Source organism: Deltaproteobacteria bacterium (assembly GCA_019308995.1).
In the GTDB taxonomy this organism is placed as follows: Bacteria; Desulfobacterota; Desulfarculia; order Adiutricales; family JAFDHD01; genus JAFDHD01.
The window spans coordinates 1-52649 of record JAFDHD010000012.1 but is presented as its reverse complement, the minus strand read 5'-3'; the positions used below and the strand labels follow the sequence as shown (position 1 = coordinate 52649).

Below are 52649 nucleotides of genomic sequence, written 5' to 3'. Positions count from 1 at the left end.
CACAGTCGCTTCTCCCTCTCTCGCATCTATCACCTCTGTCTTCCTCTCTCGCCCCCTTCTTTCTACATTAATTTATCAAGGGGTGAGTGTCCAATCATTATAGGCAGAGAGGGCAGGCAGCGGTTATTTATCATTTAAATGATCATTTTACAAATTGAACCCTTCACTTCAAAATAGTTTTTATAGCCACCGATGTCCTTATTATTGAATGGTTGACAAGAGGTTGATCGAAACAGGCTGGCCGGATGTGATGAACCCATGGAAAAACGGCTTATCCATGATCTTGAAGGTCCTGCGTATTTTATCACATCTGGCAAAACAAAACGGGCGCTGTCTTGATTTTTTGGTCATGCCTGATCATGTCCATGCCTTGGTATGGTTCCCCGGGGAAGGAGAGCTGAAGCTTTTTTATGAAACAATGGAAACAGCGAAGCTCTGTGCTTATCAAGCGCAATCTCAGGCGAGATCAAGCCTATCGGGGTATTAGTTGGAAAGGAGATTGGATGAGCGCCATAAGCAGACCTCCTGTGCTGACGCACCCCGACAATAATAGTTGTCGGGGCCACCCGCCAAGGGGAAAATATCAACCTATCATGGAAGCATGGTAGGGAATATTTTTTATAGACTTAAATAAAAATCCCCGGACAGAGCCGGGGATAAGTAGGGGTGGGGTTTGATTAATCTATCAGAACAGCTAATTTCTTATATATTTCTTTTCTATCGCCTATTCTAACAACCAACACAAGAGACTCGTCATCATTGAGTTGATAAATAATTCGATAATTGCCAGAACGTATGCGATAAAGACGCTCAGCTTCAGCTAATTTCTCAACGCCTGCTGGCCGAGGCTCTTCGGCTAATGCATCTATTTTTCTGCTTATTTGAGCCTGGAACCTCGGTTCAAGTTTCAATAACTGCTTAACGGCTACGGGTTTTAATTTAATCTTGTATGACACAAACTATAAATTCAAATCCTTTTTCACTTGCTCCCAGGGTGTAGAACCTGGTTCTTTTAATGCTTCCAAAGCTTCCTTAATATCAATTTGTGTTTCGATGGCTTCCAACAGATTCAAATCATCCAACGATACAATAGCAGCCGCATCTTTACCATATTTAGTTATTGTTATTCTTTCGCCACCATAAGTAACCTTGTTAATTATTTCCGTAAAATTACTCCTAGCCGCCCCTAGAGGATAACTAGCCATTGTACCGCTCCTTTCATCGTTCGCTATTTGTACAAACTATCCTTTCTGTACAAAGCATACATCTTTAATGAAAAATGTCAAGTATTATTTTTTCTTATAAATGATTTCAGATACTTATCTAATCAATAAGAGCGACCTGTATAAATACTGGAGCAGTGGAAGCCCAGGCGTAGAGGTCAAGCACCCAAGATTGTAGTTGCTCTTTCATGCGTAAATTCTCAGGTGTTTAAAAATTATATTTTCGCCCACCACGAAGCGAATTTACCTTTAACAGCCAACCGTACTCGTAAATGTGTCTATTATACTCTAAAATGCCTCCTGGAAGCCAATAAAAACCCCGCGGGTGCGGGGTGCAGCCAGGGTGCGGCCTTTTTTATGATTCGCCATGATTTAAAACGATTCAACACCCTAACTCTTTAAAATCTCTTTAACTGGCGGAAAACGGCTATTTTTCTAATTTCAGAAAAATCCTTGAATTATGGTGGTTTTTTTATGGCCCAGAGGCTTACGGCCCTGAGTAAAAGAATCAAGGAAATTCATATTCTTGCCTGATTGACAGTTTTACACGTTTTTGGTTTAATGGATGAAATTAAAAATTAAATGGCGCAAGCCAAGTGCTCTGAGGAGGGGAAACGTAATGAAAAAGATAGATAAAATCATCAGAAGTTTTGGAGTGCTTTTGATCTCATTCGCAATCATATTCACCATTTCAGCGCAAACTCATGCAGCCAGTTTTTCTTTGGTAAAGATCATAGATTTAACCCCTTTAATTGGAAATCCTGCAACTATTGAGGTTGATGTAGTGGGCGATGAACTCTACCTCGCCAACTATGTTGATGAACAATACCATCGCATTGACCCAATAACCTCCACCCTCCTTGGTTCGTTTGCTTTAGGTAACGGTATTCGTATAGACAACCACGGTTCAGAATACAATCCCGCCACTGGTCGCATTCTCCACGTCAGCGATGATGATGCTGGAGGAACCCTCATCACCTATGACGCTTTTTTTGAAACTGACATCAACGGTCATGTAACGATGGGACCATTTGACCTATTCGGTCCGGGCGATAATTCTGAAGATCCTAATAGTCTGACAGTTGACCCAGTTACCGACCGAATCTGGGTGTCAGCAGTTACCAGCCCTGGAGGTATTACTGAAATCGATCCTGCTAATGGCACGATTCTCAGCCAAATTAATATGGGTGGAGCGGCCTGGGCCTTAGGATTTAATCCTAATTCCGGAAATTTATTCTTTGCTGACTCTGGTGGAGTTATAAAGGAAATTGCTCCAGATGGAACTGGACTGACAACGGTCTTTGACCCTGGTGTTGGGATAATCTATGGGATGGCCTTTACACCATATGGCGATTTGGTTCTATTAGATTTCCCAGTCGACGGCCCCAGCCGACTTCTGCTTTATGACGCCAGCTATGATGCCGATGGTATTTTTACTACATCCCCCGCCGTACCCGTACCCGCCACCATCCTCCTTCTCGGAAGCGGATTAATCGGCCTGGCTGGAATCAGGAGGAAGCTTGAAAATTAACAAGACCTTATATTGAAAGCTTTCAGGGCAGGGCTCCGTGGCTCTGCCTTCTTTTTACTACCTTCGGAAGCCCCTAGGCTACGGGGCTTATTGGGCATATTCAGTCTTCAGGAATGGAGCTAGTTATTATGCTCCTTGAACCATTTCTGGGCGAGCTCCTGGGCCTCCGCAATCTGGGCAGGAGTCATTTTTACCACTACTAAATCTCGTCCTTTTTTGGCATGATTGTGTCCTTGAGATGCCGCCAAGTTAAACCACAAATGAGCCTGAACATAGTTTTGGGGTACCCTCTGACCATGATAATACATATATCCAAGGCAATATTGAGCGTCCGTGTGCCCCTGCTCAGCGGCCTTTCGGTACCATTTGATGGCCTCGGTATCGCTTTTAAAGACACCTTTACCCGATGCATACATCGACCCAAGAAAAAACTGACCAGAGGCCGCTCCTTGTACTGCCGCTTTACGAAACCACTTAATGGCTTTAGCATCATCTTGAGGAACACCAAGACCAAGATAGTACATTATACCGACGTTATGCTGGGCATCAGCATGACCCTGCTCAGCGGCCTTACGATACCATTTGATCGCTTCTGTGTAGTTTTCAGGAACACCCTTCCCGAAATTATACATTACCCCGAGTATATACTGGGCATCAGCATGACCCTGCTCAGCGGCCTTGCGGTACTCACGAGCCGCTGTGGCATAGTCACCTTTATCATAAGCTGTAACGCCGTCCTCATAACTGCCTGCATAAACAGGAGGCCCTACAGCAAAGAAAAGGAATGCTACACAAATCCTAATCCAATTCATGGTCCACCTTTCTGCTATTCTGGTTAGCAAACTGATTCCACATAAATCAAGTTCTTCCCTGGTATTAAACCTTTTTAGCTTAGCCTCCACTGTTTCAATCATGAATTGCTGGATACCCAGAGTGAACACCCCGTTTCGGTAATCTGTATGATGATTTGATTTACCGCCAGGATAGCATATGACCCAAAATGGTTAAAGGGAAAAGGTTAAGGTAGTCGGATTTGTCTAGACAAATCCGACCACCTTAGGATGAGCGCCATAAGCAGACCTCTTGTGCTGACGCACCCCGACAACAAAAGTTGTCGGGGCCACCCGCTATCTATCGTGTAAACCATGCTCGGTGAAGGCTCTACGCCGTCCTCGACCATTGCTCCAGCCAAGCACGGAGCTCTTTCATACCACCCCGACCCAATATCCAAAGCTTGACCAGAGGGATACGATGTATGTTCCCTTTCCCAATATGATTTAAAAATATATTTTGACAAAATTTTGGAAAAAAGATAAGTTTTTCTATTAGTTCCATAAATTAAGTAATAAATAACTATCAACCTAACCCAGGTTTCTTTACTGGAAGCTTAAGCCTCTGTTATTTCAGCTTTTAAGCTGTAAGGGAGGTGATTCCATGACCTCACAAGGACTAGATAGAGCCGTTCCTAGAGGGGTCGGCGGATCGTTTGTATTCTCTCTGCACCTCGTACCGCGAAATGAATTCATTTGAGAGTAATAGGAAGTAATCGCAAAGGTGAGGTGTATAATTGACTTCACTGCTTAAAATATGAATAGCCGCCAACGATTCAAAGAAACAATGAGTTATGGCGCGCCTGATCGTGTACCCTGTTTTGAAGAGGGAATTCGTGAGGGAGTCCTTGACACATGGCGCAAACAGGGTTTGCGTGCTGATATGAGCCTCTCACAGCTATTCCACTTCGATCGGAGGGAAGAGATCGTCGTGGATCTGGATCCTCGCCCTAAACTTGAAAAATATCCTAGTTCAAGATCTGAATTGGACACCTTTCGACAAAGACTTGATCCGTTCGATCAAGGCCGGATACCCAAAGACTGGACTGAGAGGGTTCATGCTTGGCGAAATCGCGACCACGTACTCATGTTAAGGATTCATCGAGGTTTCTTTCTGACAATGGGAGTGCAGGATTGGCGAAGATTCCGTGAGGTGATCTATCTTCTGTCAGATGATCCGGTCTTTATTCGTGAGGCCATGACCATTCAGGGTGAGTTCGCGGCCAAACTGACGGAATTACTGTTGAAGCATGTTGAAATAGATGCGGCCGTGTTCGGTGAACCTATTGGAGGGAATGACCGTCCTTTGATCTCGCCGAAAATGTATGAAGAATTTGTGTTAACAAGCTATGAGCCGATACTCAGTGTGCTGCGCCAATACAAGGTAGAAACCATCATCCTTTTGACCTATGCAAATACTAGAGCGCTAATACCCAGCATCATGAAGTACGGTTTCAACTGCTTGTGGGCCGGTGAGGTCAATCAAGAGACAATGGATTATCGCAATATCCGCCGGGAGTTCGGTCGCGATCTCCGACTTATTGGGGGTATAGATTTGGATGTCCTCAGAAGTGATCGGGAATCAATCCGGCGAGAGATTGAGAAGAAGGTACCATCACTAATCGCTGATGGCGGCTACGTGCCTCTGGCTGATGGTCGGGTTCGTACTGATGTGCCATTTCAGAACTATGTCTACTATCGGCAATTATTGGAGAAAGCGGCACAAAGGTGAGTATTAATTAATCTGAGCGCTAATTAGTTTAGTATTGGTTTTATGAAATTCTGAACAAGCTTGTTCACGTGGATAGTATATGATTAAAAGGAGAAAAATTTGAAATATCGTGAATTTGGCGCGACAGGCATTAAGGTCTCAGAACTTGTCTTCGGCGGTGGCGCGGTTGGTGGTCTGTTGATCAATCAAGATGATGAGACAAAGCGGGCGGCCATCCGGCGGGCCATGGACGCTGGAATTAATTGGATTGACACCGCCCCTAGCTATGGTCAGGGGCGGTCGGAAAAGGCATTGGGGTGGCTTCTCAAGGAAATCGAAGATAATCCCCATGTTTCTACAAAGTTTAATATCGACACTAGAGACCTGAGCGATATTCCGGGGCAGATTGAACGCAGCATCGAGGCTAGCCTTAGCCGCCTCGAGCGCGATTCTGTGACGCTTCTTCAGCTGCATAATAGGATTGGAGCGGAGACTCAAGGCCGTGTGATCGCTGTAGCCGAAATTTTACGCAAAGGCGGGGTCCTTGACGTTCTCCAGCAGATGAAGGATCAGGGGATAATCCAGAATTACGGCATCACGGCGTTGGGCGAGACGCCAAGTATCATCGAAGTGATTGAGAGCGGACGGATTGCATCCGCTCAAGTCTATTATAATCTTCTCAATCCGAGTGCCGGTCTTAGGGTGCCCCAGGCCTGGCAGGTTTATGACTTCTCCGGAATTCTCGATGCTTGTGAAAAGCAGAGCGTGGCCGCGATGGATATACGGGTCTTTTCAGCGGGCGTCATCGCGACCGACATAAGGACGGGCCGCGAAATGCCAATCACAAGGGGAGACACGGTTGAAAGTGAAGAGGCAAAAGCGAAAGCTGTCTTTAGTTCAATCGGTACCGATTACGGGACAAGGGCTCAAACGGCGATACGCTTCGCACTTGCCCAAAAGAAGCTGGCTTGTGTCATTTTCGGGCTGGCCGAGCTTGACCATCTCGAAGAGGCGGTTGCGGCGCAAATCAAAGGTCCGCTTCCCGAAGACGGCCTTGAGCGCCTGAGATCGGTCTATGCGGAAGGCTCTTCCCGTTAAACTCGGTCAATTAGAACTGGTAGGACCTCGCTGGAAGATGAGCGGTTGTATGACGCCCAGGGTCCATGTCCCGATGTTAGGAGAACATAATCAATATGTGCTTGGGGAACTTCTCGGGCTTAGTGATGAAGAAATAACAAACCTTCGCCAGAAAGAGATCATCATGTAGATGAAACCTGAGATCAATTATCAAGATTAGCCAAAAACAAACCATCAAAAAGCCAAATGGCATGCAGAGATCACATTTGCCCGCCCTCTCCTTCTTTTGAATACGACCCCGTCTCCCATTTATTGCCAAGTTGTTCTTATCGTTTAATATTTGTTAGATCCTCGTCCTCCTGATCCTGATAAGAACATATGTTCAAAAAAAAACTCAAAAAACTCTTGACATATTTAACTTAAGCATATATATTTTGAACAGACGTTCATAAAGGCAGACGAAAATGCGGTATCAAAATTACAGAAAAAATCAAAGCCGGCCCGAGTGGACTTCAAGACTCAGGGCGGGAACAGCAGGAACTTCTGACCCTGACAAAGGAAACTTTATTAAACTTTAAAAGAAAAGGAGGGGTAGATATGCCACGCTTTGATGGTACTGGTCCTATGGGACAAGGTCCCTTAACCGGAGGTGGTTTTGGGTATTGTATTGGTACACAGCCTTATTACGGCCGATCCCCGATATGGGGTCTTGGCGGTCGAGCTAGACTGTGGGGCGGAAGCAGAGGATTCGGGTATGGGGGTCGAGGCTTTGCCTATGGCGGCTTTAGGCGGCGCTCGGCCTTTTATGGCTCCCGATTTGGTCGAGGGATGCGAGCTTGGTTTTAAATTTTTCCAATAATTAAACAAAGAAAAAAGGAGGGATAGATATGCCTGGCATGGATGGTACTGGTCCTATGGGACAGGGTCCTCTTACTGGAGGTGGTTTTGGGTATTGCACCGGGGCGCGCCCATATTACGGCCGCGGCCTCGTATATGGCGCTGGTCGCGGTGGCAGGCCCTGGGGCGGCGGCCGAGGTTTTGCTTACGGAGGTGCTTGGCGGCGCGCTGGTTATTACAATCCCCAGTTTGGTGGGGGATATTACTCACCAGCCCCACAGGAAACGTGGGGTTCGGAAAGCGAGTTTCTCAAAGCCCAAGCTGAAGACCTCCGCGCTGAACTTAACGCCATAGAAGAGCGTTTAGCCGGACTGGAAAAAAGCACTCCAGAGGAGTAGCTTGTAGTATAAAAAGGAAGCTTAAGGGAGAGGACTATCCTCACCCTTATCATTAGGAGCTGATTTACGATGCCAATATATGAGTATCGCTGCAAGGCCTGTGGGAATGTCACGGAATTCTTGGTGAGTCCTGATGAAGAGATTGCAGTCTTCTGCTCGCACTGTGACAGCCATGACATGGAGAAAATAATGTCGGTGGCGTCTTTCTTAGGTGATACCACAGAAAGAATACCCGGCCAGACCTGCTGTGGGCGCGAAGAAAGATGTGACAGCCCACCCTGCTCCACTGGAGGGTCCTGCAGGCGAGGTTAGTTATAGCGCCAAAGTGGCCATGCAGATGAAAGACTCTTTTTTAATTTGGGGTTTTTGACTCACGTCTTGACGGATGAAATAAAAAAAGGCATAGAAGTAATTAAAACGGCTTAGAAGGCCGATTCAGGAAAAAGCGCTAGAAATCCAAGCTAGAGGAAGTTAAAAATGAAGATAGTGGTGAGTGCCAGCGGAAAAGACTTAGATGCGCCGATTGACCCGCGCTTTGGGCGTTGCGCCAACTTTATTGTGGTGGATACTGAAAATATGAATTTCGAGGCCTTTGAGAATGAAAGCCTTGTTCTTGGCAGCGGCGCAGGGATTCAATCGGCTGAGTTTGTCGCCTCGAAAGGAGCTAAACTGGTCATAACCGGCAACTGTGGGCCTAAGGCAATGATGGCTTTCTCGGGCGCGGGCATCGAGGTGATCGTGGGCCAGACGGGGACAGTCAGAAGTGCCATTGAAAATTATCAAAAAGGTAAACTTAAAAGCACGAGTGAGCCTAATGTAGCCGACCATTACGGAATAAGCGCCGAGCCTCCCATAGGCCGGGATGAGAGCTTTGGACCCGCGGGCGGTCCTGGCATGGGTGGAGGCATGGGCCGGGGCATGGGCCGGGGCATGGGTCGAGGTATGGGCAGAGGCATGGGCCGGACAAGCGTGCCAGGATTGCCCCCTTCCAATCAACCTGGACCCACCCCTTTACCCAAGGGGCAGGAGTTAACAAGCCTGAAGGACCAGGCAGATCAACTACGAAAACAGCTTGAAGCTATCGAAGATAGAATTAAGAAATTAGATAAAAAATGAGCAAGGCTCTGCAAAGCGCTTTGAGAAATAAGAGCCAGCCTTATGAGTGACGAATTTGACAATTTTATTGAAGCATTGCAGGAAGAGATATTTAATGAAACAAAAGCCGCGTACGGTGATGTCTTCTTCGAGCGATGGCGTCATTTACGCTACATGGGCAAAATTGACAACCCTGACGCGTACGCCGCGGTGACCGGTTCCTGTGGCGATACCATACAAATATTTTTAAATTTTGAAAATGACCGGGTCAAAGAGGCCTCATTTTTGACGGATGGCTGCGGATCGAGCGCAGTGTGCGGCTCATTTGCTGCGGAAATGGCTCATGGCAAAAACCCCAATGAACTCCTGGAAGTCAGTGGGGAGGCCATTTTACAGAAATTAGGAGGCCTGCCCGAAGAGGACGAACACTGCGCCTTTCTTGCCAGCGAGACCCTTGCAGATGCTTTGAAAGACTACATGATAAAGCAGCGTCAAAAAGACCGTCGAAAAGAAGACGAGAGGCAACCTGAAGGTTTGAGGAGTCATTAAATGCCTTCAAAGGGATTTTCACATGTATTCGGGCCAGTACCTTCACGCCGATTGGGCCGATCGCTTGGTGTTGACCTCGTCCCTTACAAGACATGTTGTTACGACTGCATCTATTGCCAGCTCGGTCGGACAACCCATAAAACAGTCGAACGAAAGGAATATGTTCCCACGGACGAGGTATTACAGGAAGTGGCGCGAAAACTTGAGGCTAACGTTCATGCGGACTTTATCACGCTTTCAGGTTCAGGCGAACCGACGCTTCATTCAGGCTGCGGCAAAATCATCCAAGGCATAAAAAAAATAACCCAAATACCGGTGGCCGTCCTGACGAATGGGGCCTTGCTTTGGGATCCTTCGGTTCGCGAGGAATTGTTATCCGCGGACCTGGTTGTTCCCTCTTTTGATGCCGGCGACGCCTTGATGTTCAAAGAAGTCAATCAGCCTGCTCAAGGTATCACTTTTGATCAAATGATTAATGGCCTGATTGAATTCAGCAAGGCCTTCAGCGGCAAGCTATGGCTGGAGGTTTTTTTATTGGGAAAAAAAACAGCCAAAGAGGATGAGGTGATAAAGATCGCTGGGCACGTCCAAAAGATCCAGCCGGATCGGATTCAACTCAACACGGTAGCTCGACCGCCGGCGTATGATTATGCCTTGGCGGTTTCCGAGGCTCAGATGAGGCGTTTGGTGAAGCTGTTTGGAGAAAACGCCGAGGTGGTTGCGGATTTTGGAGGCGTTCATGAAGAAAAGGATTTCTCGGTACAAAGGGAGGATGTCTTAGACCTTCTCGAACGGCGGCCATGCACTTTGGATGATGTTTCAATATCGCTTGGTATACACCGCAACGAAGCGGTAAAGCACTTAAACAACCTCATTGAGCAAACGATCATCACAACCGCAAAGACGGGTGATAAACTTTTCTATGTTTGCGCCAAACGCTAGACTTCATATTGAAACCTGCGCTTTATAAGGAGTTATAGGGTGATTAACAACTTTAAAAAGAGCCGGGGCATGGGCCAGGGTACAGGCCGCGGGCGCGGTATGGGAAGAGGCATGAGGCAGGGGGGTGGCATGGGACGATCACGCGGCCCTGGCCGCAGGTCGGGGACAGCAGGTCTGATGAACCCAAGTCTTGCTCCTCCTGATCCATCCGCATCAAATCCCGGTATGCCTTTGCAACAGCAAAAACCTATGAGTCAAGAGCAGGAAACCCAACTGCTCCAAGCTCAAGCGCAGGCTATAAGGGCCCGGCTCGCTCAGATAGAGCAGGGCGAAAGTACGGCCCTCGCTGCTGTGGTGAATTCAAGCATCTGCCAGGGATGCGGCATATGTGCTGAGGTCTGCCCTACAGCTTCTATATTCATAGACCGGTTTGCCACGGTGAATCAAATCACCTGCCTAGCTTGTGGCAGCTGCGTCGAAGCTTGTCCCGAGGGCGCTATTTCTTTGCAGCAGGTCTGACCTTACAGCCATCAATTTAAAGGTGGCCATGATTTTGAAAATGCCAGCAGCAATGAGGCTCGCGGCCTTTATATTTGCGATTACGCTCGTGTTTTCATACAAGCCAACCATGCACAGCTCATTAGCACAAGCTGAGGTTAAGAAGATGGTTCCCTCTGTGATCGAAATTACGGTTCTTTACAATAATGTAGCCCAAGACCAGCGACTCACTCCGGCCTGGGGAATGTCCTGCCTGATAGAAGGCATGGAAAAAACCATTCTCTTCGATACCGGAGGTGACGGCCGAATCCTGCTCTCAAACATGAGAAAGCTGGGCAAGGATCCGGCGAAGGTTGAGGCCGTGGCTCTTTCCCACATCCATGGCGATCATACAGGTGGTCTATCCGAATTTTTGCAAACAGCCGGTAACGTCGAACTATATATCCCAAAGTCATTTCCTGATGGATTTCGAAAGCAGGCTGAGGAGCTCGGCCATACAACCACGATGATTGGCAAGCCTGTTCAGATAGCCAAGGATGTTTATTCAACCGGTGAGATGGGTGACGGGATAAAAGAGCAGGCTTTGATCCTAAACACTTCTAAAGGCCTGGTTGTCATTACCGGCTGCGCCCATCCTGGTGTGGTGAACCTGGTCAGAAAAGCTAAAGAAGTCTGCACCGGGGATGTTTATCTCGTTATGGGCGGATTTCATTTAATGGGGTACTCCGATCGAGAAGTCCAAAAAATCATAAAGGAACTGAAAGACCTTGGGGTGAAAAAGGTCGGGCCTTCTCATTGCACCGGAGACAGACCCATCGAATTGTTCAGGCGAGCCTGGAAAGAGGACTTTGTCGAGATTGGCTGTGGAGGTACCTTTCAGATCAAATTATAACTAAGAAACATCATTCGTTGCCGCGGCGTTACGGCCTTATTATCCGGGACATCCTGGCGATTTGTCATTTTCGATCCTCCTGAGCCTAAAGCTCCAAGCAGGTTCGGAAAATTTCCAAAACAGAATTAGATCATACCTCCTTGTAAATAATGATTCATTAGAAGGTATCGTATTATTCCCCTAATGACTCCTGTTAAGCATATTTTTCCAGCTTCGCTTCAAGCCTAAATACACCTTCCTGGATACTCTTTCTCTGTTTCGGTTTCTTCGATTCCGACCATGTCTGTAAAACTTGTATCTTCTCTCTTGGCCGGCGAATCATTAACACAGAGCCAAATTCGGAATTGAAATTATCTTGACAATGGCAATCAAGCAGATTATTTTTTAGCCACTCAAATAATAATTCACCAGTTCGATCAATATCAACTATCAGGAGATGGTTTTGGAGGGAATGGATCTAAAGGCTGGTCTATAAAGCCTCCAGGAGGAAGACTTTATCCCTTTGGAGGCGTCAAATCAACACGTCCTCCTCTACTGTTTCATGATGGTGGAGCCTGTTGAAGTTTCGGTAGATTTTCTTTCCAGAAGGAGCTGCCTTTAGTAGAAATACCTTCACTTTCAATCATTCTTAAATTAAATAAAAGGAGGAGATGATGGAAGCTCGGACTTATCCCGAATTCACTGTTCACTATCCCTTACTGCTGACAACCTTCATGAAAAGGCCAGTGGAATTGTATCCAGACGAAATAGGCGTCGTTTATCGAAACCAGGTTACCGGTCAATATTTTCGATTTACCTGGCGTGAGTGGTATGAACGAACATGCTGTCTGGCTGATGCCTTGAGCGGTCCTCTGGAAGTAAAACCTGGAAAGGCTGGCCAGCCCGGGGACAGCGTGGCGACTCTGGCACTCAATCATCACCGGCACCTGGAGCTTTACTACGCAGTACCTTGTACGGGAGCGGTCTTACATCCGATCAATATGAGGCTTTCTTTGGATCATATCGTTCATACCATAATTCACTCTGAAGATAGGATTCTATTCGTGGACGACCTGGTTCTGCCTCTGCTGGAAAGAATCTACGATCAAATTAAAAACACAGTTGAGAAATTCATATACATGTCAGACAAGCCGGGATTGCCTGAAACTAAAATCGAACCCCTTTATGAATACGAGAAGTTGCTTGAGGAGCAATCCTCAGAATTCGAATGGCCCTTTCTGGATGAAGATAATTATGCGACCCTTTGTTACACCACCGGTACGACCGGTCTTCCAAAGGGCGTTATGTTCACGCATCGCCAGCTCTACCTGCAGGCCTTGCATGTCATAGCTGCCTATTCTTTTAGTACTGACCCTGCAAACATAATGCTTGGGGAGGCTAGTGTCCCCATGCTCATCACCCCATTCTTTCATGCTCATGGTTGGGGCGCGCCTTTTATGTTCGTCTTTGGGGCAAATAAACTGGTGCTGCCAGGCACCTTCACAGTCGAGGGCTTCTGCGAGCTGGTTCAGAAGGAAAAGGTTACAAGTGCAGCTGTGGTGCCAACCATCCTGGCGATGATCATTGAATACGAAGATCTGCACAAATATGATCTAAGCAGTTTGAAGAATCTCAATGTCGGCGGCGGCGCCTTACCCTTAGGCCTGAAAAAAAAGGCCGAAGAGACGATTCCCGGGTTTACCGCCACGTCTGGCTATGGCATGACAGAAACGGCTCCCTCTGCCATTGGCGCTTTTGTGAAGAAGTACATGAAGGACTGGCCCGAGGAGAAACTGGACGAGGTTAGAGTAAAAACAGGTCTGCCTGTTCCAGGGCTGGAAGTGCGCGTCATGGATGAACATGGGAAGCCGGTTCCCAGAGATAACGAGACCATCGGGCAGATCGTTATTCGCGGGCCGTGGATAATGGAGCAGTATCATAAAGAGCCGGAAAAGACTGCGGAAGTCTGGTATGACGGCTGGTTCCATACCGGAGATGTGGCTAAAGTTGATGAGGAGGGGTACGTGACCATCGTGGACAGGATGACCGATATGATCAGAAGCGGTGCTGAGATGGTCCCGACCGTATTGCTTGAAAACCTGACGGCCACAGCTGAATTTATCCTGGAGGCCGCCTATATAGGCGTGCCGGACGCTATATGGGGAGAAAGGCCCATGGGCATTATCACGCTTGCGCCTGGCATGACTGAAACCGAGGAAGACATACTCGAGTACCTCAAAACCGAAGGTGTGGAAAAAGGGAAAATAACCAAATGGATGCTCCCGGACTTCATTACCATTATCAATGAAATCCCAAAAACCAGCGTTGGAAAATTCAATAAAATCGCGATCAAACAGAATTTAGAAGATTTCCTAGCCAAGGCCAAGAAAATGAATTAAAGCGGCCTTTAAAAATATGCTCCGGCTCTTGTAAAAAAAGCTTAGGCTTTTATGTGTCCTGAATCAGACTTGATTTGACAGTTTGCCTACTGCTGAGGTTAAGTTATCCCAGGGCATGAAAAATGGTATGAATGTCCCCTTGACATAAGCCAGCCGGTCATTTCGGTTAATTAAAGAGGCCGGTCAAACTCAACTACAATAATCCTGGTGCTTCGGTTCGGAAAATGGATGATTTGATCGCAAGAAAAACGCTTTGCCCTCAATCAAGGCAATGTATTATATTATTTTCCCAGGATTCAAAATATTATTAGGATCGAATACCTTCTTAATTCCCCGCATCAAATTAAGTTCTGCTTCCGGTTTAGTCTTTGCAAAAGTTTCTTTTTTTAAGAGGCCGACACCATGCTCGCCGCTGCCGACGCCGCCTAAACTCACAGCAGTTTCTATCATCTCATCGAAAATTCCCTCAGCAATATCCGGCCATTCTTCGACAGACACGTCTTCGGGCTTAAACAATGCCGAATGAAGGTTGCCATCAGCAATATGTCCGACCGTGGGAATCCTGGTTTTATATTTTTCTTCAAGCCTTTTTATTTCTTTTATCATCTCAGGTATCTTGGAAAATGGAACCACGGCGTCACTGGTGAAGAAGGTATAGGGATCAAGTTCACGTAAAGCTTCACCAAACTCCTCTCTTACCTTCCAGATATTTTCAGAATCCCTCCGGCTCTCGGCCACAAACACATCCAGGGCGCCGTTTTCAAGGCACACTTCCCCGGCTTTCTCATAGAGGGTCTCAAGCTCTTCCTGTGATTGGCCGGATAGCTGGATAATGAGATAAGCCTCAACATCTTCCCTGTCCTGAAAAGGCATCTTAACTTCATGGTGTTTGGCGGATTGATCGAGACAAATTCTATCCATAAACTCAACCGCCTCCGGGAGCACACCGCCAGATACAATCACCTTTGACACGGCTTCCACGGCTGTTTCCGTGTCAGCAAAGGGAACAATAAGGTCTATCGTCTTGCCTGTAGCTGATATTAAATTGACAATTACCTTGGTAATGATGCCCAGCGTTCCCTCTGAGCCAATCATGAGATGAAGCAGATTATAACCCCAGGTGCTCTTTCTGTATCGGCCGCCAAGCTCAATCACTTCCCCATTAGACAGAACCACCTCCAGCCCCAGAATATGGCTCATGGTATTCCCATATTTTATTACTTTGCCTCCGCCGGCGTTAGTGGCCACATTACCGCCGATATAACTGCTCTCCGTACTCATGGGATAACCGGCGTACATTAAACCCTCTTCATCAACCTTCTTACAAAGTTCGTTGGTGATAACACCCGGTTCCACAACGGCCACCCTATTTACCTCATCTATTTCGAGAATCTTATTCATCCTCTCCACCGAAAGGATTATCCCTCCATGGATAGGGACGGCTGCGCCAGCCAGCCCGGTGCCGGCGCCTCTGGGTGTAACCGGAATCTTATTTTCATTAGCCAGCTTCATGATTTTGGACACCTGTTCCGTGGATTCAGGTTTCACGACCACGTCTGCTGGATAATCGGCCCGTAAAATAATAGCCAGAACGTCCCGGCCATACTCTTTTAATTTCTCTTCGTCTTCATGGATAATGTTTTTCTCTCCGACTATCTCTTGGAGTCCCCCAATGATCTCCTTAGTCACTGCGCCATATTCTTGTTCCATCTTACTGGCCCTCCTTAACCCTTTCTTTTAATTTTTGTATTAAAAGAGGAAGAACTTCAAAAAGATCTCCAACGATCCCATAATCTGCGACGCTAAATATTTCCGCATCAGGATCAGAATTTACAGCAATAATAATTTCAGCAGAGGACATGCCTGCGAGATGCTGGACGGCGCCGGATATACCGCAGGCGAGATATAACTTCGGGCTGACTGTTTTCCCGCTGAGACCTACCTGGTGGGAATAAGAGATCCAGCCGAAATCTATGGCCCGTCTTGAAGCGCCGATGGATCCACCCAACAATTCGGCCAGCTCATTTATAAGCCCTATATTCTTTGGGTCCTGTAAACCCTTGCCAAAGGCAATAATAATTTCAGCATCCTGAATAGGAACCCCTATGGTTTCCTCCTTGATGAAGTCAATTCTTTTAACCCGTGAACTTAAAGATGCGCCGTCAAATTCCTTGACGATAACCTCGCCACTTCTTGAATCATCAATGGGAAGGGGCCTTTTCGATTTCGGACGTACCGTGGCCATCTGCGGCCGCAAGGAAGGGGTTTTGATGGTGGCCATAATATTCCCACCCACTGCCGGTCGGGTCTGGACAAGGAGCCTTTCGTCCGGGTCAATTTCGAGCCCGGTACAATCTGCAGTAAGTCCAGCCCCAATTTTAACCGCGCAGATAGGCATTACGGTTCTTCCCATGGTCGTGGCAGAGGCGATTAAAATTTCAGGTTTATATTCATTGATCAAAGAGGTAATTATTTCAGAATACGGATCGGCCCTGAAATTCTCTAAGGCCGGATAGTCAACCACATAGACTTTATCCGCCCCCCTGAAAATCAGGTCCTTCACCTTAGCCTTAACCTCATGGCCGATGACAACGCTTGCGAGTTCAACCCCCAAATCATCGGCCAGGCCTCTACCCCAGGCCAGAAGTTCATAGGAAACAGGATGTATTTCACCCTCTCTCACCTCACCGAGAGCCCAGACGCCTTTGTAATCTGCTAATGTCTTTTCCATGGTTCTATCTCTTAACTAATTGATTTTCGCGTAAAATATTAACTAATCCATCCACAGCACCTTCTAAATCCTCAATCCCGGAGACAACCGTTCCGCTTCTTGCTACTTGAGGTCGAAAGATCTTCACCACCCTGGTAGCCGAACCCTTGAGCCCGATTCTCTCGTCATCAGCACCGATATCATTTGCCGTAAGCACGGGAATTTCAGCTTTTTTTGCCTTCATCTTGCCTGCAAAGTTGGGCATTCTCGGATCATTGATTTCCTTGACCACACTGATAAGCACCGGGGTGCTAGCTTCAACTTTCTCGTGTCCGCCTTCGACAGCCCGGTAGGCAATGATCCTTGTGTTGCCAATTTCTTCGATCTCACTAACGTAAGTAAGGACTGGAAGGCCCAGGTAGGTTCCAACTTCCGGACCCACCTGCCCTGTTTCTCCATCAGTGGCCCTCTCTCCACAGAGGATGATATCAAAGTCTCCTGCCAATTTTTTAATCGCCGCGGATAAAGCATAGGCCGTGGCCCAGGTATCTGACCCGGCGAATTTCTTGTCTGAAAGCAGATACCCCTGGTCGCAACCGAGAGCTAGAGCGCTCTTAATCGCTTCAACCGCCTTTTTGGGGCCCATCGAAATAACGCTGATTTCAACGCTGTTATCCAACCTTTCTTTAATCCTGACCGCCTCTTCCACGGCGTAAAGATCAAGGGGATTCAGTTCAGACTCAATGCCGTCTCTAATCATGGTTCCGGTTTCTTCATCCATTTTAATTTTATCAGTAGCCGGGACCTGTTTTACCAAAACAATTATTTTCAACTTGTTACCCCCCTTAATCAGTACTGCAAATTTCTTTAAATGCTTATATCTAAGTAAGCAGGAACCAGGTGGTTATATTAATTAACCCATCCCTGGAAGTCAAAGATAAAGTTTGAATTATTTCGCGATTGAGTTTGTATTGTAAAAATCCATAGTTTGATATCGGACTTGAATTCTGATAAATCAATTAAAGTAAACTATCACCGGCCTTGTCGGCGGCTTTTGGATGCGGCAAGACTTCGGACAATGTCCTCCATCTTGCCTGAAAGAGAGGAGAAAATTATCGCCATACTCACCTCAATTGGTTCAAAGATGGGCATCCTTAAATAGCAAATTGAATGACCCCCACAAAGAGTTCAGCTCAAAGAAAGCAGGGCCTAGAATGACCATGCCTTGGGGGATAAAAATGTATTTTTTTATGTGTTGGTGACGGGCTCAGGGTGCGGCTTAATTTTTCCTAGGCATGATCGTCACCAACAACCTTAAGCCTGTGAACTGAAGAATTGTACTCCATATCTACGCAGTAAATCATTGTCTATTTCAAAGCCAAGCCCTGATTTATTAAAAGGTTGCAGCATACCATTTTCATCCGGTATTATGGGTTCGATGATACCATCCCGAATCTCAGGGATCCACGATGGTTCTTCCAGTGGATACTCTAAAGGCAGATTGCTTTTTACATCGGCCAGAGCCATGTTCCAGTTGATATAAAATCCGATACCGTTCGTCCAGGTGTGAGGCGAGAACAACCGCTGCCTCTCATGGCACGTATCAATGACCTGCTTCACCTGGGCGATGCCACCGGCAAAAGTAGCATCCGGCTGATAAATATCAAAACAGTCCTTTTCAAGCATGATCTTGATTTCATCCCAGCCGTAATTGAGCTCCGCGCCTGAAATTTTTACTTTTGATACTTTCTTTAACTCCGCATTTCCGTCGTAGTCGCGAGAATCCAAAGGTTCTTCGAGCCACTCGAAGTTATTATCATAACAGGCGCTCGCAAACTCTTTGGCCCGTTCCAGACTCCATGCGGGAATCTGTTGAAAAATGGTGATCAGCCAGCCCTGGTTCGCATCAACGCCTAAAACCATATCATCGCCAACACCCTTGCGCACCATCTCAACATGGCGTATATCGTCTTTCAGGTCCACGTTCTTTACCCGGAGTTTCACTGTCTTAAAGCCTCGCTCTTTCATGGCCAGCAATTCATCCACCCGTTTTTCCGGCTCGTGCATTTCGCCGGTTGAAAGGTACACCGGAATCGGCCGTGCCCGGCCGCCGAGCAGTTCATACACGGGCTTGCCTTCTTTCTTACCAATGATGTCCCAGCATGCCGGTTCAACCCAGAAGTTTCTCCATCCAGTAATTGCTGCTTGCCCGAGGAGGCTCTGAATTCTTTCGATATCAAAGGGATCTGTGCCCCTTAAATACGCTGCTAGTATGGCTCCCAGAGCTTCGCTTTCCCCAAAGATCACACCGGCTGAATATCCTTCAATCCCCTCGTCTGTTGAGATTTTTATTAAAGTGAAGTCGTTGTGCTCCTGGGGACGTCCAGGAACCCAGGTCGGCCAGAAGGTTTCTTTCAGTGGTATCGAGACGTGATAGAGTGTGACGTCAGTGATTTTCATTGGACCCCTCCTTGCAAATCGTTCTGCTAAAGTTGCACCGAAATTTGTTCTTTGACCAAAAGCTGATTAAGGTAACTACTAAGGATTTTAATATCAAATAATCATCAAAAAAGTAAGTGCAATCTTGATGACGCCATATTAAAATTAACTTGCCTGAAAAGGATGAATGAATAATGGCGGGAGCATGGCGGCATTCATTGAGTGAAGCCGTCGAATTTTTCTCAAGAGACCTGGTTTCAAGATAAGGTTGAGAGTTTGGCCCTATTATGCTAACAAGTTTTAAAGGTAGATAATCCTGACGATTTATACGTCTCCCCGGAGGGTTCAACCCTCAAGTCCATAAAAAACTCGACAGAGAGTGAGAGATTCCAGATGAATTACGAGCGTATTAAGCTCAATATCGAAGATAACATTGCAGTTCTGACTTTAAACCACCCGGAAGTCCTGAATGCTATCTCACCTCAAATGCTTGACGAATTAAAGCACGCCCTGGCGCAGGTCAATACTCCGGCTACAGGTGTGCGCTGTCTGGTGATAACGGGCTCGGGACGCGGCTTCTGCGCCGGCGCTAATATCTCTCGTTCAAAAAAAAACACAGAGGTGAATCAAGAATCACCTGCCAGGAGACCGCTGGATGAGACCTATAATCCGTTTTTCTTGCAACTGCGAGATCTCAGGATGCCTCTCATCACGGCGGTTAATGGACCGGCGGCCGGTATCGGTATGAGCCTGGCGCTCATGGGGGACATCGTCCTGGCGGCTCGCTCCGCTTATTTCCTGCAAGCGTTTCGCAGGATCGGCCTCATCCCGGATGGTGGGTCCACCTTTCTCCTCCCTCGCCTTATCGGCATGGCTCGCGCAATGGAATTATCACTGCTGGCTGAAAGACTTCCGGCGGAAAAGGCCTTAGCGTGGGGGCTGATTAACCAGGTACATGATGACGACTGCCTCATGACCGAGGCGCTGAACCTTGCCAGGGATTTGGCTACCGGACCGACCATCGTTTTTGGCCTCATTCGTAAAGCATTTTGGGAAAGCCCGGATAATACCTATGAGCAACAACTTCACCTTGAAAGTATGCTGCAAGGTGAAGCCAGCCAGAGCGAAGATTATCGTGAAGGGGTCGAAGCCTTCTGGCAAAAACGCTCCCCGCGTTTCAAAGGAAAATAAATGAAGCATGGGTACAGCCATTACAAACATCAGTATTCTTTAAAGGTCTTTCCGACCTCAGAAAAAACAGGAGTAGATATCTTCTGACCTTGTTCTTTCAATCAGCAATTGATTCGTTTTTTTTAGTGAGGCAAAATCCTGAATGATATTATAGTTGCAAAGATGCGCTTTATATGCTAGTGATTCAAGACAGACGAGGCATTTCCCTGCTGCCTGACTCAAATTGGCGCCATGAAACTGATGCGGGATTACACCACATTCGTTAAAAGAGCAAAACCAATAGTAAAATTTAAAAAACTCAAACTTTTCATGAAAGTAATTTGAAGAAAGGAGGCGGTTATGAACCTGGAGGACATTAAACAAATTGGAATTTTGGGCGCCGGTGTGATGGGAGGTGGTATTGCCCAGTCGGCCATTCTCGCTGGCTACAATGTCATTGTCCGCGATCTAACAGACGAAATTTGCGAAAAGGCTAAAGACACAATCATTAACGGTCGGTTTGGAATAAAAAGTGGTGTCGAACGAGGTAAACACACCCAGGAGGAGATGGACCAGGCCCTGGCAAGACTTACCTTCACGACAAAAGTTGAGGACTTGAAGGACTGCGATCTGATCATTGAGGCCATCGGAGGCGGCGCGGACGGCGCCATTGAGAACAAGGACATGAAGCTTAAGGTTTTTGCCGAGTTGGACAAGATTGTAAAGAAGGAAGCTATTTTTGCCAGCAATACCTCCATGTTTACCATTGCCGACCTGGCAGTGGCCACTGAACGCAAGGATCGGTTCATCGGGATGCATCTCTTCAGCCCGGCCAACATCATGAAACTGGTCGAAGTGACCTATACTCCGGATGTTTCTGAAGATGTAATAAAGCTGCTCGAAGACCTGACCAAGAGTTGGAACAAGACCCCGGTTCGGGTGAAGGATGTGCCTGGAGATACGGGGTTCATTGGCAATCGTGTCATGTTTGCCGCCAGGCGAGAGGCCCTGAAGATTGTTGAGCAAGGAATCGCCACGGCTGAGGACGTCAATACGGCCATGAGGCTGGGATTCAACTGGCCGGCCGGCCCCCTTCCACTCGGAGGGCCAGGCGCCAGAAGCGGCTGGCAATAAAAAAACAGGCTCACTTATAAGGAAATATCTTCAAGCTATTACTTTCAAAGCCTCCAGAGGGTTGCCTAGCAGGTCGTCCCTCGGGAGGCTTTTTATTCCATTTACGCCTTTTCCTGTCGTTATTTTTAATTTCTTCTGATTCGGGTTATTTCAGCTGGTCGCGAGAGAAGCCTAAAATGTTGCGGGCAATAATTAAGGAATTAATTTGACCTGTACCTTCGAAGATGTCAGTAACCTTGCAATCCCGCATCCACTTCTCGACCAGCCAATTACGTGAATATCCCAGCGGCCCAAGGAGTTCCACGCATTTTTCCGTGACCAGGGTGGCGGTCCGTCCGGCCTTGCTCTTGGCCATAGAGGCTTCGAGACTGTTTCGCTGCCCGGTTTCAAGCATGGATGCTGATCGCCAGGTCAGGAGACGCGCCGCCTCGATATTTGCTTCCATGTCCAGGATTGAGGCCTGAATGGCCTGAAGCGCATGCTGGCCCCGGTCATAAGGGAAGGTGAATCCTTCTTGTTCCAGCTTCTCTTTGGTGAAGTCCAGCGCAGCCTGGCCGATACCCACCGCCAAAGCGGCCACGGCAGGCCGGCTGGCGTCAAAGGTCGCCATAACGCTTTTAAACCCTGTCTTGGAAGTCGTTTTCGGTTTAATCTCCGGGCTGCCTAAGATATCGTCGTAAGGAATACGGCAGTCTTCAAAGACCAGTGTTACTGTATCCGAGGCCCGGAATCCGAGCTTGTTTTCGAGCTTGGTTACGGTCATGCCCGGATTATTATTTTCTATTAAAAAACTTTTTATAGCGGCCCGGCCCAGGCTTCGGTCGAGCGTGGCCCAGACCACAGCGAACTCACAAAGACGCCCCCCGGTGATGAAGATTTTCTCGCCGTTTATGACCCATTCATTAGTTTCAGGGTCGAGCTGAGCCGTGGTTTGAATGGCCGAGGTGTCTGAACCGCAACCCGGCTCGGTGATGGCAAAGGCCACAAATTTACCGGCCGTACGAGCCTTTTGTTCAGGAGAGCCGATAGCGCCTACAACCATGTTTCCGACAAAGGCGTTGGAGATGCTTATGTTCAGGGCGGCATCGCCCCAGCATCTCTCCTCGCCTATGATGACACTGGCCATGCTAAACCCTTCACCCTGTTTTTCTCCTGCCAGTGAAGCTAACTTTCTGGAAATAGCCTCTGATTTTTCCGTGATCTCCTCTACTTCCTTTATCTCCTCATGCTCATGCTCATCATAATAACGGGAAACCCTTCTAACCGTATTTAGATTAAACTCACGCGTTAGCCTTTGGCTTTCTTTGGTCAATGGCGCTATTTCGAAATCAATCATAACTCTCCTTCCTTGACGAGAAGTGAGCGGCGCTCGAATTCAGGTTGCTTTTAAATAGACATCAACCCGTGGCAGCATCTTCAGGTTTTTTTGTATGGGTAGTAGCCGCGCACGACATCAAAGCGTCCTAATTGCGCGCCGCCCAGCCAGAGCTGAAGCTCTTTCACGTCGCGCCAGTACTTTTCGACATGGTAATCACGGATATAGCCGTATGAGCCCATCAGCTCCATGGCCTTATTCGTGACCATGATAGCCATTTCCGTGGCATAGTTCTTGGTAATGCTTGCCTGGCAAAGCATGGCGTCTGAATGGGGAGGCCCGAACTCTTCAGGGTGGCTGAGCATGTAAGCCGCCTGGAGACAATGCGCCTGGGCGATCTCAATGCCCATAGCCATCTCTGCCAGTATGCCCGCAGCGATCGAATGCTCTCGAATCGGTTTGCCTGCCACGACTCGTTCGCCCGTGTATTTCAGGACTTCCTCGAAAGTTGCTTTAGCGACTCCGATAGCCGCGGCCGCGGTCCCGACCCGGCCGTTGGTGAGGTTGCTCTTAAGCAGCTCCGCATCCCGGCCCGGTCCGCTGGCCCGGTAGGATAAAGGCACTCGGACGTCATCAAAAAAAATATCGGCGTTACGGTCCGCCTGCAATCCGGCCTTCATCTCGAACTTGCCAAAGCTGAGCCCTTTTACATCAGCAGGCACGTAAATAAGGGCGATGCCTTCTTCACCTTTTTCCGGATCAGCCTGGCAGGCGACGCAGTAAAGGGAGGATACGCCAGCGCTGCTGGGAAATCTCTTGGCGCCATTAATGACCCAGTAGTCTCCGTCCTGGACAGCGCGGGTTGCGATGGTGCGCCCGTGAAGCTCAGGCAGATTCTCGACATCGCATCCGCTTGCAGGCTCGGTCATGGCAAAACAGGCCAGGCAGGGCGACTTTTTTTGCGCCATGGATTGAAACAGCTCCATGACTTCCCTGTTTCTGACGGTGATAGCCGGGGCCATGGCCCATCCGCTGATGACCGCTACCATTCCAATCCCGGCGTCACCCCGCGACATTTCCTCGATCACGATGCAATTCGTAACAAACGTGGGCCTCGGCGCATCCCCTCCCTCGTCACTTCGTGATCCGGCCTGGAATAAACCCAGGGCGTCAAGTTTGGAGAGAATTTCATTGATCAGAACATGGTCGGTGTCGTCATCAATCTTGTCCCGAACAGGCATGATCTCCTGATCAACGAATTTGCGAATAACCTGTGCGATCATTTTATCCTGTTCCGTCACGATCAATGGAAAATAATCCATTTCATTTCCTCCTTTTTTTAGGCTATGATGAAAATAGTAGCTGGTGTCTTGAAAATGCCTGCGAGCGCATTCCCCGCAGCTTGCTGCGGAGTTAGCGAGCGAAATTAAAATGGCCCAACTTCCTTACATTTGGAAGATTCCCTGCTGCTTGCAGCAGGGAGCTTCAAAATGACCGTTTCAGGCCTGTTGTGATTTCAGCTCATCATACCATAACACGAGCTGAATTTCCTATTTAACTTTTCCATATTTTATTTATTTTAGCTTGACATGATCATTCCAAATAGCCTATTAAAAAGCTCCGGGCCGGATTATTTTTTCAAGTAATTGTATTTCAAGCAAGAAATAATTTCTACATCGTGGTGATGGCCAGGGTTATCTTGTTCTATTTTTTTTAAAAATTTAAAACCAAAAGCAGCCAAAGCCCTTTGCCTTCCTTTGAAAGTGATTGAGATCATGATTTATGAGGCCTAGGGGTGAACGGCCGCAACAGTTTATTAAAGCTAAATAAGGGGTTTCACAATGGGCGCTTTTGAAGAGCTGGCAGAAGTTTCTGAGGTTCATCAGAATAAATACGTCAGTGACTGGAAAGATCAAGGGAAAAAGGTCGTCGGGTTTGTCTGCTCTTACCTCCCAGAAGAAATCCTCTACGCTGTGGATATCCTGCCTTACAGGATTACAGGCAAAGGAGTAAAAGATACATCGCAGGCGGATTCTTATCTTACCAGGGTGAATTGCACCTTTGCTCGCTGCTGTCTTGAGCTGGGTTTTAGCGGTGGGTTCGATTTCCTGGACGGCGTGGTGTTTATAAACGGCTGCGATCACATCCGCCGAACCTTTGATAACTGGAAGGCTCATCCCAGCGCCCTCCCTTTTATGTATCTGCTCCCTGTTCCGCACCTTATAAATCCTGAAGCAAGACAGTGGTATAAAGAAGAAGTCATAAAGCTCAAGGAAGAGGTTGAGAAGTATTTCCATGTAGAGGTTACACCAGAAAAGCTGGCCGCGGCGGTGGCTACTTACAATGAGACCAGAAGTCTGTTAAAAAAGTTATATGACTTAAGGGCAAGTGATGAGACTCCATTTTCTGGCGCCGACGTGCTCACTATTTTATCGGCAAGCGCTGCCATGCCCAAGAGTGAATTCAATAAGTTATTGAACCGGCTGCTTCAGGAGGCCGAAACAAGCCAGAATGAGTCTAGTAAAAAAATTCGGCTGCTCATTGCAGGCAGCCTGATGGATGATCCTGAATTTATTGAAAACGTGGAAGACCTAGGCGCAATCGTGGTCTCTGACGCGCTCTGCTTTGGGGCAAAGAATTTCTGGGACCTGACGGACGAAAGCGGCGATGTCTTTGAATCCCTTATTGATCGGTATTTTTATCATGCGCCTTGTCCGCGCATGGCCGGGCAGTATTCAGAAAGATTGGGTTTTGTGAAAGAACAGGCCGAGCGCGCTCGGGTTGACGGGGTCATTCTGGAACATATAAAATTCTGCGACACGCATGGCGCGGATAACGCCCTTTTAAAAATGGACCTCGAGAAGGCGGGCATTCCGACCATTGAGCTGGAGAGGCAGTATGGACCTTTAGCCGACGCCGGCCGCCTCCGCACGCGCGCTCAGGCATTTCTTGAAAGAATCAGGAGATAAAAATGGGTACTCAAAATAATAGCGCACTTGAAAGGATAGTAACCAACTTTGAGCTGGCTTCCGCCCTGCCCGATGATCTGGACCTGGAATCCCCTGCGATGAAGGCTGTCATTGACGCGATGCCTGAATCCAGAAGAGCCACCTTCCTGGCCATGTTTAAGGATCCGGACGTTAGAGAGATATCTACGATATTCAACCGCAGCTCAGGAAAGTACTGGAGGAGTCTGCTGACCGCGAGGGATGAAGGAAAGAAAATCGTGTTCGTGCCTTTCAATTTCGCTCCTGAAATCTTTCATGCCTTGAATATGGTGCCGGTATGTGTGGAAGTCCTGACCACGATGGCGCAGAACCTGGAGGAAGGGGTTGAAGAATACCTTGACCTGGCTGTTGAACGCGGGCTGCCCGACACGATGTGTTCCACTCAGAGGGGGGTCATCGGCCTGTTTGAGGCGGGAATCTTAGAGAAGCCCGATCTCATCATCAACGGCGCCCTTGGTTCCTGCGATCCTAATTCCAAGGCCTTTGAATACATGGCTGAAAAATTCGACATCCCGGCCCTTTACCTTGATATTCCATATTACCATGATAAACGGGCGCTTGATTATTATGCGCGGGGGTTTAAAAACGCGGTTAAGGCGATCGAGGAAATGACGGGCCATAAGCTCGACCCGGATCGCCTCCATGAGGTCGTGGACTATACGAACCAAGCTACTGAACTCTTCTTTGAAATAAACGAGCTGAAAAAAAACGTGCCCAATCCGGTGCCCAACTACTATAACATGCAGCACGTCGGTACGAAATTTATGATGGTCGGCACCCCTGAAGCCGTGGACTACTATAAAAAAGCCCTCGAGGTATCCAAAGACCGCCTGAAAAAGGGGAAACACGTCCTGCCTGAAGAAAGGATTCGCGTCTTTTTCATTTATACCTTTTTTTATTTCGACAGCTCCATCTATTCGTGGTTTCAAGACGAAATAGGCGTTTCATATCTCATGGATGTGCTTTCAGCCTTTGATTTCAATCCGTATATAGATACATCGAGTGTGGACAGTATGCTCTACGGGCTGGCGGAAGAGATGTTTAACCTGCCCATGACCCGCCAGCTGGCCGGAAGCTGGGACATGCACGCCAACTGGCTCTGGGATATGCTTTATTATGGAAAAACCTATAAGGCTGACTGCGCTGTTTTTTCAGGTCATCTCGCGTGCAAACAGGCCTGGGGCGTTTACAGGCTGGTCAGCGACGCCATAAAAAAAGAGCTGGGCATACCGACCCTGCGATTGGAAGGAGACGGCTGGGACGCGCGAATAACTCCCATGTCAGTCATCAAAGAACAGCTTGAAGAATTTTTTGAAACACTAGTTTAAGGCCGTAAAAATGATTGTTGCAGGATGTGATGTTGGTTCCCTGACCGCTGAAGCTGTGATTCTGGACAATGGAACGATCTTGGGATCCGAGATTATTCGCGTCAGACCGAGGCCCGAGCAGTCAGCCAGGGATGTCATGGATAAGTTGCTCCAAAGGTTGGAGCTTTCCTATGAAGCTATTGTTTACTGTATTAGTACCGGTTACGGACGGGAAACCATCTCCTTTGCTGACGACAATATTAGTGAGATATCATGCCATGGTCAAGGGGCTCACTGGCTTGTCTCAACCATCAGGACCGTGATTGACGTCGGTGGGCAGGACTGCAAGGCAATTAAAGTGGATAAAGACGGCCTTTTGGAAGACTTTGTCATGAACGATAAATGCGCCGCAGGAACGGGAAGATCGTTAGAACTCATGTCCGAAGCCCTTGGCACTGATGTGTCTCAACTCGGCCCCCTCTCACTCAAAGCCTCCGAAGCGCTTGTTATCACCAATCAGTGCAGCATCTTCGCGGAAATGGAGATCATGCATTATCTCTGCGAAGAGAAGAACGTCGCTGATATCGCGGCTGGCATTAATGAGGCCATGGCTCGCCGCGTTAAACTGCTAGCTGGCAAAATAGGCGTAAAAGAAGATATTGGCGTGACAGGCGGTGTTTCTAAAAATATTGGCGTGGTGCAAAACCTCGAACGAATGCTCGGAAAAAAATTCATCAGATTCCCCGAAGATCCACAAATTATCGGCGCCTTGGGCGCGGCTATTTTTGCCGCTGAAAGAGCGAAGCAATAAGGCGACATCAGGCAGTAAGAATAAGGAGCGACTGAAATTGGTATATGCGGGCTGCGATCTGGGTACGGTTACGGCAAAGATGGTCCTTCTTGAAAATGACACCATCTTGGACTTTGAAACTCTGGCCTATAAAAACCTTCCAAAGCAGGCTGCCGTTGAAGTCATGGAAAAGGCTCTCTCCAGGGCCAGCCTCTCTCAGGACCAGATAGAACATACGATAGCCACCGGTTTTGGGAGAAAGACGATTCCCTTTAGTGATGGAGACGCCCCAGAGGTTATTTGCCTCAACCGCGCCATTCAATGGCTTCATCCAGAGGTGCGTACGGTCATTGACGCAGGCGGACAGAGTATTCGGGCCTTTAATATCGGCGATAACGGCAAGATAACGGATTCCACGACCAATGAGAAATGCGCCGCCGGAACGGGTAAATTTGTCGAGGTCATGGCCAAGGCCCTGGAGCTGCCGCTCGATCAGATAAGTCAGCTTTCTTTCGACGCCAAAGACCCTGTTTCCATCACCAGTCAATGCGGCGTCTTTGCCGAGAGTGAAGTCATCACTTACGTCAATGAAGGCAAAGATAGAGCCGACATTATCGCCGGGATCAACCGCTCCGTGGCTGGCAAGGTGTCTTCGCTGGTGAGGCGGATCAGTTTAATCGAGCAGGTGGCCCTGGTGGGCGGCGTGGCCAAAAACAGCGGCGTAGTTAAATATGTTGAAGAAGAATTAGGGCTGAAACTGACAAAAATCGAACCCGATCCCCAGATTCTGGGCGCCCTTGGCGCGGCGCTCCTGGCCAAAGAAAGACACAACCCCTCAAACTGAAAATACAGCCCTCCTCTCTCCGTGTACCTATATAGAGAACAGGCGGCAGTGAATTCTAAGCTGATTAACGGCCTAATAATTCCAGCCGCGCAAGGATTTGCTTTACAGCGATAAAGGCGGGTGAATCATCCGGTACCTGAAGCAGGGGCCTGGCCTGCATGTCGAAGCGCATGATATTTTCATCCTCCGGGATGCAGCCGAACAGTTCGAGGCCTGTTTGGGCGATGTATTCCTGCAGTGCTGAATCATCACCGCGCACCCGGTTGAGAACCAGGCCCATCTTTTTATATTTGATGATCTTATGAGATTCAATGACTTTTTTGATAAGCGCTGCCGTTTGAAAACCGCGCCCGGAAACGTCAGAGACGATGATCGTGGTGTCCACGCTTCGGATCACCTGCCGGCTTATTTGCTCTACCCCTGCCTCACCGTCAATGAGGATTGCATCGAAATGCTTGGTCAGGGTCTCGATGCCTTCCCTGAGCAGGTCGTTCACCGGGCAGTAGCAGCCAAGCGAATCCGGACGGCCCATCACGAGCAGGCTGAATTCTTTAGTTTCTATGAGCGCTTCGAGCAGCATGTAGTCAAGTGAGCGGGCCAGGTGATATTGTTCCGCGGCTCTGGCTCTCCGCGCCTCCTTAATAATCTTCTCGCGAATATCGTTAACTGTTTTTTCGGCCTCCACCCCCAGGACCGGGGCAAGGTTCATGGTCGGGTCCGCATCAATGACCAGCAGCCTCCTCTGGCTGATTTGCAAGAGATACTTGGTTATAAGAACGACCAGAGCGGTCTTGCCGCTGCCGCCCTTGCCGCAGACGGCGACTAGCCTTTTTTGTGACGCTAACGCGGTCATAAAATCCCTAAAAAAAATCTGATCAAGTTCGCCTGCACGCCTTGGCGTCGGGCATTGACAGAATCAATTCGTTTCGCTTACAGCGTCTTGGCCGAACGTGATGATGCGGTCACCTTTGCGAATCTTTATCACTTCGCGTATGCTGTCACATACCGGCTGCTCCGGACATTCGTTACAGTCGAGCGCTAACGTACACTCATATGTGCCATCATCAGCAACATTAAATGCTAGTAATTTTCGCAACCTGCCGCGTGCAGCCTCAACGATGTCATTCAGAGCGGAAACGTCCTCCCGGCTGCTGGTGACGAAAAAAACCTCAGCCTTTGTGATATCCTGAAATTCAAAGCTCAGTGAATCTAAAATCCTTGAGCCAAGCTCTTTTATGGAAAAGCCTGACCGGACCGCATCCTTGCTCACCCGGGCCCAGATCAGATTGGGCATACTTCGGATCATGTATCCATCGGATTGAACGAATAGATGCAACTCTCTGTCCATCTTTGAAGAGGTATCTCCTATATCGCCTTGGCAGCAGACGATCACAAGCTGTGCAAATGGGACTTTTGGCGTTTTCATTGCAGAAATCTCAGGACCGACCAGCGTAATGCGGCCGTTTTCAACAAGCGAGGGATTGTGGGTTGCGAGGGTCATGTTGCAGGAACCCACTGAGGGATGGCCAAGTTCGAGGCAGGTGTCCTCTTTTAAAATCAGAGGCGGATTCGTTCCGGCCTGATTGATATTCTGAGAATGAGTCCTGATTTTTTGAGCCGATGTGGGCGTAAAATATTGCCAAACGTTCCCTTCGTTTCCTTTTTGATTAAACCATTGTTTAATCTGTTTTATGGTGTCGTCGAAAATATCCATGGGTAATGCTCAGAGCAATCTGATTCAATTAGAAATGTAAGCCTGAAAGCCTTTTAATTTTTACCATAAATATCAACATTACTGCAAATATTTTATACACTGAAAACCCAACCCTTTAAAGGCGATTTTTAATTGTAATCAACTAAGAGAAGATATGCTATAAGGCTTAGTTTGGGCATGGAGAAAGATGAAAGGAGCTATTCGATGGAACCAGACACACTGAGGGTTAATGGGGCGCGCCTTCGAAAATCTTTGGAAGCCATGGCTAAAATTGGGGCAACTTCCGGGGGTGGTGTTCACCGCCTGGCCCTGTCGGATGAAGACAAAAAAGCCAGGGACCTGTTGATCGAGTGGCTTAAAGAAATGAAGCTAGAGGTTGTTATTGATGAGATGGGAAATATTTTCGGGACGAGGCCTGGCAGGGAAGACCTTTCCCCTGTCATGACCGGCTCACACCTCGATTCTCAACCCAAAGGAGGCCGATTTGACGGGGTTCTCGGGGTTATGGCAGGCCTTGAGGTTCTAAAAACCTTGAATGACAACAACATTGAGACCAGGAGGCCTGTTGTCGTGGTTGACTGGACGAACGAGGAGGGCTCCCGTTTTTCTCCTGCCATGGTCGGTTCTGGTGTCTGGTCCGGCGAACTGGATATTGGTTGGGTTTATGGCAGGACAGACATTCATGGAAAAAGGTTTGAGGATGAACTGCAAAGAATAGGATATAAAACAAATACCCCTGCTAAAAGCTGGCCAATACATGCCTACTACGAATATCACATCGAGCAGGGTCCAATTTTAGAAAAAGAAGGCAAAACCATTGGCGTCCCCAAAGGCATCTTCTGCCTCCACTGGTCTGACGTGTATGTGAGTGGCACGGCGAATCAGGTCGGCCCCACCCCCATGGAAGGCCGCAGCGATGCCTTATGTGCCGCGGCAGAGATGATTCTCAAGGTCAACGATCTCCCTGCCAGAATGGGAGGCAGCATGGTCGCTACGGTGGGTGAAATACACAATCACCCCAATTCTCGAAACATTATTCCGGATCAGGTGCATATTACAATAGACATCAGATCGTGGGATGACGATCTGGTCGCCAGAGCCTGGGAGGATGTTAAACAGGATTTTAAGAATATTGCCTCAGAGCGAGGCTGCTCTCTTCGGCTGGAGGAGACCTGGAAGGTGAAACACACACCTTTTAATGAGCGTCTGGTGGAAAAGATCATAAAGACGGCCAAACACCTAGGGTATTCAACCCACCCCATGGTCAGTGGGGCCGGACATGACGCCAGCTATATGGCGATGGTCGCCCCGACAGCCATGATTTTTGTTCCAAGCATCGGCGGCCGAAGCCATGTGGAATTGGAAAATACAACCTGGGAAGACTGCGAGGCCGGGGCGAATGTTCTCTTGCACGCTCTTCTCAAATCGGCCATAGAAGGCTGATCGCTCATACTTTTAACCTATGATTGGATTTTATTGATTCAAGGGATGCATGGCCTTGTTCTATTTATTTTTTCTTGACCCCGCTCATTTAAATGTTATCCTGCCACTGTGTAAAAGAAAAAAAGCAGTTGCTTTCTGATGTCTTACAAGAGGCTGGGAATATTTCCATATTCCCTTAATATTATAATAAATAGTGATACAAACAATATCCAGAGGCATTTTGTAATAAAATCATTAGTTAGCTGGCAGATCGCATAAGGAGGCTAAAGATGACGACTACTGATCAGGATCTCGAGGACCGGATTCAAACTCTGGCCCAGTGGATAGCCGAGGCCGAGAGACTCGTTATCTTCACTGGCGCTGGAATCAGCACAGACTCAGGACTTCCTGATTTTCGAGGGCCTGACGGCGTCTGGACCCGCAGGGACAAAGGGCTGGCGCCGAGACCACGTGATCGGGATTGGACTGCTACTGAACCCAATGAAGGCCATATGGCTATTGTTGATCTGATGAACATGGGGAAGCTCGCCTTTTTGATCTCTCAAAACATAGACAACTTACACCTCAAATCCGGCATCCCTTTTGATATGCTGGCCGAACTTCACGGAAACCTCGCGCGGCTCAGGTGTGTGCGCTGCGAAAAGACCTACCCGAAATCAGAAGGTGTTGAAAAATGTGAGTGTGGGGGTGATTTAAAGTCGAGTGTGGTGGACTTTGGTGATTCTCTACCCTCGAAAGACCTCATGGAATCGTTTGAGCATTCTCAGAAGTGCGATCTGTTCATCGTCGTGGGGTCCAGCCTCGTGGTCACTCCAGCGGCTACCATGCCTAGAGTGGCGATGGAGGCTGGCGCCAAGTTGATTATTATCAATCAGGGCGAAACACCTTTTGACCGCGTATGCCACCTTCGGTTTGAGGAAGGGATAACAGATGTGCTTCCGAAGGCGATTCAGCTACTCAAGGAGAAGATAGCGAACTGAGGCTATATTTCAACCTGTTTCCATTCAGGCTTGTCTTTAAAAGGAACGAGGGAGAGATTAAAAATGAACGTCCAAGAGGTGATAGTCAGATGCACAGATGGAACAACGATGAAAGGTAAAATCAATATTGGTCCGAAATCGAGTCGACTTTCCGATTGGTTTTATTTAAATAAAGATCAGTTTATCACTGTATTTAACGCTGTCGTGGAAGGTGAGGCAGACAAAGTCATTATCGTAAACAAAGATAATATTATCTGGGTCATGCCGATAGAAGAGTGATCCCGCTCCATGATAATTGAGCGTCTCGAGTTCTTTTCCTCCGTCTAGCTAATGAAATCAAGCAATTGAGGAGTTTCGGAAAAATCTATGTCCAAAGACCCGCAAAGAAGCCTGTTTATTTTTCATTTGATGTTAATTGCGTCTCCTCTCTCTTCTCCATCTCTTTCACTTCATCATAATAACTTAAAGCCCAGCGATGGAAGGTTTGGTCGTCTGGAATCATTTGAATTATCTGTTTAAGATACCTCCGCGCTTCCGCGAACCTTCCAAATCCTTCCGATAAAATCTGAGCTTTCAGATAAAGAGCCTCGGGGTAGTCCGGGTCTTGATCGAGATATTCATTTATCATGCAAAGGGCCTGGCCGAAGTCCTCCTTCCTTTTGCACTCCTTTGTTCTTTCCAGATCGCCGGAAAGCTGTTCACGAAAGCTCCTTTTTCTGCGGCTCGCGCCTAATATCCCATCTATAAAGGATCCGCTGATCTTACCTGAAAGAGAAAGAGCAGCAATTAAGATCCCAGACGCACACAGCACATAAAGAATTGCAAATATTGGGTAAGAAACAAGGCTTAAAAATATAAACCCGGCGAAAACTATCGCGATAATAATTGCCAGTGCCAGAAAAACGCCTTGGAACATCGCTACTCCCTCGTGCGGCAGGGCTGAAAACAAAAAAAGCGTAACCCTTTTCTGGCAGGCTTTGTGGCCAATTTCACTCCAGTTTCAAAAAAAACAGGCCATGTCTTTTTGAAGCCAGGCTCTTTTTTACGTTTTCAAGATAGTCACGGACATGGCGCCTTCAGAGCCTCGCACGGTCCCACCGGCATTTTGAGCCAACCCGACTCTGGCGCCTTGGACCTGCCTTTTCCCGGCACGGTTGGTCAGGTGCCAGTAGAGTTCAACCACCTGCCGGATTCCGGTGGCGCCGATGGGATGTCCCTGGGATTCCAGGCCGCCTGAGACGTTAACTGGCAGTTTCCCTCCCAGGGTGGTGTGTCCGGCCTCGGCAAAGGGACCGCCCTCACCCTCTGGACAGAACAGCAAGGACTCGGTGGATGTAAGTTCACCAATGGCAGTGGCGTCGTGAACTTCAGCCACATCTAAGTCTTCGGGGCCGATACCTGCCTTTTCATAAGCCTTTTTAGCCAGTTTCGTCAGGCTCCTTTCCTCTCCCTCCTTTGGATCAGCACCGCTGGCTATAACACAGGCCGCGACATCCACTGTGTGCTGCGCCCCGATTTTTTTGGCAAACTCTTCAGAACAAACAATCGCAGCAGCAGCGCCGTCCCCGATGGGAGAACACATCGGACGGGTCAAAGGCCAAGCCACTTCAGGCGCCGCGAGAACCTCCTCCACGGTGAACTTGGTTTGATACTGGGCCAAAGGGTTCATGGAGGAGTGAAAGTGGTTTTTAGAGGATATCACTGCCAGCTGTCTTTGGGTGGTGCCATATCGTTCCATATGATAACGGGCAGCCATGGCATATACGTCCATGAACACGGTACGCTGTCCGGACTTCTTTTTTTCGGCTTCTCCTTTAACCTTCCTTTCCTGCTCGATTCGTTCTTCCGCTTTTTTGAACGAAGCCATGGTCTGAGCCAGCAGTTCAACGTCCATGCACCCTGTAAAGGCTGGAAAAACGCGGCTGCGGTCTTCAAAATACATCTTCTCCATGCCCACCACCAGCGCGAGTTCCATTTCGCCTAAAGCTACCATGGCCCAGGCGCCGTTCAGGGCGGTAGCCGAGGAAGCACAGGCATTCTCCACGTTGACAACCGGGATACCGCCGATCCCTATTTCCCTGAGCACGACCTGTCCGCGAATGCTTTCCTGCCCCTGCAGCACGCCTTGGGACGCATTGCCAACCCAGGCGCCTTCGAGTTGTTCCCTTGTTACATCGGCATCCTGGAGCGCGCCTTCAACGCTCTCACCCACAAGAGACTTCAGATTACGATCCAGGTGTTTTCCAAATTTTGTCATTGCGGCGCCAATAATTTTAACTGTACGCATGGTTATAAATTCTCCTTCTTTACCATTTATCCTGATATTTCATGTTTCAATCTTTTCTGACGAAAAAGAACTCATGGTTTAAAATCATTTTTTGATGATTCTATTTTCCACTTTTTCCTTTTAAAAGTCAAGGCAGCGATTATAGAAGAAACATTGACAATGGCTGGCAATTTTTCAATTTTACTTTATAGGGACAACCGGCGGAAGGGTTCGACCCAACAGGCTGAAGGAACGCCTATTCAAGACTATTCACATCTATACTTTGATGTTTAGAGAGTATGTTAAAAATACATTCCGATTGAAAATTCAAGGATTGCTTCTTAATGGGTACTTCGTGGTTAATTTTCCTCGCAATCACAGCTTATAGCCATACCAGGAAATGTCATTGCAAGCCCCCCCGGCCCTCTGGCCGAAGCCGCAGGGTTATTTGACAAAGAAACTGTTTTCAAGTTTTTTAAAGAGGGCGGGGATAAACCCCGCCCCTACTCTAAAACTCTAAATCGGTATTGTAGGGGCGGGGTTTATCCCCGCCCGTATATTTCCGGTCTTTCATATGTTAATAAAAAAACGTGCAAATACAATGGATTTCATACTAGTAAATCCTGAAATAAAAAAACAGTTTCTTAAAAGCGTAGTGAAACAATCTCTCCTTTTATTTATTCTAAAAAAGCATAAACGGAAAATTCTTTTACCAATCGCTATCTTTCCTTTTCTTCTTGGCCTTTCTTGCTTAAAAATTCCCTTAAGGCCGGACGGATATAGACCTGATTGAGGTCAAAACGTTTGACCGCTCTGGCAAAAATTTGAATCTTGTCCTTTATCGTGGCCTCGGGGTTGATAATTAAAATATTTTCCCCTTTTAACCGGCAAAGATCCCCGGCATAAAATGAACCTTCGATTTCAATGGATTCGTACCGAACCTGTATACTCAGGGTCTGAGCCAGCTCTTCGAGCTGGTCAAGGATGGCTTTCTCATCCAAATTGTGCTGTCTCCTCAAGGAAAGGGCGGTTTTAAATCAATTTAGCCTTTATTAATTGAGGCCTAAACCGACTACCAGGCCTATGGCGACGCCTAAACCGATGAATATCGAACCAATAACGATACCAACCGCCACATTCCCCCCAGCCAGTTCAGTGGAGGTGTCGAAAGGGGTGATCCGGTCAAACAACCTGTAGCCGATGATCATAAAAATCAACGCCAGTACGGCTCCACCAAGAGCATAGAAGAAATTAAGCAAGGTAATTGTGAATTCCATTACCTCAAGACCTCCTTGACATGGATAATTTTTTCGACATAAGCGATGGTCTCTCTGCTTCGTTTGCCTGTGACGTTTGGCAGGGTTGATGCCATAGATTGCCAGAGGTTGGGATTGAGCCCCTTCCGGGTGGCCATTCTTTGAGCCTTTAAAATGTTGCCTTTCCCGGCGTTGAAAGACCCAAACATGAAGGCCAGACGATCTTCAAAAGGACGCTTGGCCTTCCAGGTCTTCCATAACTGCCGGTCATAATAGATACCCGCCGCAACGTTCCAGCGTGGATGTTCCCGGCTGCCTTTTATATATGGATATTTCCTGGCAATCTCTTTGTAAGTCGCTGGCATAATCTGCATGAGCCCGACCGCGCCAACCCTGGATCGGGCACCGGGTCTGAGGCCGGATTCTGCAATAGCCTGGGATTTGAAATAGCGCCAATTAAAACCTGGTCCGAAAAACCTTTTTGAGTATTTCTTGAAGTACGGATCAAAATCCCTGATGTGATTAAAACGCTTGAATCCTTCGAGCTGGGAAGGCAGCAATAGAAAAACAATTAATAATATCAGCTTATTCCAGCCAAGCAATGTCATTTTTACCGACTGTAAACCTGTATATCTTTTGGGAATCTTGTTCTTACGTTAAGGAAAGGCCTAAAAAAAATCAAGAAAATAAACAAGCCTTCCCCTGGCACTCAAGCTTCTGCTCAGGCGCCAGCACCTAGATGCGTTCGGAAAAATTTTGAAAATAGTTTAAGCCCGACCTTATGCAGCAGCCCCACCGCATAAAATCCGCTGTATCTGCGCCCTCTCAGACTTGTTTATATAAAAAGTTTATTTCTTTATCGGTCGGCCTTTCGCCCAGTTCCAGATGGAACCCAAGCTTTTCCATGGTGTTGACCATATGCACCGGAGGGACGTTCGGCTTGACATTTTCGGAACCCACAAGCTGACCCCAGTCAAGCGGAAACGTAAAAAGGTCCTGAGCTCCCTGGCTCTCTATAGCTTTTATTGTTTCATCCATATTATTAACTATAAAGGTAATGTTGTGCACTCCAGGCCCCTTGTCTCTTAATTGCTCATACCAGGAACCCTGCTCCACAAGCGGCTGACAGTATTGCAGGACCACATCGCCCAGATTGACATGCAGTATTTTCATGAACGGGCTGTCTAAAAACCGGGCAAAATCCTGTTCCACCATTTCCGAGCCAAAGACCTTATGAAGGAATTGGTATGTTTCTTCCACGTCATGAACGACAAGTTCGATGTGCAGCATGGGCGAGACGTTACCTATGAGTTCGTCGGCCCCGGTGGCATATTTTGCTGCTTCCGGCGCCTGCACTGCTGGCGATTCACTCAGTTCCAAATGGAAACCGATCTTCTCCATGGTGTTCATCATATATACCGGCGGCACGTTCGGTTTGAGGTTTGCGGGATCAATAAGCTTGCTCCAGTCCAGGGGAAATGAAAAGAGAGGAGAAGCGTCCTCTTCTTCCAAGGCCTTTAGTGTTTCTTCCATGCTGTCCACCACGAAGGTGAGATTATGCACCCCCGGGCCCTTGGTCTTCAACTGCTCGTACCAGGAACCCTGTGTGGCAATGGGCTGGATGAATTGGAGCACCACATCGCCAAGTCCGACGTGGATAACCCTAGCGTTGGGTCCATCCAGAAAGCTGGCGAACTCCTCCTGCACCTTTTCCGCGCCAAAGACGTTGTGCAGGAATTGACATGCCTCTTCCGCTTCATGTACCGCGATTTCTATGTGAACCAGAGGTGATACGTTAACAGCCATGCGAAACCTCCTTGTGTTTTTATGGGGTGCTTCTGTGAGACCTGATAAACAGCTAACCGTTTTCGCCTGTTAAAAACTCCGGGCAGTTGCCCATGAGAATGGCCAGACCATCCCCAGGCTTTGCGCCCTGAGCCACCAGGAAATTTGCCGCGCCACAGGTCGCCCGGTCGAATTCTGCATAACTGACTTCTTTCTCGTCATATAAAATGTATGGGTTTTCTCCTAAAACCTTCCCATTATCTTCAATGAGATCGGACATGAATCTCAGTTGCGGCGTGTCATTCATTTTAGAATCTCTAAAACCTTGTTATCTTGTTTTTTAAAAGGGGCTTAAAATAAAACTTGGACGGTTATCATAATAATATCTATTCTGTCCTTATTTTTTTTTAGTATATGGTTTCTGCCTTCGCAGGAATGACCTCAACAAAAAGCTCCACCCCTCCTAAGCAACCGGAACTGTGACTTAGATCAGAAATTTTTCGAGGCCGTTATCAAAAAAGAATATTTATTTTAATTCGTCTGCTGGAAGAAGCTCGATCAGGATTCCATGGGCGCTTTGGGGATGTATAAAACGGCGGCCAAGGACAGTCATGCCTTTTTTTTCACAGACCTTCAGCACTTCCTCCAGATCCTCGACAAGCATTGAAACGTGATGAATCCCCTCTCCATTGGACTTGAGGAACCTTTCGATCAGGCCATTCGCGCCTCTGGGTTCTAACAGCTCGAAAAACCCCTCTCCCACTTGAACCATGCGGGAAAAAAATTCATTTGTTTCCATCGAATAATCGGTAAGCTCAGCCCCAAAAAGCTCATTCAGGAAGCGGGCTACTTCGTCCACGCTCCGGACAGCGAGCCCCACATGATGAATGCCTTTTTTCATATGTCCTCCTCCAAGTTTCTTCATGACCCGAAGTGCTGAAGGTTAATCTTTTCAAAACATTGACCCCTGATGAGGAGCTTGTACAGGGCTCGCAGGAGGCCACTGCGACTTTTTTATTTCTTTAAAATAAAAACATTGCAGCCGCCCAGGCCGACGTTGTGGGTCAATCCCACTTTGGGGTTGCCAGGCACCTGCCTTGGGCCGGCTTCGCCCCTGAGCTGAGAGACGATCTCAGCCATCTGGGCAATACCCGTCGCTCCCATGGGATGCCCCCGGCTCTCTAATCCGCCGTCGGTATTGACCGGGACCTCGCCGTCAATATTCGCCTTTCCCTCCCAGACGAATTTACCGCCTTCGCCTGAAGGGCAAAACCCACACTCCTCAATGGCGAAAACCTCACCAGGCGCAAAGGCGTCATGCACTTGCGCCACATCAATATCTTCAGGCCCAACACTGGCCAGCTCATACGCCTCACGAGCCAGCCGGGCAATAAAACCTTCGGACACGTCGCCGCCCACACTCCGGGGATTATACTCGGGCGTCCCGCTGCTCCACCCGGCAATGGTGATGGGCTTGCCTTTGAAACGATGCGCCACCTCCTTGGCGCAAATCACCGCGGCCGAAGCCCCATCCGTAGTGGGAGAACACATATATAGAGTGATGGGGTCTGCGATCATACGGCTGTTCATGACCTCCTCAAGGCTCAATGCCTGCTGATACTGAGCCATGGGATTCATGGTCGCATTCTTATGATTCTTGACCGAGACCTGACCGAACATCTCCGGCGCGGTGCCATAGTCCGCTATGTGCCGCCTGGCGCGCATGGCATACTCAGCCGGCATCAAAAACATGCCCATCAGATATGAATAAGGCGCCCCTGGCCCGCCACCGCCGGCTGTTACCAGACCCCGACGCATCTTCTCCACACCGGTGCAAAGAACGACATCATAAAGACCGGCTCCAACGGCCCAGGTGGCGATCCTGACCGCGGTCGAAGAACTGGCGCAGGCCTTCTCAACATTGTCAATCAGGATACCAGGCTGGCCCATTTCGCCAAAGACTTGCTGGCCGGTCCCTGTAACGCTCTGCACCCGGCCGCTGAACCCGGCCTCAATATCCTTAAACTCGGCGCCGGCGTCTTCGAGCGCGGCCTGGATGGCCTCGCGGCCCAAATCTCCCACTCCCTTGTCCGGCCAGCGTCCGAACTTGTGCAGGCCAATACCGACGATGCAAACCTCCCTCATCTTTTTCCAAGCTTTTACATTAGGCACGCTTCTCCTCCTTCACGGAAAATAACTTCCCGACTAGGCCTTCACAGCTCTGAACTTGTATGCGAGCTGGTCGTTGCCTTCCTGATCTTCACTCATCTTCTCGAAGTAAACCTCCACGTCCATATCAACTTCGAGATTCTCCCAGTCCTCGGTCACCACGGTGTGAATCTGGCAGCCCTCCTCCATCAATACAATGGCAATGGCATAAGGCACCTGCACCAGCGCGCCCGGAAGCTGCTGCTGGGCCACCGTGTAAGTATAAACCTTACCTCGCCCTTTTAAAGGCGCTTCCTCCAGGGACGTCTGACCGCAATTTAGGCAGATCGTCCGCTGGGGAAAGAAATACTTCCCGCATTCCTTGCACCGGGATGCAATCAGATAGGGCTTCTCGCCAGGTTTGTCAGGGATCCTGAATATACCCGGCTTCAAGGGTACTTGTTTTTTCCCAGTCTTTTCTTCACTCATGCTTGAACTCCATTTGATAATGATTTTTAAGTAGCCTGTTGAACCTTAATCTTGTTGTTGATCCTCGAGCATGGCGGCCAGCTTTTCACGGTCCTGCCCGGTCGAGACATACAAACGCATCAATTCGACCGCTTCCTTACTCCGGATGGCCTCAAAAAACAGCTTCCTCTCAAGAATAAGGCCTTCCTGTAAGGTCATGTCCACACCCTCATAAATAGCTTTCTTGATAATTGAAACCCCTACCGGCGGCCTGGCCGCGAGGGCTTGAGCAAAGGCCATGACCGTGGGCATGAGTTCTTCCGGATCGCAAGCCTTGGTGACCAGGCCAAGGCGCTCGGCTTCATCCGCGTAAATCCGGCGGCCGGTCAGGCAGAGTTCCAGCGCCTTACCCACCCCTAGCAGACGAGCCAGACGCTGGGTCCCTCCACCACCCGGAGGGAAACCGGCATTGACTTCTGGCTGGCCCATGAAGGCGTCCCGGGCAATGAAGCGGATATCGCAGCCCAGGGCCATTTCACAGCCGCCGCCCTCCACCGGACCGTTAATGGCGCAGATGAGCGGCTTAGAGGTATGCGATCCAATACCTTGTGGTGGAGGAAGCATGGACATCTGCTGCGCTACCTCTTCTTCTGAGGCCTTGCTTAAGTTCTCAGCCCAATCCAGGATCGAAGAAACATCAAAATGCTGAATGAACATCCCGGGCGTGGCACTGGTGATAATGCCCACGCGCAGCTCAGGATCCTTATCAAACTCCTGTACAAGCTCCACTAACTCCTGACCCGACTCGATTGTCGCCAGGTTCTGGGGAGGATTCGAAAACTTCCAAACAATGACCGGTCCGTCTCTTTCGATCTTGTAAAACCGTGGTTCAATCGCCATGCCTAGCTCCTTTTTTTAGAAAAAAAATCAAATTGTGCAGGGAGGTTAGCATGTAATAATTTTTCGTGCAACTGATTTTGGGTTAGTGATTTTGGGGTTAGCTGATATTTTAAGGTTACTCCCATACTCTAGCTCGATTGTGTAAGCGATATAATCCAAAGAAAACCTCTCGCTGATCGGATGCAAGACGGCCCCGGAGCAAGGAACGGCATAGTAAAGTTCCAGGTGCCGATTTTAATTGAGGGCCATGAGGGTAACCCTGTATCAGAAGAAGGCCTTTATTGCTTTGAAAAAACGATCGATTAGTGAAAACGCAAAGAAGTAACTTTAGGCGCAAAAAAAAATACGATATTCTTATAAAAATTGACGATACCTGTATGTGGCATAGAAAACCCTTGATTATTCCAAACAGGCTGTCTAATATTTATCGCCGTAAGAAAATTTATCTTGCAAGATATGAAATACTAACAGTTATGATGCAGCCTTTTTATAGCAAGGAAAGCGATACTTCAAAAGAATCAAGGTTGTTCGATGCGGCGACCGTGATCCTGACGCGGGATAAAGACGGTGCACCTTTTGAACTTTTTCTAATGCAGCGCCACCAGAAGCAGTCTTTTATGGGAAGCGCTTTTGTGTTCCCGGGCGGCCGGCTGGATGAGGCGGACTGCGATTCTAGCCTGGCCGCATACGGTCAGGGTCTTTCAGCCGAAGAGGCGAAGCTGAAGCTGAACGAGCCGGGTCTTTCGAAAGAGAAGACCTTTGGCCTGTTTTTCGCTGCGGTGCGTGAGACATTTGAGGAGGCCGGTGTTTTGTTGGCCGCTCACACCTCTGGAGGGAAGATAGATTTTAGCGAACACGAAATCAACAGCCGCTATAATGCGTATCGGTCAAAACTGCACAATCAGGAGATATCGTTAAAAGAGTTAGCTCAAAAGGAAGACATCCGCTACAGCCTTGATCTCCTTGAACCTTACGCCCACTGGATCACTCCGGAAAATGAATTCAAACGATTTAATACCCGTTTCCTGCTGGCGCGAATGCCGCGAAATCAGGCGCCCATTCATGATTCTGTTGAGATGACCGAATCACTCTGGATAACTCCAGCGGATGCACTTAAACAGCAGGAGGCTGGCAAAATACTGCTTATGCCGCCTACATTGAAAACCATGGAGGAGCTCTCGGAGTTTTCGACTACTGGTCAGCTTTTAACCGCGGCCGCCTCCCGCAAGATCCAACCGATTTTACCTCAGGCTTTTTCTACGCCGGATGGATTTGGGGTCAAGCTGCCACACGACCCGGAATACTCCATTTCAGGCTCCAAACAGCCGCCCCGGCCCGATGAGCCGTCACGCATCGTCATGAAAGACGGACGGTGGAAAACAGTAATGGCTGAGAGTGATTAGTTGTTTGGGTCGTAATGCCGCTTTGATTGTTCCAGCTTTTTCCCTGCATTTTCGATCAGGGCCTTGACCGGTGCGAGATCGTATGGTGTGCCGTCCTCGATGGCCTTAAGAACCGTCCCACCCCCTGTAAAGAAGTAATACTGAGCGCTGTCCATGGCGGCGAGATACAGCCCAGGGGAAAGATTTTTAAACTCCTGAAGGGTGTCGCCCCCGCCGTAGAATTTTTGAGCGTGCATGTTCTGATCAATGGCCTGGTCCAGTTTTGCAGACCCCTCGTAAAAGTGGGGGGTGAACCCCATAACCGCATTTACGAATATAGTTTTGGCGGATCTAATGACTTCGGATACACCGGGGGAATCGAAAGATTCGGGCGCGACGTCCAGAAAGTAACCGGGCGCCTCTCCCTTCTTGAGATCCTTGATGCTGCGGGTTCTATACTTACCTTCAATCCGCCCTTCAATTATATCCGATTCGATCACCAGAGGCAGCTCGATCAGCTTTTTGGCCTCCCGGTCCTGTTCAACCAGGTCCCTGGCAGCCTTTATGTCGTCTTCGTTCACTCCGGCGATCTTGAGATCATATTTGGCGCAAAGAAAGGTGTTGTAAATAACCCCGCCCAGGATGAGATTATCAACCTTCTGGTATATTTTTTTGAGGGGGCCGATCTTGGTATCGTATTTAGCTCCGGCAACCACGGCAAGGAAGGGCCGTTCAGGTTCCAGGATATGCTTGAGGTTACTGAGTTCCTTTTGGAGGAGAAAGCCTGCAAAGCTGGGCAGATATTCAGCGACATCAGAAGTAGAAGCGTGGGATTGCCATGAGCCGAAGGCGTCATTAACATAGACATCAGCTAGAGCGGCCAGCTGCGAGGCAAATCGCTGCCTCTTTTCGCCTGTGGCTTCCTCGCCCTCAAACCAGCGGGTATTTGGCAGATAGATGCCTCCGATTCGGTGGGCGCGCAGATCCCGGATATGCCAGTTAATGGAAGCATCAATCTCTCTGACGCCTCTTTCAGGATCAACCGGAAACTCAGGAATCGTGAACCTGGTGTGCAGCTTCCGCTCCAGATACTCAACAACCGGCTGAACCGCAGTTTCATCTCCAACCTTAATCCGGCCGGTTTTTTTGTCGCGCGTTCGGCCGATGTGAGTCATGAGGATGAGTCGGCCGCCGCGTTCTACGATGTTGTAAAGTGTACCAAATGTGGCGTCAATACGATAGGGGTCGCGAATTTCCCCTTTCTTAACCACGTTGTGGTCCACGCGAACCAGGACGATCTTGTCCCTGAGATCAGCGTTCTGGAGGACAGGCAATCGCGGATCGAGGTCCAAATTATTCATGACAAAACTCCTGATAATAGCTGACAGAATTTTGGCAATATGAAACCCTTAAACCAGACTTATTATACTTCTGATCTTGAGGAGTGTAAACTAGTTATTATCAGGAATGATCAAGAAATTAAGCCGCCTTTATATATGATCAAGGCGGCTCTGCAAACATATAAGATTGCGCTTCACTCAATAGCGGACGTTTATTTTCCAAACTTCCTTCTGAATCCGGCAAAGGCAATCAGGCCGGAGCCTAAAAGGATCAAGGTCGCTGGCGCCGGAACCGTGGGATCTGAGTTTGAGCGTAACCAGGCGCCAGGCCGACTGGTATAGCTGCCGATGTCACTGACATAGCTCAATGATGTTATTTTATTAAATAGTGGTGATACGTTTTCTTCGCTGCCCACGCCGACTCCAGCATTTGGTGAGGCTGGGGAGTAAAACCCGAGCCATTCCATGGTTTCCTTCCCGTTTATCGGCGACGTCCAAGTATAGCTAGAGGGGCCTATAACCTGCTCTAACGCCACGCCTGAGGTTTCCTTAAAAAGCAAACTAAAAACTTCCATAGGCGTGGCCCATTCCCAGATCGAACTACTGGTGACAAAGACATCAATGGCTATTAAGCTCCATCCAGCGAACTCGTTTGGATCGTACCAGAAAAAGCCGGCATCTGTGTCTTTAAAATATTCTGAGTTAATTCCCCAGTCTATTAGTGTCGCATGCACATATACGACCGAACCCATCAAGATACAGAAACCAACAAGAAATGAGATCACGGCTTTTTTCATAACGATCAAACCCCCGGGTGCATTATTCATTAAAGTTATATTTTACAGCTTTCCTTTTAGTAATCCTGCTTATATGTTGCATTAAACTGCCTTAAAATCGCACGAAGATAATCAGCGGTCAATACGAAGATATTATGAATTTTTAGCTTTTTTTAGTACGAAGAAAGTACTAAAAAGGGATGTATTATCTAATACTTTTTTCGTATTACTTTTTGAATAATGTGTCTTTATTGCGCTAATTTTTACCAGTAATAAGATAAAGGTGTTCTGTATTATTGCCTCTATCAAATTGACATCTAACCCACATCTCGGTTATATTCCATCGAGATAAAAAGGACTTATCAGGATTGATATATAATTACATGCGCTTGTGGTGCTTTTTGGCGCCTATAACCGCGGTCATCCCGCCTGATCACAAACAGGTTTGATTGTTTATTATGGTTGAAAAAAAGAGCATAAAGGCAAAAGGACACTCCAACACCGGCGACCGGACTTCAGGAAAGGCCAGGCCGCCTGGGCTGGTGATGCCCGACGAACCGCTGCCGCTCGTTTTCCGCATAGGGCTGATACTGATTTTCGGGCTGCTGTTTATTTTTACTTTAAAAGAGGTGTCCAGCCTTGATGTCGGATTTCACCTGCGAACCGGAAACTACATTCTGGAAGGTAACGGGTGGCCGAGAACCGATCCGTTTTCTTATACCTTTCCGCACCATGTTTATATTGACTCGCAATGGGGCTACCAGGTCATTCTTGCCTTGATGGAGAAGATTGGCGGCTCTGCCGCTCTCATTTTTTTTCACTCGTCCCTGGTGCTTGTTTGCTTCTATCTTTTATATCGCACGGCCAGGCTTATGCCGATTGATCCAGTGACTCTCCTGCTGCTGTTTTTCCTTTCTGCAGCCGCTGCCGAATTTCGTTTCATGGCTCGGCCGGAACTGATGTCATGGGTATTTCTGGCGAGCGTCTTGTACATCCTTCACCGTTACACCGAAGGGCGGAACCCGCCGCTTTGGCTGCTCCCGATAATCCTGCTGATCTGGGTCAATTGTCACAACGGGTTTGTGCTCGGCTGGATGGCAGTTGGCTGCTTTTTCGTCGGACTGTCAATAAAGCAGCGCCGTTTCGACAAGCGGATTTTCAAATGGGGCTCAGCTTCCGTGCTGGTGACCGTTATCAATCCCTATCATATCCATGGCGTCCTTTTTCCTTTCACGTTAATAAGTTCCTTTCGGTCCGGAAGTTTGTTTGGCCAGGCCATCAGTGAGTTGGTATCGCCGTTTGCCTCTGGCGGTCAAACCACGGTGCAGTTACCTTTCTACCCTTATACGATCCTCGTGCCATACTTCATCTTGTTTGCGGCGTCACTCGTGGCTGCGGTTTGCCTCTTTCGTAAGCAAAAGTACTGGGCCGTGCTATTATTCCTGCCATTTCTTTATCTGTCAGCCAAGATGATGCGAAGCATCCCGCTATTAGTGGTGGCGTGTCTGCCTGTTATGATTTACGGGCTTCCCCTGGACCATGTCGGGCGGCTATTCAGGTGGGGAGACAGGCGGTACCGGCGGTTTACCCTGGTTGCGGCTTTGGTGTTGATGCTGCTTACAATCGGGATGGCTTCATACGTGGTTACCGATGCCTATTATTTATCAACCCGCCGCGTTGATCGGTTTGGATGGGACTGGAACCGCACCGCTCTGCCGGTGGAAGCCATGAACTGAATCATCTCAATTTTGGCGGCTACCTGATGTGGGCCACCGGCCAAAAGACATTCATTGACGGTCGCCTTGAAGTCGTTAGGGAAAAATTTTATGCGGAATATGAACGTTATTTTAGCCCGCGACAGGACAAGAGACAGTGGCGGCAGGCGTTAGAGCAAGGCGTGACTCGCTGGAATATTCAATGGATAATCTTTCCTTACGACGTCAATCCGGGGCTGTTGAACTTGTTGAGCCGCAATTCAGCCTGGCGCTTAGCTTATGTAGATCATAAGGCCGTCATCTTTGTGCGCAACGGCCCCGAAATCGAGAGGTATATAGACCCGAACCTTAAGCGATTACTAAAACCGTCCATCCCATCTCCATTGAGAACTTTACCCGGGCTCTTTGGCAACCAGCGTCCGAATTCATTCAAACGTTTTCTATCCGGTTTTTTCGAAAAACAGGCCTTCCCAACGCACCACCATATGTTCGGGCTGTTTCACTACTTCCGCCGCGAGTGGCCAAAGGCCCATGCGCACTTTACAGAAGCCGTCAAGGAGAGCCGGGGTTATTACTATGAGACATACAACAACCTGGGGTCCGCATCGTTTCGCCTGGGACAACTCGATGTAGCACGGCAGTGCTACGAGATCGTCTTGAAGGAGGACCCAAAAAATCCGATTGCCTTGCGTCGTTTAAGGCAGATTAGTAAAATGAACTAGCCCCTTTATCAAAATGCCTGATTGAAATTAAAGGAAGGCTTTAAGATGAGCATTGTGATGGAACCCATTGGCTACGTGCGCACTGACGCCAAAATGATCCCCCGGCATTGGTCTCTCTCGGATACAGAGGGAACCTTAGTTATTGATGAAATATACCGGGAAGGGCTTAGGAATATTGAGCCAGGCCAGCGGATTGTTGTCATTTTTCATTTTCATCGGAGCCCTGAATTTAATACCCAGTTTCTAACCCAAAAGCCTCCACACCAAACAGAAAAATTGGGTGTTTTCAGTATCTGTTCTCCCTTTAGGCCTAATCCCATTGGCATGTCGGTTTTAGAAGTCCTTGAGGTCAAAGGCTGCGTCATATCTGTAAAGGGGTTGGATATGATTGACGGTTCGCCTGTTCTGGATATTAAGCCCTATATCGAGGATAAATATAGCTGTCCAAGCTTTGAGGGTAAACGGCGGCCAACCACGCCCTGACTTAGCTGCTGAAATTTTCAGAAAGATATATAAGGGTTGCGATCAGTTCTGCCTATCCGTTATACTCAAGGTCTATCTTATTGACTGCCTGTAAATCTAATGCAAATTTTTCTAGATTTTGCAAGAGTCTCAAAGGTTAAAATAAAATGAAAACATACGAAGAGGCTTTGGCCAGGTTGCTTGAAAACCCAAAAGAGTTCTTTGTTTTTCAAGAGTATCGAGATGACAGAGGCCGTCATCCTGAAAACTTTTTAGATTTTGAATGTCAATTTGCAACCGATCAGATAAGCAAGTTTGATCCTGAAAATATCCTTGATATCGGATCATACAGGCATTTTCTGATGGGACTCATGGCTCACTACCAGGTAACGACCATTGACGTGAGGGACAGGGAATCAAGTTTAAACAATGAAACCGTGGTCACCTGTGACGCCACCAGGCTGGATTTTCCAGATGATTCATTTGAGGCGGTTCTTTCGATGTGTACCTTGGAACATGTTGGCCTGGGACGGTACGGCGATCCCATAGATTTGGACGGGGATAAAAAGGCGATGCATGAAATGGTCAGGGTTTTAAAGCCTGAGGGAGTTTTGATTTTTACGACCACGATCCACAATGCCCCTCCAGCGATTGCCTTTAACGCCCACCGAATATACAACTACAAGATGATAAAAAGTTTTTGCGTTGACCTGGAACGGGTAACTGAAAAATTCTTCAGCCACCAGACAGGTAATTTTTGTTCCATCGAAAGAATTACTACTGACCCAAGGTGGTGGGATGTTTACTGCGGCTGCTGGCGGAAAACATAAATATTATGGATGATCCTTATTACAAGCCTCACAGAAGCGAGGTTTAAATTCAGGTAAAAAGGGAATCCGTAAAGGAAGATGTATCTAAGAACCACTCTCAGGTGGCTGTAACCCATTCCTAGCGCTGTTTCTCTTCCAGTTTCTGAATCACATCAATCAGAGCGATGCCAACCGGTTCCAGAAAGGCAGGTTCCGTCGTGGCAGGCGTATCATAACGGGTATGGAAAAACGGGTGCCCACCGAAGAAACCAAAAGCTCGATAACCGGCAGCCATAAAGTGCCTCAACTCACCGGCGACACGTCCCCTGCTGCGCGGGACAAATCCCGGAACGTTTTCAAAGGCGGGTTTCAGTATGGGCATCAAGTCTTCAGTGCCCACTAGGTTGAGGTGTCCATAAACCTTTGGTAGAGGTTTAAGGCCGCTTGGCGTTTTTTCCCAAGCGCGCGTTGAAATCGAGGCGCCCAGATGTATCCAGCAGGCGACCTCCTCCACGCTGGGAGCATACTTATCGAGGGTGTGATGTGCGCCGATATTGTCGAGTTCATGCCCTGAGTTGCCCAGAAAGAGGTAGCTGAATTGTGATTGGCTTTGTCCTGCCCAGCGTGCCAGTGCCAAAAATAAAGCCACGCCCGGACCTCGCTCACCTGCACATTCGAACCAGCCACTCGTCGGTGTAGTAACAACGATCCATCTGTCACCCCGCCTGAGAGTTCCAACCAGATTGTGCGCTTGAGCGTCAGGTTTTTCCTCCCCGTCAATGAGAAGTGACGCCGCCAGGCCTGCTTTGGCCGCCTTTGCAGCCCTTGCTTCATCTTTTATGGCGATGATCACGCTTGGCAGAGGAAGCGGTGTCTGGTGAAATGGCTGACGGGCGTTAATGGCAGGTAGATCGCCTGACAGGCTCCCCACTGCGACCACCAACCCCACCGCGCCAGCCTTGGCGGCCTGAACGGCGATGCTGTTAATACCCCGTGAATACACAGCCGCCCTGGCCGAATTCCGGCTCGAAACAAAAGCGATGCGACCTTTAAGTTCACCAGCACCGGTATCCCTGGTCATAACGGCCAGAGGCGCTCTGACCGGCGCCGGTCCCGTAGTCTTGGGGTACCAGAAAGGGAAGGTTTCCACCTCATGACCGCCCACGGTGAGCGCACATGAATGGATGAAAAACTGGCGCAGCTTCCAGGTCTGTAGCCTGCTCTCCAAGCCTGCTATTTTTAACTCACCGGCGATCCATTTAGACGTAGCGATATCGCCTTTGACGCCAGTCATATGAGGGCCGAGTTTTGCATATACCACCACGTCTTTGTAAAGCGCGTTCCCTTTCAACATAGCTTCCGCCGCATTTGCCTTCGAGGCCGCCACAAGGCAGTGGATTGCCGCGGTAAGTATCAATGCTGTCCAAAGAGCCGGTGTAAGACGTTTCATACTTTTCCTCCTTTTATCAACCAGAAAAACGAGCAGCCGGTCGTCTTAAAGAAATAAATAGAATCTCTTGCAGACCGACACCTCTCCCTGCCTCACTCCAACAGGCCTTGGAAAAAAACGCTTAAACGCATAGCTGTCTAAAAGGCCTTCTTTTTTTCGAGTTCCACACGAGTAGATTCGACAAAGCGGCTGAGCATGTTGAAATAGCTCAAGCAGAGGATGAGCTCCGCAGCGCCGCGAACACCGTAAGAATCGAGAATCTGGGCCAAGGCCTCATCACTAAGTCGAATATCGCGGCTGATTTCATCAGCAACGCGGCAAAGCAGATTACCTTCCGCATCCAGGGATACAACAGGGTCCTCCTTGGCAATCATTGTAATCTCATCTTCAGTAACGCCGGCCGTTTTAGCGACGCGGACATGCTGGGTCCACACATAATTGGATCGTGTAACATGCGCCACCCGGAGCACGGCGATTTCGCGCTTACGCACATCAAATTCGCTCCTAAGCAGGATGGAAGTCGCCAGTTCGAGAAAGCCTTTAAAGCTGGCAGGCGCGTTGGCAGTCATACGAAAGACGTTCAAGGGCGGGAGAGTTGAAAGCGTTTCTCTAATATCAGAGGGAAGGTCATCATCTTTTGGAAGCGGCAGGTATGGAGGCATAGTTTTTCTCTTTATCGAAAGTTAAAGTTAAAATCCAGTGAGTGATATAAGGTTTCACTGGTTTATTCGATCGCATGAATCTTGCCATCTTCAGTACGCTGAAAGAGGAGTCCGGCGGCGTATACAGGGCTTGTGTTGATGGGTGCGCCGAGGGAGAGCTTCCAGAGGAGCTTACCTTTATGCCGGTCTAAAGCATACAGTTTGCCATCCACTGAGCCAAAATAAACTGTATCGCCCAGAACCAGCGGCGCGGCCGGGATACGACTGCGGGCTCTGAATTCCCAAAGAGGTTCTCCTTTCAAGGCGTCACGCGCGTAAAACCACCCGCGCCTGTCCCCAAGATACAGGGCCTCGGGTGTCACAGCCGGTGACGAAGTGAAACCGAACCAGGCATGTTTCGGCAGTGTACGCCACATGGCCCCAGCCTGGGGCGGCGGAGGCGGCACTGGCAGCCGCCACAACCAGAGCTGCATCCATATCCATTTGAAAGGATACTGCCCTGGCACTTCACGGGCTTCATGTTTTATGGTATAGAGCCGACCTTCTCTGGTTACAAAATAAACAAGTTTATTTGCCACAACCGGGGCGTCAACGAGGTCACGATAAGTTCGGAATCGAAGCCGCTGTGCCCCGGTCTTTGCCCCAAGGCTGTAAAGACTTCGGTCGCTGGAGGAAACGTAAAGCACACCATCTCGAAGGGCTGGAGCAAATTGAACGCGGCCTTCAGTCATGGTCTTCCATATCAGCTCACCGGTTTGGGCGCTCAGCGCATAAATCGCCTGGTCACCCGACCCGATATAAAGGATGTTATTAACGACCGCCGGCGAACTGAAAATAAAATTACCTGTCTGGTATTCCCATTTGAGCTGACCGGTGGAGCGCTCCAGGGCCATGATGCGGCCGTCTAGCAGGCCCATAAAGAGCAAAGTGTCGGCTATGACGGGCGAAGAATGAACCGGGCCGGTAGTTTCAGTTTGCCAAATTTGTTTACCCGTAGCAGCCTCCAAGGCCAAAACTTTAAAATATCCGCCCACATAGAGGACGCCGTCTGCTACCGCTGGAAGTGATTCCGTGGGTTCTTCACCCAGGGTGAGTGACCAACGAATTCGACCATGCAGGGGAGATACGAGAAAAGGAACATAACGCGTATGGGCTGTGTCTCTGGCATAACCTGTCCACTCATCAGGACTGGATAGAGAGGCCCAATCTGAGGCGGGCTGTCGGAACAGGACAAAGGGGTTGGGAACAAAGGGTGAAGTCCAGGCCAGATATATAATTAACAATAAGACTAGGACCGCGAGAATGAGTTGAAGCTTCCAGCGCGATCGTTTTTTTGCTAAACCCTCAGGCGCCCACCAGCTTGAAGTATAGTAATGGCACTGTGAACAGAAGTGATGAGGCGTTTTATAACTGGCCCCGCAATTGGGGCAGACCAGCCAGCCCCCTGTGATTTGGCTTGACGAAGCAACCAGGGCCTCCGATTCGGACCTCAGGTTCATGTTTACGGTATCTCCGTTAAGTTTCAAGGTGCGCCATCTAATTGGTTTCGATCTAACCTAAGTAATAGTAGTTTATCAAAATGATATAAAATGACAAGTTCTTAAGTGCAAAAGCGAGCCGAAAAACCTGATGAACCCGTGTCCTGACAATTTATGCTTTGGAGAAAAAGAAATACTTCGATAGCAAACCGGTT

The 52649-nt window shown here is 48.4% G+C and carries 55 protein-coding genes; 28 read left to right on the top strand and 27 right to left on the bottom strand.

Going from position 1 to position 52649, the window contains the following annotated elements; all coding sequences use genetic code 11:
• The first annotated feature begins 223 nt into the window (after nt 1-223).
• Entirely contained in the window at nt 224-487 is a 264-nt protein-coding gene (locus JRI95_04255; protein ID MBW2060757.1) for a hypothetical protein, read from the top strand.
• Nucleotides 488-677: 190 nt separating this feature from the next.
• Here JRI95_04255 and JRI95_04250 read toward each other — a convergent pair whose 3' ends face one another.
• Both JRI95_04250 and JRI95_04245 read right to left on the bottom strand, forming a co-directional pair.
• Nucleotides 678-956 carry a type II toxin-antitoxin system RelE/ParE family toxin gene (locus tag JRI95_04250; GenBank protein MBW2060756.1) on the bottom strand — a complete coding sequence of 93 codons (279 nt, stop codon included), beginning with the start codon at nt 954-956 and terminating at the stop codon, nt 678-680.
• Nucleotides 957-959: 3 nt separating this feature from the next.
• Nucleotides 960-1205, bottom strand: coding sequence for a type II toxin-antitoxin system Phd/YefM family antitoxin (locus tag JRI95_04245; protein MBW2060755.1), 246 nt, complete (start codon nt 1203-1205; stop codon nt 960-962).
• 637 nt (nt 1206-1842) lie between these two features.
• Between JRI95_04245 and JRI95_04240 the strand changes: the two genes are divergently transcribed.
• Complete coding sequence (locus JRI95_04240; protein MBW2060754.1) at nt 1843-2754, top strand: VPLPA-CTERM sorting domain-containing protein; 912 nt, start codon at nt 1843-1845, stop codon at nt 2752-2754.
• Between the two features lie 119 nt (nt 2755-2873).
• On the opposite strand, the gene JRI95_04235 is transcribed toward JRI95_04240, so the two are convergent.
• A complete protein-coding gene (locus JRI95_04235; GenBank protein ID MBW2060753.1) occupies nt 2874-3566 on the bottom strand; it encodes a sel1 repeat family protein in 693 nt (230 codons plus the stop codon).
• An 805-nt stretch (nt 3567-4371) separates the two neighbouring features.
• Between JRI95_04235 and JRI95_04230 the strand changes: the two genes are divergently transcribed.
• From JRI95_04230 to JRI95_04175, 12 genes are all read left to right on the top strand, one after another.
• Nucleotides 4372-5316: a hypothetical protein gene (locus tag JRI95_04230; protein MBW2060752.1), complete on the top strand. Its 945-nt coding sequence runs from the start codon at nt 4372-4374 to the stop codon at nt 5314-5316.
• Nucleotides 5317-5415: 99 nt separating this feature from the next.
• Nucleotides 5416-6393 carry an aldo/keto reductase gene (locus tag JRI95_04225; protein ID MBW2060751.1) on the top strand — a complete coding sequence of 326 codons (978 nt, stop codon included), beginning with the start codon at nt 5416-5418 and terminating at the stop codon, nt 6391-6393.
• The gene (locus JRI95_04220; GenBank protein MBW2060750.1) at nt 6371-6562 is read left to right on the top strand and encodes a hypothetical protein; all 192 of its coding nucleotides are present in this window, start codon (nt 6371-6373) and stop codon (nt 6560-6562) included. Before JRI95_04225 ends, JRI95_04220 begins: the two co-directional genes overlap by 23 nt.
• Nucleotides 6563-6969: 407 nt before the next feature.
• Nucleotides 6970-7218 carry a DUF5320 domain-containing protein gene (locus tag JRI95_04215; protein MBW2060749.1) on the top strand — a complete coding sequence of 83 codons (249 nt, stop codon included), beginning with the start codon at nt 6970-6972 and terminating at the stop codon, nt 7216-7218.
• Nucleotides 7219-7259: 41 nt separating this feature from the next.
• Complete coding sequence (locus JRI95_04210; GenBank protein MBW2060748.1) at nt 7260-7607, top strand: DUF5320 domain-containing protein; 348 nt, start codon at nt 7260-7262, stop codon at nt 7605-7607.
• Between the two features lie 69 nt (nt 7608-7676).
• Nucleotides 7677-7919 carry a zinc ribbon domain-containing protein gene (locus JRI95_04205; GenBank protein MBW2060747.1) on the top strand — a complete coding sequence of 81 codons (243 nt, stop codon included), beginning with the start codon at nt 7677-7679 and terminating at the stop codon, nt 7917-7919.
• A 165-nt stretch (nt 7920-8084) separates the two neighbouring features.
• Nucleotides 8085-8723, top strand: a complete 639-nt coding sequence (locus JRI95_04200) for a NifB/NifX family molybdenum-iron cluster-binding protein (protein ID MBW2060746.1) — start codon at nt 8085-8087, stop codon at nt 8721-8723.
• 42 nt (nt 8724-8765) lie between these two features.
• On the top strand, nt 8766-9251 hold the full coding sequence (locus JRI95_04195; protein MBW2060745.1) for an iron-sulfur cluster assembly scaffold protein: 486 nt from the start codon (nt 8766-8768) through the stop codon (nt 9249-9251).
• The gene (locus JRI95_04190; protein ID MBW2060744.1) at nt 9252-10193 is read left to right on the top strand and encodes a radical SAM protein; all 942 of its coding nucleotides are present in this window, start codon (nt 9252-9254) and stop codon (nt 10191-10193) included.
• Nucleotides 10194-10232: 39 nt separating this feature from the next.
• Nucleotides 10233-10712 (top strand): 4Fe-4S binding protein, encoded by a 480-nt coding sequence (locus JRI95_04185; protein MBW2060743.1) that lies wholly within the window; start codon nt 10233-10235, stop codon nt 10710-10712.
• Between the two features lie 40 nt (nt 10713-10752).
• Complete coding sequence (locus JRI95_04180; protein ID MBW2060742.1) at nt 10753-11583, top strand: MBL fold metallo-hydrolase; 831 nt, start codon at nt 10753-10755, stop codon at nt 11581-11583.
• Nucleotides 11584-12236: 653 nt separating this feature from the next.
• On the top strand, nt 12237-13961 hold the full coding sequence (locus tag JRI95_04175; GenBank protein MBW2060741.1) for a long-chain-fatty-acid--CoA ligase: 1725 nt from the start codon (nt 12237-12239) through the stop codon (nt 13959-13961).
• 276 nt (nt 13962-14237) lie between these two features.
• Here the strand turns inward: JRI95_04175 and JRI95_04170 are convergent, their stop codons facing one another.
• The 4 genes from JRI95_04170 to JRI95_04155 form a co-directional block, all read right to left on the bottom strand.
• Nucleotides 14238-15671 carry an FAD-binding oxidoreductase gene (locus JRI95_04170; protein ID MBW2060740.1) on the bottom strand — a complete coding sequence of 478 codons (1434 nt, stop codon included), beginning with the start codon at nt 15669-15671 and terminating at the stop codon, nt 14238-14240.
• Nucleotide 15672: 1 nt separating this feature from the next.
• Nucleotides 15673-16692 (bottom strand): electron transfer flavoprotein subunit alpha/FixB family protein, encoded by a 1020-nt coding sequence (locus JRI95_04165; protein MBW2060739.1) that lies wholly within the window; start codon nt 16690-16692, stop codon nt 15673-15675.
• A 4-nt stretch (nt 16693-16696) separates the two neighbouring features.
• Nucleotides 16697-17503 carry an electron transfer flavoprotein subunit beta/FixA family protein gene (locus JRI95_04160; protein ID MBW2060738.1) on the bottom strand — a complete coding sequence of 269 codons (807 nt, stop codon included), beginning with the start codon at nt 17501-17503 and terminating at the stop codon, nt 16697-16699.
• Nucleotides 17504-17985: 482 nt separating this feature from the next.
• Entirely contained in the window at nt 17986-19131 is a 1146-nt protein-coding gene (locus tag JRI95_04155; GenBank protein ID MBW2060737.1) for a mandelate racemase/muconate lactonizing enzyme family protein, read from the bottom strand.
• 372 nt (nt 19132-19503) lie between these two features.
• Between JRI95_04155 and JRI95_04150 the strand changes: the two genes are divergently transcribed.
• Both JRI95_04150 and JRI95_04145 read left to right on the top strand, forming a co-directional pair.
• Nucleotides 19504-20301, top strand: coding sequence for an enoyl-CoA hydratase/isomerase (locus JRI95_04150; protein ID MBW2060736.1), 798 nt, complete (start codon nt 19504-19506; stop codon nt 20299-20301).
• 339 nt (nt 20302-20640) lie between these two features.
• Nucleotides 20641-21414 (top strand): 3-hydroxyacyl-CoA dehydrogenase family protein, encoded by a 774-nt coding sequence (locus tag JRI95_04145; GenBank protein ID MBW2060735.1) that lies wholly within the window; start codon nt 20641-20643, stop codon nt 21412-21414.
• Between the two features lie 145 nt (nt 21415-21559).
• On the opposite strand, the gene JRI95_04140 is transcribed toward JRI95_04145, so the two are convergent.
• Together JRI95_04140 and JRI95_04135 are read right to left on the bottom strand one after the other, a co-directional pair.
• Entirely contained in the window at nt 21560-22750 is a 1191-nt protein-coding gene (locus JRI95_04140; protein MBW2060734.1) for an acyl-CoA dehydrogenase family protein, read from the bottom strand.
• A gap of 80 nt (nt 22751-22830) precedes the next feature.
• On the bottom strand, nt 22831-24051 hold the full coding sequence (locus tag JRI95_04135) for an acyl-CoA/acyl-ACP dehydrogenase (GenBank protein MBW2060733.1): 1221 nt from the start codon (nt 24049-24051) through the stop codon (nt 22831-22833).
• Nucleotides 24052-24570: 519 nt separating this feature from the next.
• Here JRI95_04135 and JRI95_04130 point away from each other — a divergent pair.
• From JRI95_04130 to JRI95_04115, 4 genes are read left to right on the top strand one after another with little or no spacing between them, the layout of a single operon-like run.
• Nucleotides 24571-25698 (top strand): 2-hydroxyacyl-CoA dehydratase, encoded by a 1128-nt coding sequence (locus JRI95_04130; protein ID MBW2060732.1) that lies wholly within the window; start codon nt 24571-24573, stop codon nt 25696-25698.
• Nucleotides 25699-25700: 2 nt separating this feature from the next.
• Nucleotides 25701-27065, top strand: a complete 1365-nt coding sequence (locus tag JRI95_04125; protein ID MBW2060731.1) for a 2-hydroxyacyl-CoA dehydratase — start codon at nt 25701-25703, stop codon at nt 27063-27065.
• A gap of 10 nt (nt 27066-27075) precedes the next feature.
• Entirely contained in the window at nt 27076-27855 is a 780-nt protein-coding gene (locus JRI95_04120) for a 2-hydroxyglutaryl-CoA dehydratase (protein MBW2060730.1), read from the top strand.
• Nucleotides 27856-27892: 37 nt separating this feature from the next.
• The gene (locus JRI95_04115; GenBank protein ID MBW2060729.1) at nt 27893-28678 is read left to right on the top strand and encodes a hypothetical protein; all 786 of its coding nucleotides are present in this window, start codon (nt 27893-27895) and stop codon (nt 28676-28678) included.
• 64 nt (nt 28679-28742) lie between these two features.
• Here JRI95_04115 and JRI95_04110 read toward each other — a convergent pair whose 3' ends face one another.
• Together JRI95_04110 and JRI95_04105 are read right to left on the bottom strand one after the other, a co-directional pair.
• Complete coding sequence (locus tag JRI95_04110) at nt 28743-29531, bottom strand: AAA family ATPase (GenBank protein MBW2060728.1); 789 nt, start codon at nt 29529-29531, stop codon at nt 28743-28745.
• Nucleotides 29532-29594: 63 nt separating this feature from the next.
• A complete protein-coding gene (locus JRI95_04105; protein MBW2060727.1) occupies nt 29595-30392 on the bottom strand; it encodes a hypothetical protein in 798 nt (265 codons plus the stop codon).
• 204 nt (nt 30393-30596) lie between these two features.
• Between JRI95_04105 and JRI95_04100 the strand changes: the two genes are divergently transcribed.
• The 3 genes from JRI95_04100 (at nt 30597) to JRI95_04090 (ending at nt 33094) form a co-directional block, all read left to right on the top strand.
• Nucleotides 30597-31835 carry a Zn-dependent hydrolase gene (locus JRI95_04100; protein MBW2060726.1) on the top strand — a complete coding sequence of 413 codons (1239 nt, stop codon included), beginning with the start codon at nt 30597-30599 and terminating at the stop codon, nt 31833-31835.
• 269 nt (nt 31836-32104) lie between these two features.
• Nucleotides 32105-32815 carry a Sir2 family NAD-dependent protein deacetylase gene (locus JRI95_04095; protein ID MBW2060725.1) on the top strand — a complete coding sequence of 237 codons (711 nt, stop codon included), beginning with the start codon at nt 32105-32107 and terminating at the stop codon, nt 32813-32815.
• 63 nt (nt 32816-32878) lie between these two features.
• The gene (locus tag JRI95_04090; GenBank protein ID MBW2060724.1) at nt 32879-33094 is read left to right on the top strand and encodes a hypothetical protein; all 216 of its coding nucleotides are present in this window, start codon (nt 32879-32881) and stop codon (nt 33092-33094) included.
• A gap of 115 nt (nt 33095-33209) precedes the next feature.
• Here JRI95_04090 and JRI95_04085 read toward each other — a convergent pair whose 3' ends face one another.
• The 11 genes from JRI95_04085 to JRI95_04035 form a co-directional block, all read right to left on the bottom strand.
• Nucleotides 33210-33764 (bottom strand): tetratricopeptide repeat protein, encoded by a 555-nt coding sequence (locus tag JRI95_04085; GenBank protein ID MBW2060723.1) that lies wholly within the window; start codon nt 33762-33764, stop codon nt 33210-33212.
• A gap of 93 nt (nt 33765-33857) precedes the next feature.
• Nucleotides 33858-35102 carry a thiolase family protein gene (locus tag JRI95_04080; protein ID MBW2060722.1) on the bottom strand — a complete coding sequence of 415 codons (1245 nt, stop codon included), beginning with the start codon at nt 35100-35102 and terminating at the stop codon, nt 33858-33860.
• A gap of 698 nt (nt 35103-35800) precedes the next feature.
• Nucleotides 35801-36082: a hypothetical protein gene (locus JRI95_04075; protein MBW2060721.1), complete on the bottom strand. Its 282-nt coding sequence runs from the start codon at nt 36080-36082 to the stop codon at nt 35801-35803.
• A gap of 51 nt (nt 36083-36133) precedes the next feature.
• Complete coding sequence (locus tag JRI95_04070; protein ID MBW2060720.1) at nt 36134-36358, bottom strand: DUF350 domain-containing protein; 225 nt, start codon at nt 36356-36358, stop codon at nt 36134-36136.
• On the bottom strand, nt 36358-36945 hold the full coding sequence (locus tag JRI95_04065) for a transglycosylase SLT domain-containing protein (GenBank protein MBW2060719.1): 588 nt from the start codon (nt 36943-36945) through the stop codon (nt 36358-36360). The genes JRI95_04070 and JRI95_04065 overlap by 1 nt, the downstream gene beginning before the upstream one ends.
• A 217-nt stretch (nt 36946-37162) precedes the next feature.
• A complete protein-coding gene (locus JRI95_04060; GenBank protein ID MBW2060718.1) occupies nt 37163-38143 on the bottom strand; it encodes a VOC family protein in 981 nt (326 codons plus the stop codon).
• Nucleotides 38144-38195: 52 nt separating this feature from the next.
• Nucleotides 38196-38429 (bottom strand): AMP-binding protein, encoded by a 234-nt coding sequence (locus JRI95_04055; protein ID MBW2060717.1) that lies wholly within the window; start codon nt 38427-38429, stop codon nt 38196-38198.
• A 219-nt stretch (nt 38430-38648) separates the two neighbouring features.
• Complete coding sequence (locus JRI95_04050; protein ID MBW2060716.1) at nt 38649-39023, bottom strand: VOC family protein; 375 nt, start codon at nt 39021-39023, stop codon at nt 38649-38651.
• A gap of 113 nt (nt 39024-39136) precedes the next feature.
• Complete coding sequence (locus JRI95_04045; protein MBW2060715.1) at nt 39137-40294, bottom strand: thiolase family protein; 1158 nt, start codon at nt 40292-40294, stop codon at nt 39137-39139.
• Nucleotides 40295-40327: 33 nt separating this feature from the next.
• Nucleotides 40328-40759, bottom strand: coding sequence for a Zn-ribbon domain-containing OB-fold protein (locus JRI95_04040; protein MBW2060714.1), 432 nt, complete (start codon nt 40757-40759; stop codon nt 40328-40330).
• Between the two features lie 45 nt (nt 40760-40804).
• Complete coding sequence (locus JRI95_04035) at nt 40805-41638, bottom strand: enoyl-CoA hydratase/isomerase family protein (protein ID MBW2060713.1); 834 nt, start codon at nt 41636-41638, stop codon at nt 40805-40807.
• A 473-nt stretch (nt 41639-42111) separates the two neighbouring features.
• Here JRI95_04035 and JRI95_04030 point away from each other — a divergent pair, with 473 nt between their 5' ends.
• Nucleotides 42112-43041: a hypothetical protein gene (locus JRI95_04030; GenBank protein ID MBW2060712.1), complete on the top strand. Its 930-nt coding sequence runs from the start codon at nt 42112-42114 to the stop codon at nt 43039-43041.
• Here JRI95_04030 and JRI95_04025 read toward each other — a convergent pair.
• Nucleotides 43038-44381, bottom strand: a complete 1344-nt coding sequence (locus tag JRI95_04025) for a phosphoglycerate kinase (GenBank protein ID MBW2060711.1) — start codon at nt 44379-44381, stop codon at nt 43038-43040. The two genes, JRI95_04030 and JRI95_04025, sit on opposite strands and share 4 nt — an antisense overlap.
• A gap of 191 nt (nt 44382-44572) precedes the next feature.
• Nucleotides 44573-45157: a PEP-CTERM sorting domain-containing protein gene (locus JRI95_04020; protein ID MBW2060710.1), complete on the bottom strand. Its 585-nt coding sequence runs from the start codon at nt 45155-45157 to the stop codon at nt 44573-44575.
• 437 nt (nt 45158-45594) lie between these two features.
• Between JRI95_04020 and JRI95_04015 the strand changes: the two genes are divergently transcribed.
• The 4 genes from JRI95_04015 (at nt 45595) to JRI95_04000 (ending at nt 48865) form a co-directional block, all read left to right on the top strand.
• Nucleotides 45595-46872, top strand: coding sequence for a hypothetical protein (locus tag JRI95_04015; protein ID MBW2060709.1), 1278 nt, complete (start codon nt 45595-45597; stop codon nt 46870-46872).
• Nucleotides 46827-47573 (top strand): tetratricopeptide repeat protein, encoded by a 747-nt coding sequence (locus JRI95_04010; GenBank protein MBW2060708.1) that lies wholly within the window; start codon nt 46827-46829, stop codon nt 47571-47573. The genes JRI95_04015 and JRI95_04010 overlap by 46 nt, the downstream gene beginning before the upstream one ends.
• A gap of 45 nt (nt 47574-47618) precedes the next feature.
• Nucleotides 47619-48056 (top strand): tRNA (N6-threonylcarbamoyladenosine(37)-N6)-methyltransferase TrmO, encoded by a 438-nt coding sequence (tsaA, locus tag JRI95_04005; GenBank protein ID MBW2060707.1) that lies wholly within the window; start codon nt 47619-47621, stop codon nt 48054-48056.
• Nucleotides 48057-48202: 146 nt separating this feature from the next.
• Nucleotides 48203-48865, top strand: coding sequence for a class I SAM-dependent methyltransferase (locus JRI95_04000; protein MBW2060706.1), 663 nt, complete (start codon nt 48203-48205; stop codon nt 48863-48865).
• 118 nt (nt 48866-48983) lie between these two features.
• On the opposite strand, the gene JRI95_03995 is transcribed toward JRI95_04000, so the two are convergent.
• The 3 genes from JRI95_03995 to JRI95_03985 form a co-directional block, all read right to left on the bottom strand.
• Nucleotides 48984-50294 (bottom strand): hypothetical protein, encoded by a 1311-nt coding sequence (locus JRI95_03995; protein ID MBW2060705.1) that lies wholly within the window; start codon nt 50292-50294, stop codon nt 48984-48986.
• Between the two features lie 137 nt (nt 50295-50431).
• A complete protein-coding gene (locus JRI95_03990) occupies nt 50432-50956 on the bottom strand; it encodes a carboxymuconolactone decarboxylase family protein (GenBank protein MBW2060704.1) in 525 nt (174 codons plus the stop codon).
• Nucleotides 50957-51018: 62 nt separating this feature from the next.
• Entirely contained in the window at nt 51019-52455 is a 1437-nt protein-coding gene (locus tag JRI95_03985; protein ID MBW2060703.1) for a PQQ-binding-like beta-propeller repeat protein, read from the bottom strand.
• Nucleotides 52456-52649: the final 194 nt, after the last annotated feature.

Bases quoted from the DNA above. Each gene is read 5' to 3' on its own strand.
- JRI95_04245 (MBW2060755.1), bottom strand. From the start codon at position 1,205: ATGGCTAGTTATCCTCTAGGGGCGGCTAGGAGTAATTTTACGGAAATA.
- JRI95_04240 (MBW2060754.1), top strand. From the start codon at position 1,843: ATGAAAAAGATAGATAAAATCATCAGAAGTTTTGGAGTGCTTTTGATC.
- JRI95_04235 (MBW2060753.1), bottom strand. From the start codon at position 3,566: ATGAATTGGATTAGGATTTGTGTAGCATTCCTTTTCTTTGCTGTAGGG.
- JRI95_04230 (MBW2060752.1), top strand. From the start codon at position 4,372: ATGAGTTATGGCGCGCCTGATCGTGTACCCTGTTTTGAAGAGGGAATT.
- JRI95_04220 (MBW2060750.1), top strand. From the start codon at position 6,371: ATGCGGAAGGCTCTTCCCGTTAAACTCGGTCAATTAGAACTGGTAGGA.
- JRI95_04215 (MBW2060749.1), top strand. From the start codon at position 6,970: ATGCCACGCTTTGATGGTACTGGTCCTATGGGACAAGGTCCCTTAACC.
- JRI95_04210 (MBW2060748.1), top strand. From the start codon at position 7,260: ATGCCTGGCATGGATGGTACTGGTCCTATGGGACAGGGTCCTCTTACT.
- JRI95_04205 (MBW2060747.1), top strand. From the start codon at position 7,677: ATGCCAATATATGAGTATCGCTGCAAGGCCTGTGGGAATGTCACGGAA.
- JRI95_04200 (MBW2060746.1), top strand. From the start codon at position 8,085: ATGAAGATAGTGGTGAGTGCCAGCGGAAAAGACTTAGATGCGCCGATT.
- JRI95_04195 (MBW2060745.1), top strand. From the start codon at position 8,766: ATGAGTGACGAATTTGACAATTTTATTGAAGCATTGCAGGAAGAGATA.
- JRI95_04190 (MBW2060744.1), top strand. From the start codon at position 9,252: ATGCCTTCAAAGGGATTTTCACATGTATTCGGGCCAGTACCTTCACGC.
- JRI95_04180 (MBW2060742.1), top strand. From the start codon at position 10,753: ATGCCAGCAGCAATGAGGCTCGCGGCCTTTATATTTGCGATTACGCTC.
- JRI95_04175 (MBW2060741.1), top strand. From the start codon at position 12,237: ATGGAAGCTCGGACTTATCCCGAATTCACTGTTCACTATCCCTTACTG.
- JRI95_04170 (MBW2060740.1), bottom strand. From the start codon at position 15,671: ATGGAACAAGAATATGGCGCAGTGACTAAGGAGATCATTGGGGGACTC.
- JRI95_04165 (MBW2060739.1), bottom strand. From the start codon at position 16,692: ATGGAAAAGACATTAGCAGATTACAAAGGCGTCTGGGCTCTCGGTGAG.
- JRI95_04155 (MBW2060737.1), bottom strand. From the start codon at position 19,131: ATGAAAATCACTGACGTCACACTCTATCACGTCTCGATACCACTGAAA.
- JRI95_04150 (MBW2060736.1), top strand. From the start codon at position 19,504: ATGAATTACGAGCGTATTAAGCTCAATATCGAAGATAACATTGCAGTT.
- JRI95_04145 (MBW2060735.1), top strand. From the start codon at position 20,641: ATGAACCTGGAGGACATTAAACAAATTGGAATTTTGGGCGCCGGTGTG.
- JRI95_04140 (MBW2060734.1), bottom strand. From the start codon at position 22,750: ATGATTGATTTCGAAATAGCGCCATTGACCAAAGAAAGCCAAAGGCTA.
- JRI95_04135 (MBW2060733.1), bottom strand. From the start codon at position 24,051: ATGGATTATTTTCCATTGATCGTGACGGAACAGGATAAAATGATCGCA.
- JRI95_04130 (MBW2060732.1), top strand. From the start codon at position 24,571: ATGGGCGCTTTTGAAGAGCTGGCAGAAGTTTCTGAGGTTCATCAGAAT.
- JRI95_04125 (MBW2060731.1), top strand. From the start codon at position 25,701: ATGGGTACTCAAAATAATAGCGCACTTGAAAGGATAGTAACCAACTTT.
- JRI95_04120 (MBW2060730.1), top strand. From the start codon at position 27,076: ATGATTGTTGCAGGATGTGATGTTGGTTCCCTGACCGCTGAAGCTGTG.
- JRI95_04110 (MBW2060728.1), bottom strand. From the start codon at position 29,531: ATGACCGCGTTAGCGTCACAAAAAAGGCTAGTCGCCGTCTGCGGCAAG.
- JRI95_04105 (MBW2060727.1), bottom strand. From the start codon at position 30,392: ATGGATATTTTCGACGACACCATAAAACAGATTAAACAATGGTTTAAT.
- JRI95_04100 (MBW2060726.1), top strand. From the start codon at position 30,597: ATGGAACCAGACACACTGAGGGTTAATGGGGCGCGCCTTCGAAAATCT.
- JRI95_04095 (MBW2060725.1), top strand. From the start codon at position 32,105: ATGACGACTACTGATCAGGATCTCGAGGACCGGATTCAAACTCTGGCC.
- JRI95_04090 (MBW2060724.1), top strand. From the start codon at position 32,879: ATGAACGTCCAAGAGGTGATAGTCAGATGCACAGATGGAACAACGATG.
- JRI95_04080 (MBW2060722.1), bottom strand. From the start codon at position 35,102: ATGCGTACAGTTAAAATTATTGGCGCCGCAATGACAAAATTTGGAAAA.
- JRI95_04070 (MBW2060720.1), bottom strand. From the start codon at position 36,358: ATGGAATTCACAATTACCTTGCTTAATTTCTTCTATGCTCTTGGTGGA.
- JRI95_04065 (MBW2060719.1), bottom strand. From the start codon at position 36,945: ATGACATTGCTTGGCTGGAATAAGCTGATATTATTAATTGTTTTTCTA.
- JRI95_04060 (MBW2060718.1), bottom strand. From the start codon at position 38,143: ATGGCTGTTAACGTATCACCTCTGGTTCACATAGAAATCGCGGTACAT.
- JRI95_04055 (MBW2060717.1), bottom strand. From the start codon at position 38,429: ATGAATGACACGCCGCAACTGAGATTCATGTCCGATCTCATTGAAGAT.
- JRI95_04050 (MBW2060716.1), bottom strand. From the start codon at position 39,023: ATGAAAAAAGGCATTCATCATGTGGGGCTCGCTGTCCGGAGCGTGGAC.
- JRI95_04040 (MBW2060714.1), bottom strand. From the start codon at position 40,759: ATGAGTGAAGAAAAGACTGGGAAAAAACAAGTACCCTTGAAGCCGGGT.
- JRI95_04035 (MBW2060713.1), bottom strand. From the start codon at position 41,638: ATGGCGATTGAACCACGGTTTTACAAGATCGAAAGAGACGGACCGGTC.
- JRI95_04030 (MBW2060712.1), top strand. From the start codon at position 42,112: ATGATGCAGCCTTTTTATAGCAAGGAAAGCGATACTTCAAAAGAATCA.
- JRI95_04025 (MBW2060711.1), bottom strand. From the start codon at position 44,381: ATGAATAATTTGGACCTCGATCCGCGATTGCCTGTCCTCCAGAACGCT.
- JRI95_04020 (MBW2060710.1), bottom strand. From the start codon at position 45,157: ATGAAAAAAGCCGTGATCTCATTTCTTGTTGGTTTCTGTATCTTGATG.
- JRI95_04015 (MBW2060709.1), top strand. From the start codon at position 45,595: ATGGTTGAAAAAAAGAGCATAAAGGCAAAAGGACACTCCAACACCGGC.
- JRI95_04010 (MBW2060708.1), top strand. From the start codon at position 46,827: ATGGGACTGGAACCGCACCGCTCTGCCGGTGGAAGCCATGAACTGAAT.
- tsaA (MBW2060707.1), top strand. From the start codon at position 47,619: ATGAGCATTGTGATGGAACCCATTGGCTACGTGCGCACTGACGCCAAA.
- JRI95_04000 (MBW2060706.1), top strand. From the start codon at position 48,203: ATGAAAACATACGAAGAGGCTTTGGCCAGGTTGCTTGAAAACCCAAAA.
- JRI95_03995 (MBW2060705.1), bottom strand. From the start codon at position 50,294: ATGAAACGTCTTACACCGGCTCTTTGGACAGCATTGATACTTACCGCG.
- JRI95_03990 (MBW2060704.1), bottom strand. From the start codon at position 50,956: ATGCCTCCATACCTGCCGCTTCCAAAAGATGATGACCTTCCCTCTGAT.
- JRI95_03985 (MBW2060703.1), bottom strand. From the start codon at position 52,455: ATGAACCTGAGGTCCGAATCGGAGGCCCTGGTTGCTTCGTCAAGCCAA.